Raw genomic sequence first — 57,671 nt, 5'->3', positions numbered from 1 at the left:
CAGAAGCGGACGCCGTGGGTGGGGCCGGAGTCCGGGGCGGGGGTCTTGTCGAGGAGAGCGCGCAGCGGGTCGATGCGGTCCTCGTCCTCGTGCAGCACGAAGGCGAGCGAGGCCGGTGCGCCGTGGTCGCCGTTGGTGTAGACGGCGCACCAGGCGGCGAGGGTGGGGACGGCCATCTGGGCCATCAGCGCGAGGGTCTGCTCGTGCTCCAGGGTGCCGGCCAGCAGGTCGGAGGCCTCGACGAGGAAGGAGAGCGAGCCGCGGCGCAGCCGTTCGAGCTCGGTCAGCCGGGTGCTCTCGACGGCGAGGGCGACCCGGTCGGCGGCGAACTGCAGACGCAGCGCGTCCTCGTTGTCGTACCGGCCGGGCGCGGTGGTCGCGATGCCGAGGGAGCCGATCAACCGGCCCTCGACCTTGAGCGGGACGGTGAGCAGTGAGCGCATGCCGCTGCCGGCGAGGACCGGCAGCGCGGTGGGCCGGGTGCTGAGGTCCTCGTGGACGGAGGGCAGGCGGGCGGAGTCGTAACGGGTGCCGCTCTCGACCGGGAAGCGGATGGGGCGGCGGTGGCCGATGGTGAGGCCGGCGGCGGCGCGGACCTCGAACTCGGTCTCGTCGTCGCTGGTGAGCAGCAGGTAGGCGGCATCGGCGTCGAGCAGGTCCCGGGCGCGTTCGACGGTGCGCTGGAGCAGGGTGTCGAGGTCCTCGGCGACGACGGGACCGGCGAGCAGGTCGAGCCGGCCGCCGGTGGGGTCGTTCTTGTCGCCGGGCAGTGCGCGGGCGGGGGAGCGGAGTACCGCGCGGTCGGGTTCGAGGACGAGCAGACAGAGGGTGGAGGGGACGCCCTCGGTGTCGCGGACGCGGACCTGGAGGCCGTAGACGTCGACGATCCGGTCGTCCGGGCAGCGCAGGCCGAAGCTGCCCTCCCAGCGGGCCAGGCGGAGCGTCTCGGCGAGGCCCAGCCCGATGCCGGGGGACTGCGGCCAGGCGGCGAGATCGGCCCAGGGACGGCCGAGCACGGTGTCGGCGGGGTGCTCGAAGAGGGCCTCGGCGTCCGGGTTCCAGGCCAGGACGCAGCCGTCGTCGTCGAGCTGCACGACGGCGACGTGCACCGGGCCCGGGCTGCTGGGCAGCTCGCTGCCGGGGGTCGCGGGTACCGCGTAGCGGGTGCCGGCCACCTGGTCGGGCAGGGCGAGGCGGAACCAGACGGTCTTGCAGCCGGCCGCGTACTCGACGCCCCAGCGCTCGGCGAGGGCGGAGCACATCAGCAGGCCGCGGCCGCCCTCGCCGTCGGGGTCGGCGTAGCGGTCGGAGGCGGTGACGGGGACGTCGGCGAAGGACGGCAGGCCGCGTTCGGGGTGGTGGTCGGTGACCTCGATCCGGACGCTCGCGTCCTCCCTGAGACAGCAGACCTCGGCGGCGGTGCCGGCGTGCACGACGGCGTTGGTGACGAGTTCGCTGACCAGCACCACCGCGTCGTCCACGACTTCGGGCAGTCCCCAGCCCAGTAGCGCGTCCCGCACGAAGCCGCGGGCGGCGCCGGCCGAGCGGCCGACGGGTTCGAAGGTGGCGGCTGCGCGCGCGGTGACCACGTTGCCACTTCTCCTCTGCTCTGGCCTGGGCTGTCCGGGTGCGGCGCCGACTCCCCGTGCGCGCCGGCGGGTGAGCGGCGGCGCTGGGTCGGGTCGTGGTCCGGTGCAGCGCCCCACCCTACTTTCCGGTTGGTTCCCCGTGGGGGCGGGGCGTCGAAACAGGCACCTGAGGGTGATTCTGACCACCTGTTTCGGCCGGTGCGGTACCAACAGAGCGCAACCAGCCGTATACCCGCCGCCAGTGCTGCCAGACTGGGGGGTCCGCGACGGCCGGTCGGAGCAGTACGGTCGGTGTGGATGCCGGTGGGCCGTGAGCGGTCGCCGGGACGCTGTTGCGCCGGGCCGGTGCCCGGAGCCGGGCCCTGGAGCGGGCGCGGACGGTCACCGGACAGTTCACGATGTGGGAGGGGCCCGTTGAGTTCGGCCACCAAGGACGCAACCGGTACGACGCCGCCCGCCCCGCGCGGCGGGCGGTCCGGGACCGCGCCGCGGAGCGCGGTCGGCCGGCGAGCGAGCCACAACCGGGGAGCCGAGCCGGCCGAGTTGCGCAAGCTGCTGGCCGCGCTCACCGCGATGCGGGACGGCAACTTCAGGCGCCGGCTGATGGTGCCGGGGGACGGGCCGCTGGCGGAGATCGCCGCGGTGTTCAACGAGGTCGCCGAGCGCAACCAGCACCTGACCGGTGAGCTGGCCCGGGTCCGGCGTGCGGTGGGCCGGGAGGGCCGGCTGAACGAGCGGCTGGAGACCGGCGCGGGCGAGGGTGCCTGGATGGCGGCGGTCGACAACTGCAACGCGCTGATCGACGATCTGGCCCGGCCGATGGCCGAGGTGGGCCGGGTGCTGGCCTCGATCGCCGAGGGCGACCTGGACCAGAAGATGGAGCTGCGCTCGCTGCACAGCAACGGGGTGAGCCACCCGCTGCGCGGCGAGTACCTGAAGATCGGCCGGACCGTCAACGGGCTGGTGGACCAGCTGTCGGAGTTCACCGACGAGGTGACCCGGGTGGCGATCGAGGTCGGCACCGAGGGCAAGCTGGGCGGCCAGGCCAAGGTGCGCAGCGTCTCGGGCAGTTGGAAGGACCTCGCCGATTCGGTCAACACCATGGCCGGTCGGCTGACCGCGCAGGTGCGCAACATCGCCCAGGTGACGACCGCGGTGGCCAAGGGCGATCTGTCGCGCAAGGTCACGGTCGAGGTGGCCGGCGAGATGCTGGAGCTGAAGAACACCGTCAACACGATGGTCGACCAGCTCAACTCCTTTGCCGCGCAGGTGACCACGGTGGCCCGGGACGTGGGGACCGAGGGCCGGCTGGGTGGCCAGGCGCGGGTGCCGGGCGTCGCCGGGGTCTGGCGGGACCTGACCGACTCGGTGAACTTCATGGCCGACAACCTGACCGGTCAGGTGCGCAATATCGCCCAGGTGACCACGGCGGTGGCGCGCGGCGATCTGTCGCAGAAGATCCAGGTGGACGCCAGGGGCGAGATCCTGGAGCTGAAGAACACCATCAACACGATGGTGGACCAGCTCTCCGGGTTCGCCGAACAGGTGACCAGGGTGGCCCGCCAGGTGGGTACCGAGGGGCGGCTGGGCGGCCAGGCACAGGTGCCCGGCGCGGCCGGGGTCTGGCGGGACCTGACCGACAACGTCAACTTCATGGCGAACAACCTCACCGATCAGGTGCGGAACATCGCGCAGGTGACGACCGCGGTCGCCAAGGGCGATCTGTCGCAGAAGATCCAGGTGGACGCCAGGGGCGAGATCCTGGAGCTGAAGAACACCATCAACACGATGGTGGACCAGCTGGGGGCCTTCGCGGACGAGGTGACCAGGGTCGCCCGGGACGTCGGTACCGAGGGCATCCTCGGCGGCCAGGCGAATGTGCCGGGGGTGTCCGGCACCTGGAAGGACCTGACGAACAGCGTCAACCTGATGGCCAACAACCTGACCAGCCAGGTCCGCAACATCGCCGAGGTGACCACCGCGGTGGCCCGCGGGGACGTGTCGAAGAAGATCACCGTCGATGCCCGCGGCGAGATCCTGGAGCTGGTCACCACCGTGAACACGATGGTCGACCAGCTCTCGGCGTTCGCCGACGAGGTCACCCGGGTGGCCCGCGAGGTGGGCACCGAGGGGATCCTGGGCGGTCAGGCCAGGGTGCGCGGGGTGTCGGGCATCTGGAAGGACCTGACCGACAACGTCAACTTCATGGCGTCCAATCTGACCAGCCAGGTGCGGAACATCGCCGAGGTCGCCACCGCGGTGGCCCGCGGTGACCTCTCCAAGAAGATCACCATCGACGCGCAGGGCGAGGTCGCGGCGCTCGCCGGCACCCTGAACACCATGGTCGACCAGCTCTCCGCGTTCGCGGTGGAGGTGACCCGGGTCGCCCGCGAGGTGGGGACCGACGGCACCCTGGGCGGTCAGGCGGGGGTGCCGGGCGTGGCCGGTATCTGGAAGGACCTGACCGACAACGTCAACCTGATGGCCAACAACCTGACCGGTCAGGTCCGCAACATCGCGCTGGTGATCACGGCGGTCGCCCGGGGCGATCTCTCGCAGAAGATCGACGTCGACGCGCGGGGCGAGATCCTGGAGCTGAAGACCAGCATCAACACCATGGTCGACCAGCTCGGCTCGTTCGCCGACGAGGTCACCCGGGTGGCCCGCGAGGTGGGCACCGACGGGCGGCTCGGCGGCCAGGCCAGGGTGCCCGGGGTGGACGGCACCTGGCAGGACCTCACCGAGTCGGTGAACGAGCTGGCCAACAACCTGACCCGGCAGGTACGCGCGATCGCGCAGGTCGCCACGGCCGTGACCAGGGGCGACCTCAGCCTGCGGATCGACGTGGACGCCGCCGGAGAGCTCGACGAGCTCAAGGACAACATCAACCAGATGATCGCCAACCTGCGCGAGACCACCCGCACCAACCAGGAGCAGGACTGGCTGAAGACCAACCTGGCCCGGATCTCCGGCCTGCTGCAGGGCCGCCGGGACCTGGAGGCGGTCGCCTCGCTGATCATGACCGAGCTGACCCCGGTGGTCTCCGCCCAGCACGGCGCGTTCTTCCTCGCCCAGCCGGCCGGCCGGACCGCCGAACTGATCACCGAGGACGACGACGAGAACGACACCGTGATGCGTCTGATCGGCAGCTACGGCTACCAGCGGCGGGCGATGCCCACGACGTTCCGGCCCGGTGAGTCGCTGATCGGCCAGGCGGCGGTGGAGAAGCGGCCGATCATCCTCAAGGAGGCGCCTCCCGGGTATCTCAAGATCGCCTCGGGCCTCGGCGAGGCCTCACCGGCCCACATCGTGGTGCTGCCGGTGCTGTTCGAGGGCCGGCTGCTGGGCGTGATCGAGCTGGCCACCTTCAGCTCCTTCACCACCGTCGCGCTGGACTTCCTCAACCAGATCGCCGACCTGATCGGCGTCACCGTCAACACCATCAGCGTCAACACCAAGACCGAGGGCCTGCTGCTGGAGTCCCAGCGGCTGACCGCCGAACTCTCGATGAGGTCCGCCGAGTTGGAGGCGCGTCAGGAGGAGCTGGAGCGCACCAACGAGGAGTTGCAGGAGAAGGCCGAGCAACTCGCCCAGCAGAACCGTGACATCGAGATCAAGAACAGCGAGATCGAGGAAGCCCGGCAGGTCCTGGAGGAGCGCGCCGAGCAGCTCGCCCTGGCCTCCCGTTACAAGAGCGAGTTCCTCGCCAACATGTCGCACGAGCTGCGCACCCCGCTCAACTCGCTGCTGATCCTCGCCAAGCTGCTCTCCGACAACAACGAGGGCAACCTCTCGCCCAAGCAGGTCGAGTTCGCCGACACCATCCACGGCGCCGGATCCGACCTGCTCCAACTGATCAACGACATCCTGGACCTCTCCAAGGTCGAGGCGGGCAAGATGGACGTCCGCCCGGCCAGGATCGCCCTGGTCCAGCTGGTCGACTACGTGGAGGCCACCTTCCAGCCGGTCGCGCTGGACAAGAACCTCGACTTCGCGGTCCGGGTCTCGCCCGCCCTGCCGGTCACCCTGCACACCGACGAGCAGCGGCTCCAGCAGGTGCTGCGCAACCTGATCTCCAACGCGGTCAAGTTCACCGACAGCGGCGCCGTCGACTTCTCGATCAGCCCGGCCGGCCCCGACGTCCCGCAGCACGTCCGCGAGCGACTGCTGGAGGCCGGCGCGATCGCCGGCCCGGACGACGAGCTGATCGCCTTCTCGGTCTCCGACACCGGCATCGGCATCCCCGACAACAAGCTGCGGGAGATCTTCGAGGCGTTCAAGCAGGCCGACGGCACCACCAGTCGCAAGTACGGCGGCACCGGCCTCGGGCTCTCCATCAGCCGGGAGATCGCCCGGCTGCTCGGCGGCGAGATCCACGCCGAGAGCGAGCTCGGCAAGGGGTCCACCTTCACGCTGTACCTGCCCCTGCGCACCGAGGCCCCGGGCACCGCCGCCCCGCAGCAGGCGGTGCCGAACGCCCCGGCGGTCCGCGCCTCGGTCGCCGTGACGCCGGCCGGCATGCCCGTGCCGGTCGGCGAGAACCCGGCCGACCACTGGGCCCAGGAGGTCCGCGAACTCGCGGAGGAACGCCGCCGCGGCGCCGTCGAACGCCGCCGGGCCGCGGCCCTGGAGCCGCCCGCCGACGGCCGCCTGCCGGAGCCCGGCCCGGCGCCCCGCCACGGCGGCCGGTCGGACACCCGTTTCGACGGCGAGCAGGTGCTGATCGTGGACGACGACGTCCGCAACGTCTTCGCCCTCACCAGCGTGCTGGAGCAGCACGGCCTGACCGTGCTCTACGCCGAGAACGGCCGTGAGGGCATCGAGATGCTGGAGCAGCACGAGAACGTGGCGCTGGTCCTGATGGACATCATGATGCCGGAGATGGACGGCTACGCGACCACCGAGGCGATCCGCCGGATGCCCCAGTTCGCCGGTCTGCCGATCATCGCGCTGACCGCCAAGGCGATGAAGGGCGACCGCGAGAAGTCGTTGGAGGCCGGCGCCACCGACCACATCACCAAGCCGGTCGAGACCGACCACCTGCTCGCGGTGATGCACCAGCGCCTGCACCGCGACTGACCGCGGTCCCACCCGGGGGCGTGAACCCCGGAGCGGGCTCCGGTCTTCGCGCCAGCCCGGGGGCCGGGTTGCTGGCGGGGAGGGGCGGGAACCCGGTAGGGTCACCGATCGTTGCGAACAGTGACCACATGGCGACTCGCTGCTGAGCGTGCGCCGGTGCACTGGGTGCGCGCCGCTCCGGATCATTCTGCGACGGAGCGATGTGCCGGGCGAGGGGGTGCGGCTAGCATGACCGGGGTAGTGGTGGGCAATACGCGGGTGCCTTCCCCAGGCAGGCAGGCGACAGGAGGGCGGGTCGTAATGCAGAAGGCGAAGATCCTCCTGGTCGACGACCGGCCGGAGAACCTGCTGGCGCTGGAGGCGATCCTCTCGGCGCTGGACCAGACGCTGGTGCGCGCGGCGTCGGGGGAGGAGGCGCTCAAGGCGCTGCTCACCGACGATTTCGCGGTGATCCTGCTGGACGTCCAGATGCCCGGGATGGACGGCTTCGAGACGGCCGCGCACATCAAGCGGCGCGAGCGTACCCGGGACATCCCGATCATCTTCCTGACCGCGATCAACCACGGGCCGCACCACACCTTCCGCGGCTACGCGGCCGGTGCGGTGGACTACATCTCCAAGCCGTTCGACCCGTGGGTGCTGCGCGCCAAGGTCTCCGTCTTCGTCGACCTCTACATGAAGAACTGCCAGCTGAAGGAGCAGGCCGCGCTGTTGCGCCTGCAACTGGAGGCGGGTGGCCAGTCGACCCTCGGCGGCGCGCTGCTGGGCGAGCTGTCGGCGCGGCTGGCCTCGGTCGAGGAGCAGGCCGAGGCGCTCGGCAAGCAGCTGGACACCACCGAGGACGCGGGCGTGGCAGCCACCGCGGCACACCTGGAGCGCAAGCTGGCCGGCCTGCGGCGTGCGCTGGAGGCGATGCGCCCCGGCGCCGAGTAGCCGCCGGACTGCTTTCACTCTTTCGGGTGAAAGTGGATCAGGGTGACGGTGTGTCTGCGACACGTCCGGCACCCCGGCTCGGACACATGTGCACAGGTGGCCGACCCCGGTAGGCTGCTGAACCATGGCCACACGTACGCCCGGAAGCGCGGCACGCAACTCGAGTCCGGGACCGTCCAAGAAGGCCGCGGCGAAGGCTCCGGCCAAGCCGCCCGCGAAGAAGACGGCCGCCAGGAAGCCCGCTCCGGCGAAGAAGGCGGCGGCCAAACCCGCCCCCGCACCGCCCCCGCAGCAGCCCTTCCTCTTCCGCGCCGTCCGGTTCGTCTGGCTCGGCCTGGCGAACGGGCTCGGCGCGATCTTCCGCGGTTTCGGCGACGGCGCCAAGAACCTGCACCCGGAGCACCGCAGGGACGGACTGGCCCTGCTGCTCTTCGCGCTCGCGCTGGTCACCGCCGCCGGCACCTGGTTCAGCCCGCAGGGCTGGCTCGGTGAGGCGGCCACCAACGTGGTGTCCGGGCTCTTCGGCCGGCTGGACGTGCTGGTGCCGTTCCTGCTGGCGGCGGTCGCGATCCGGTTGATGCGCCACCCGGAACTGCCGGAGGCCAACGGGCGGATCATGATCGGCCTGAGCGCGCTGGTGGTCGGCGTGCTCGGCCTGGTCCACATCGGCTGCGGCGCGCCCATGATGGGCAGCGGCGCGACCCGGATAAGGACGGCCGGCGGCATCGTCGGCTGGGCCGTCTCCACCCCGATGATGGCGGCCGCCGGGCCGCCGCTGGCGGTACCGCTGCTCCTGCTGCTGGCCTTCTTCGGCCTGCTGGTCACCACCGCGACCCCGGTCAAGCGCATCCCCGAGCGGCTGCGCGGCGTCGGCGTGCGGCTCGGCGTGGTCGAGCCCGGGCCGCAGGACGAACTGGGCGAGGGGCGTACGCCGGAGCGTGAGCTGTCCACCGAGCCGCCCGAGGACGCGGACCCCTCGGCGCTGCCCTTCACCGTGGACACCGACGGTGACAGCCCGGGGGACGAGGTCGCCGCCCGCCGGCGCCGCCGACGGCGGAAGCAGCCGGACGAGCAGGAGGCCGCCGCCGTCCCCGACATGTTCGCGAAGGACCTGGACGACCCGTACGCGACCCGGAATCTCGCCGCCGGCGCGGCCGCCGACCTGGACGGCGCGCTGGTCTACGGCGTGCCCGCCTCCTCGGCGGTGGCGGACATGATGCACCAGGTCCAGGACCGCACCGCCCCGCCGGAGGAGGCCGCCGTCCCGGCCGCCCGCAGCGGCGCCCAGCCGGCGCCCGAGGAGCACGGCCCGGCGCCGGTGCGGATGGAACAGCTCCAGCTCGCCGGCGACGTCACCTACGCGCTGCCCTCGCTGGACCTGCTGGAGCGCGGCGGCCCGGCCAAGGCCCGCAGCGCCCTCAACGACGAGGTGGTGGCCCAGCTCACCGGGGTCTTCGCCGAGTTCAAGGTGGACGCCAAGGTCACCGGTTTCACCCGGGGTCCGACGGTCACCCGGTACGAGGTCGAGCTCGGCCCCGCCGTCAAGGTGGAGCGGATCACCGCGCTCGGCAAGAACATCGCGTACGCGGTGGCCAGCCCGGACGTGCGGATCATCAGCCCGATCCCCGGCAAGTCCGCGGTCGGCATCGAGATCCCCAACCGGGACCGCGAGATGGTCAACCTCGGCGACCTGCTGCGCTCGCGCACGGCCGCCGAGGACACCCATCCGATGGTCGTCGGCATGGGCAAGGACGTCGAGGGCCACACGGTGATGGCCAACCTCGCCAAGATGCCGCACATCCTGGTCGCCGGTGCGACCGGCGCGGGCAAGTCGTCCTGCATCAACTGCCTGATCACCTCGGTGCTCGTCCGGTCCACCCCGGACGAGGTCCGGATGGTGCTGGTCGACCCCAAGCGGGTCGAGCTCACCGCGTACGAGGGCATCCCGCACCTGATCACGCCGATCATCACCAATCCCAAGAAGGCCGCCGAGGCCCTCCAGTGGGTGGTGCGCGAGATGGACCTGCGCTACGACGACCTCGCCGCGTACGGCTTCCGGCACGTCGACGACTTCAACGCGGCGGTCAAGGCCGGCAAGGTCACCCCGCCGCTCGGCAGCGAGCGGGAGCTGAAGCCGTACCCGTACCTGCTGGTGATCGTCGACGAGCTGGCCGACCTGATGATGGTCGCCCCGCGTGACGTCGAGGACTCGGTGGTCCGCATCACCCAGCTCGCCCGCGCCGCCGGCATCCACCTGGTGCTGGCCACCCAGCGGCCCTCGGTGGACGTGGTCACCGGCCTGATCAAGGCCAACGTGCCGTCCCGGCTGGCCTTCGCGACCTCCGCGATGGCCGACTCCCGGGTCATCCTGGACCAGCCCGGCGCGGAGAAGCTGATCGGCAAGGGCGACGCGCTCTTCCTGCCGATGGGCGCCAGCAAGCCGATCCGCATGCAGGGCGCGTTCGTCACCGAGGCGGAGATCGCCGCGATCGTCCAGCACTGCAAGGACCAGCTGACGGCCGTCTACCGGGACGACGTGACGGTCGGCTCCGGGCCGAAGAAGGAGATCGACGAGGAGATCGGCGACGATCTGGACCTGCTGATCCAGGCCGCCGAGCTGGTGGTCTCCACCCAGTTCGGCTCCACCTCGATGCTCCAGCGCAAGCTCCGGGTCGGCTTCGCCAAGGCCGGCCGGCTGATGGACCTGATGGAGTCGCGCGGCATCGTCGGCCCGAGCGAGGGCTCCAAGGCCCGCGACGTGCTGGTCAAACCGGAGGAGCTCGACGGCGTCATCCTCACCATCCGGGGCTGATTCCGGACCGGGGACGGTGGCGACCGCCGAGGGGTGTTCACTCGTTCGGAGGAGGGTAGGCGCGGTGTGCGGGAACCGCTCGGACGCACACCGCGTCACAGGCCGGAAGCGGGCTTCCGGGAACGGCGGCCCTCGTGCTGACGGCCGGTCAGCGACCGGCCGGGCCCGGGCCGGGAAGGCCGCGCGCATTCGGGCCTGTTCCGCTTGAGAAACGAACCGTCCACGCCCCTAGACTGTTCTCCAGCAGGTGGCCATCCGCTCGAAAGGCGTGCCCCGTGACCATCGGCAAGTCCCCCGACCGCGAGAACGCCCCGACGCCCGTCCAGCCGTCCGACGGCGCGGAACCGACGGCCGATGCCGTGAGCATCGGCCGGGTGCTGTCCACCGCACGGATCGACGCCGGCCTCACGGTGGATCAGGTGAGCACCGCCACCCGGGTCCGGGTGCCGATCGTCCACGCCATCGAGGCGGACGACTTCGCCCGCTGCGGTGGTGACTTCTACGCGCGCGGTCACATCCGCCTGATCGCCCGGGCCGTCGGCGTGGACGGGGACGGGCTGGTGGCGCGGTACGACGCCGCGCACGGCGGCGCCCCCGCCGCGAAGCGGCCGACCCAGCTGATCGACAGCGGGCCGATCAAGGTGCCCGGCCGCAGCCGGCCGAACTGGACGGCGGCCATGGTCGCCGCGATCTTCGCGGTGGTCGCCCTGATCGGCTTCAACCTGGTCAGCGGCAAGACCGGCGGCTCCACCACCGGCTCCGCCAGCGCGCCGCTGCCCAGCGGTTCCGGCACCGGCTCGGTCGCCCCGGCCGCCTCGCCGAGCGTGCAGCCGCCGGCCCCGGCGCCGAGCGCCGCGGCGATCGCCGCCGTCCCGGCCGACAAGGTCACCGTGAAGCTGGTCGCCGAGAAGGACACCAGCTGGGTCTCCGCGCTGGACGGCAACGGGAAGTCGCTGTTCCAGAACAACATCGCGGAGGGCCAGGACCAGACCTTCACCGACCCCAAGCAGATCAAGCTGGTGATCGGCAACGCCGGTGCCGTGCACGTGTACGTCAACGGCAAGGATCTCGGTCCGGCGGGCAAGGACGGCCAGGTGGTGCACGTCACGTACACCCCCGGCGACCCGCAGGCGGGCTGACGGCGCGGGCCCGGTGGCCCGGTGAAGATCTGGTAATCCGAGGCGCGTGGCCTCCGGGGCGAACGGCACCGGGGGCCGCGCGTTAATCTTGGCCCTATGCCTGAACGCCGTACTGTCGCCCTTGTCACGCTCGGATGCGCCCGCAACGAGGTGGACTCCGAGGAACTCGCCGGGCGACTGGAGGCCGATGGCTGGTTGCTCGTCGACGACGCCGCCGAAGCCGACGTCGCCGTCGTCAACACCTGCGGCTTCGTCGAGGCCGCCAAGAAGGACTCCGTCGACGCCCTGCTGGAGGCCAACGACCTCAAGGGGCACGGCCGCACCCAGGCGGTCGTCGCGGTCGGCTGTATGGCCGAGCGGTACGGCAAGGAGCTGGCCGACGCGCTGCCCGAGGCGGACGGCGTGCTCGGCTTCGACGACTACTCGGACATCTCCGACCGCCTGCAGACCATCCTCTCCGGCGGCCACCACGCCCCGCACATCCCGCGCGACCGCCGCAAGCTGCTGCCGCTGAGCCCGGTCGAGCGCCAGGCCGCCGCCGCCGAGATCGCGCTGCCCGGCCACGGCGCCGCCGAGACCATCGCCGACCTTCCGGAGGGCGTCGCGCCCGCCTCCGGCCCGCGCACCCTGCGCAAGCGGCTGGACGACAACCCGGTCGCCTCGGTCAAGCTCGCCTCCGGCTGCGACCGGCGCTGCTCCTTCTGCGCCATCCCGGCCTTCCGCGGCTCGTTCATCTCCCGCCGCCCCTCCGACGTGCTGCACGAGGCCCAGTGGCTGGCCGAGCAGGGCGTCCGCGAGGTCGTGCTGGTCAGCGAGAACAACACCTCGTACGGCAAGGACCTCGGCGACATCCGCCTGCTGGAGACCCTGCTCGGCGAGATCTCCGCGCTCGACGGCATCGAGCGGGTCCGGGTCTCCTACCTGCAGCCCGCCGAGATGCGCCCCGGGCTGATCGACGCGATGACCGGCACCGCCGACGTGCTGCCCTACTTCGACCTGTCCTTCCAGCACTCGGCGCCGGCGGTGCTGCGCCGGATGCGCCGGTTCGGCAGCACCGACCAGTTCCTGGAGCTGCTCGGCACCATCCGCGGCAAGGCCCCGCAGGCCGGTGCCCGCTCCAACTTCATCGTCGGCTTCCCGGGTGAGACCGAGGAGGACTTCGCCGAGCTGGAGCGCTTCATCACCCACGCCGGCCTGGACGCGATCGGGGTCTTCGGCTACTCGGACGAGGACGGCACCGAGGCCGCGACCTACGACGGCAAGCTGTCCGAGGACGTGGTGGCGGACCGGCTGAACCGGCTGACCAGGCTCGCCGAGGAGATGACCGCCCAGCGGGCCGAGCAGCGGATCGGCAGCGAGGTCGAGGTGCTGATCGAGTCCGTGGAGGGCGATCTGGTCGAGGGCCGGGCCGCCCACCAGGCGCCCGAGACCGACGGCCTCACCACGCTCACCGGCGTCGAGGACCCCGAGGTCGGCCAGTTCTACCGGGCCCGGGTGGTCGCCAGCGAGGGCGTCGACCTGGTCGCCGAGGCGCTGGAGCAGACACGGGTCCGCCAGGCCGCGGGAGCCGGGGAATGACCAACGGGCCCGGCGCCCCGGCCGCGGCCCACCCGGACAGACCGGAGGCCGCGATGCCCCCGTTGCCGGGGATCTGGAACATCGCGAACATGCTCACGATGCTCCGGTTGCTGCTGGTGCCGGTCTTCGTGGCGCTGCTCTTCGCCGACGGGGGACACGACCCCAAGTGGCGCGCGGTGGCCTGGGCCTCGTTCGCCGTCGCGATGATCACCGATCTGTTCGACGGGGAGCTGGCCCGGCGCAAGGGCCTGGTCACCGACTTCGGCAAGATCGCCGACCCGATCGCCGACAAGGCGATCATGGGCGCGGCGCTGATCGGCCTCTCCGTGCTGGGCGACCTGCCGTGGTGGGTCACGGTGGTGATCCTGGCCCGCGAGCTCGGCATCACGCTGATGCGGTTCTGGGTGATCCGGTACGGGGTCATCCCGGCCAGCCGGGGCGGCAAGCTGAAGACGCTCACCCAGGGCATCGCCGTCGGCATGTACGTGCTGGAGCTGACCGGCTGGCTGGCCACCGCGCGGGCCGTCCTGATGGCGCTGGCGGTGCTGCTGACCATCGGCACCGCGCTGGACTACGTCGGGCAGGCGCTTCGGATGCGCCGCGAGGGGCTGGCCGCGGAGCGCGCGGGCCGGTGACGGGGGAGACCGGGGTGGACTACGAGCTGGCGGTGCGGGCGCACACCGCGCTGCGCGGGGAGGGCAGCACGGTGGCGGTCGCCGAGTCGCTGACCGGCGGGCTGCTGGCGGCCGCGCTGGTGGACGTCCCCGGGGCGTCCGCGACCTTCCGGGGCTCGGTCACCGCGTACGCGACCGAGCTGAAGGCCTCGGTGCTCGGCGTCGACGAGGGCCTGCTGGCCGTGTACGGGCCGGTCCACCCCGTGGTGGCCCGGCAGATGGCCGAGGGCGTACGACGGCTGCTGGGCGCCACGTACGGGCTCGCGACGACCGGGGTGGCCGGTCCGGAGCCGCAGGACGGGCAGCCGGTGGGCACGGTGCACCTCGCCGTCGCCGGTCCGGGGGGAACTCTGGTCAGTTCGCCACGGCTGTCGGGGGAGCGTGCCACAATCCGTCACAGGGCGGTCACCGCCGCCCTGGAGCTGCTCGTCGGGCGGCTGCCGTCCGGCCCGGCCGTGCACTGAACCCGTCGAGAGCTCCATCGAACCGAGATCTGCCGAACTGGCGTACGGGTATGGCGCAGCTGGAGGATCGTGTTACATCCAAGGGCCTGGTTGGGCAGAAACCAGGTGGCGAACGAGTTGCGCGGCGGTGGCCGGGTGCCGCAGGACGGGTCCGACGAGGGGTCCGCAGGCCCGGGAGCGACACCGAAACAGGGGAGGGGACAGCCTTGCAGCCCAGAGTGAACACGACCATGGTCCCCGCACGCGAAGCGGGCAAGGCGGTACGGTGGGGACGTGACATCTCGATCCGCAGTCCGAGGAGGGAGGCACCGATGATCCTGCTCCGTCGCCTACTGGGCGATGTACTGCGTCGGCAGCGCCAGCGCCAGGGCCGCACACTTCGCGAGGTGTCGGCAGCTGCCAGGGTTTCGCTCGGTTACCTCTCCGAGGTCGAGCGGGGGCAGAAGGAGGCCTCTTCGGAGCTGCTCTCCGCGATCTGCGACGCACTCGACGTCCGCATGTCCGAGGTCATGCGCGAGGTCAGTGACGAGCTGTCGCTCGCCGAACTTGCGTCGATGGCCACCCTCTCCGAAGGTGAACTGCTGAGGCCGGTGCTCGAACCGGTACCGCTGCCCGCCCCCGGCACCGACCGGGCGAACCTCTCGCCCAAGGCTGCCGCGATGGACGTGGTCGCCGCCTGACCTGGCCTCGACGCCCGGGCGCCTGGTGCCCGGGGCGAGCGAAGGAGGCGGTCGTGCGGAGAGCTTCGACGGCGTGCACCGAGGCCCGAATACGGCTGGGGCGAACGATTCCCCGGCCGCTTCGATGGCGCCTGGTGGTCCTGGTGGGAGGACTCTGCTGGTGGCTGTCGGCCGTCCAGGGGGAACTGGCCGACGGGGCCGTGCTGGGACTGCTCGTGGCCGGCGGCTGGGGGCTCGGTCTGATTCCGGTCCACGCGGACTGGAGTGCCACCGGACCATCCCGGCACCGAACGGGTGAGGCCGTGGCCCGGGTGGAGGCGGAACCTCCGATCGGGTGACATCAGCGACTGATTGCTTGACGAAGGCCGCGGGGTTGGCAACGACCCCGCGGCCTTCGCCGTGGCATACGGGCTCTTTACCGGTGCGGGGCCGGTGTGATTGGTGCGGCCGGTGTGGTCGGTGAGGCCTACGGTCGCAGCCGCAGGCCCCGGGGGGTGGCGTGGAAGCCGGCCTCCTCCAGGACGGCGCCCAGGGCCGAGCCCAGGGCGGGCTCGCCGTTGGCGCGCTCGACGGTGACACTGCCGAGCGCGCCCTGGCGGACCGCCGCGGCCAGGGCGGACGCCGCCGCCGCGCGGGTGGCCTCGTCCTCCGGCCAGGCCAGCAGGGACTTGCCACCGCGCTCGACGTAGAGGGCCAGCTCGCCGTCGACCAGCACCACCAGGGCGCCCGCCTTGCGGCCGGGCCGGTGCGCCCTCGCCTCCGTGGCCCCCGCAGCGGTGGGCGGCTCGGGCCAGGGCAGGGCGGCGCCGTAGGCGTTCGCCGGGTCGGCGGCGGCCAGCACCAGCAGCTGCGGCGGCTCGGCGGCGGGGCGGGCCGGCCACTCGGTGGCCCGGGCGCGCTCCAGCCGGCCGCTGACGGACCGCAGCCGGTCCGCGGCGCCCTCCATGGCGAACTGGGCGCCGCCCAGCCCCTCCACGAAGTAGCCCCGGCGGGCCCGGCCGCGCTCCTCCATCGCGGACAGCACCCGGTACACCCCGGCGAAGCCGCCCGGCACCCGCTCGGCCGCCACCGCGCCCCGGGTGAGCAGGCCGTGCCGGTCCAGCAGGCTCTGCGCCCGGGCGGTGGCCCGGACGGTCGGGTCGGCGGCGAAGGCGGGCAGCAGCGACCAGCGCCCGGCCACCGTCGGCGGGCCGCTGCGCAGGGCGCCGCCGGTGCGGCCGAAGGGGCGGCCCGCGCCGCCGTAGCGGCCGCGCGGGGTGGCCCGCGGGGCACGGTGGGCGGTGGCCCCGGCCGTCCGGGCGGAGCCGAGCAGGGCGCGCAGCGGGGCGAGGGTGTCATTGCTGACGTACCCGGCCCAGACCAGGTCCCAGAGGGCCTCGACGATCTCGGGCTCGGGGGTCTCGGTCAGGCCCTCGGCGCGCAGCCGTTCCACCAGTTGGCGGAAGAACAGGCCGTAGCCGCCGGTCAGGGCCGCCGTCACGGCGGTGTGCACGGGGGTGACGGCGGGCGGGACGGGCTCGGGGCGCAGCAGGTGGGCGTTCTCGGCGAGGTGCAGGCTGATCCAGCCGTCCGTGCCGGGCAGGGCGCCGGCACCGGACCAGCCGATCTCGCCGGCCGCCATCAGCTCGTCCAGCAGACCGGGGGAGTAGTCGGCGAGCCGGGCCGGGAGGATCAGCTTCTCCAGGGCGGAGGCGGGCAGGGCGGTGCCCTGGAGCTGTTCGACCACCCGGACCAGGCCGTCGGGGCCGCGCAGCCGGTGGCCGGCCAGGTGCTGCCACTGCGGGAGGAACGCGGCCAGCGCGCGGGGCGGTACGGGTTCGACCTCCTGGCGCAGGGCGGCCAGCGAACGGCGGCGCAGCCGGCGCAGGACCTCGGCGTCGCACCATTCGACGGTGGCGGTGTGGCCCTCGACCGGGCGGAACTCGCCCTGGACGAGGCGGCCGGTGGCGGTGAGCCGGTGCAGGGTGCCGGTGACGACGGCGGTGCCGAGACCGAAGCGGGCGGCGGCCTCGGCGGCGGTGAACGGGCCGTGGGTGCGGGCGTGCCGGGCGAGCAGGTCGCCCATCGGGTCCTTGACCGGCTCGGTGAAGGCCTCGGGGACGCCGACCGGCAGGGGGGTGCCGAGGGCGTCGCGGAGCCGTCCGGCGTCCTCGACGGCGGCCCAGCGCCGCTCTCCGGCGATCCGGACCTGGATCAGCCGCCGGGCCGCTTCGAGTTCGAGCGCCCAGAGCGGATCGGCGCCGCGGGCGGTCAGTTCGGCCTCGGTGAGCGGGCCGAGCAGGCGCAGTGCGTCGGCGACGCCCTCGGCGTCCTTGATCCGGCGCTCGGGGGTGAGGCGTTGGAGCTCGGCCTCCAGCTCGGCGAGGACCTGCGGGTCGAGCAGCTCCCGCAGCTCGGCCTGGCCGAGGAGTTCGGAGAGCAGCCGGGAGTCGAGGGCGAGGGCGGCGGCGCGGCGCTCGGCGAGCGGGGAGTCCCCCTCGTAGAGGAACTGGGCGACGTAGCCGAAGAGCAGGGAACGGGCGAACGGGGAGGGCTCGGGGGTGGTGACCTCGACCACGCGGACCGCGCGGGATTCGAGGTCCGCCATCAGCTCGACCAGACCGGGGACGTCGAAGACGTCCTGGAGGCACTCCCGGACGGCCTCCAGCACGATCGGGAAGGATCCGTACTCGGAGGCCACCTCGAGGAGTTGGGCGGCGCGCTGGCGCTGCTGCCAGAGCGGGGTGCGCTTGCCGGGGCTGCGCCGGGGGAGCAGCAGGGCGCGGCCGGCGCACTCACGGAAGCGGGAGGCGAACAGGGCGGAGCCGCCGACCTGGTCGGTGACGAGCTGCTCGATCTCGCCGGGGTCGAACAGCGCGGCGTCGGCGCCGACCGGGGCGTCGTCCGGTGAACTCGCCCGCTCCGGCGGCTCCATGGGGAAGTCGAGCAGGTCGGCGTCGGGGAGGCGGAGCACGATGCCGTCGTCGGCGTGCATGACCTGCGGGTCGAGGCCGTGCTTCTCGCGCAGCCGGGCGGCGAGGGCGAGCGCCCAGGGGGCGTGCACCTGCGCGCCGAAGGGGGAGTGGATGACGATCCGCCAGTCGCCGAGTTCGTCGCGGAAGCGCTCGACCACGATGGTGCGGTCGTCCGGGAGGTGGCCGCAGGCGGTGCGCTGTTCGGCGAGGTAGGCGAGCAGATTGGCGGCGGCCCAGTCGTCCAGACCGGCCTGCTGGAGCCGGGCGGTGGCGGCCTCGGGCGGGAGGGCGCCGAGTTCGCGGGTGAACGCGCCCAGGGCGCGGCCGAGTTCGAGCGGGCGGCCGAGGGTGTCGCCCTTCCAGAACGGGAGCCGGCCGGGGATCCCGGGGGCGGGGGTGACCAGCACCTTGTCGTGGGTGATCTCCTCGATCCGCCAGGAGGTGGTGCCGAGGGTGAAGACGTCCCCGACGCGGGACTCGTAGACCATCTCCTCGTCGAGCTCTCCGACCCGGCCGCCGCCCTTCCTGCCCGCTTTCGCCTCGGATGCGGCGGAGCCGGCGATGAAGACGCCGAACAGGCCGCGGTCGGGGATGGTGCCGCCGGAGGTGACGGCGAGCCGCTGGGCGCCGGGGCGGCCGGTGACGGTGCCCGCCACGCGGTCCCAGACCAGGCGGGGGCGGAGTTCGGCGAAGGCGTCCGACGGGTAGCGGCCGGCCAGCATGTCGAGGACGGCGTCGAAGGCGGACTGCGGGAGGGTGGCGAACGGCGCGGCCCGGCGGACCAGGGCGAGCAGGTCGTCCACCGGCCAGGTGTCCAGGGCCGTCATGGCGACCAGCTGCTGGGCGAGCACGTCCAGTGGGTTGCGCGGGATGCGCAGCGCCTCGATCCGCCCGGCCCGCATCCGTTCGGTGACCACCGCGGACTGCACCAGATCGCCCCGGTACTTGGGGAAGAAGACGCCGGTGGAGACGGCGCCGACCTGGTGGCCGGCCCGGCCGACCCGTTGGAGGCCGGAGGCGACCGAGGGCGGGGACTCCACCTGGACGACCAGCTCGACCGCGCCCATGTCGATGCCGAGTTCCAGGCTGGAGGTGGCGACCACGGCGGGCAGCCGGCCGGCCTTCAGCTCCTCCTCGACGAGCGCGCGCTGCTCCTTGGAGACCGAGCCGTGGTGCGCCCGGGCGAGGAGGGGCGGGGCGCCCTTGGCGGTGCCGGATTCGGCCATCAGCTGGGCGGGGGCGTGGGATTCGGGCAGGGGCTCGCCGACGGCGCGCTCGTAGGCGATCTCGTTGAGCCGGTTGCAGAGGCGCTCGGCGAGCCGGCGGGAGTTGGCGAAGACGATGGTGGAGCGGTGGGCCTGGACGAGGTCGACGATCCGCTCCTCGACATGCGGCCAGATGGAGGCCTGCCGGGCCGGGTCGGTGTCGGTGGGGGCACCTCCCGGCCGCGAGGCCGGGGGACCGCCGCCGGTGGCGGGGGCGGTGGGCAGGTCGTCCAGGTCGGGGACGGGGACGACCACCGAGAGGTCGAACTCCTTGGCGGCGGCGGGCTGGACGACGGTGGCGCCGCGCCGGGGGCTGAGGAAGCGGGCCACCTCCTCGACCGGGCGGACGGTGGCGGACAGGCCGATCCGGCGGGCCGGGCGCTCCAGCAGCTCGTCCAGCCGCTCCAGGCTGAGGGCGAGGTGGGCGCCGCGCTTGGTGCCGACGACGGCGTGCACCTCGTCGAGGATCACCGTGTCGATGCCGCGCAGGGCCTCCCGGGAGGCGCTGGTGAGCAGGAGGAAGAGCGACTCGGGGGTGGTGATCAGGATGTCCGGCGGGTGGGTGGTGAAGCGGCGGCGGTCGGCGGCGGGGGTGTCGCCGGAGCGGATGCCGACCTGGACCTCGGGCTCGGGCAGGCCGAGCCGGACGGCGGCCTGGCGCAGGCCGGTCAGCGGTGCGCGCAGGTTCCGCTCGACGTCGACGGCGAGGGCCTTGAGCGGGGAGATGTAGAGGACCCGGCAGCGGCGCTTGGGTTCGGCCGGGGGCGGGGTGGTGCTGAGCCGGTCCAGGGCGGAGAGGAACGCGGCGAGGGTCTTGCCGGAGCCGGTGGGGGCGACCACCAGGACGTCGGTCTCCTGCCGGATGGCGTGCCAGGCCTCGGCCTGGGCGGTGGTGGGCGCGGTGAAGGCCCCCGTGAACCAGGCCCGGGTGGCCGGGGCGAATCCGGCCAGCGGATCGGCCGGGGGGCCGGCGGGCGACGGGGTCCGGGTCTGGGGTGCCATGCCCCCATGGTGCCCGGTGGCACTGACAAGGGAGCCGTGGTGGGGCGGTCGCGGCTGTGCCGTCCGGAAGAGCCAAAAAGGCAAAACAGACAATCCGCTCCTATGGTGATTATTCAGACCCGTGATCCTCCCGTGACCACCGGGACCGACGAGCGGAGACCGTGCGATGGCGCAGGTGCACCCGTCCGGCCGCGGTCCCGCCTGCGCCGTCCCGCGCCGCGCCAAGGCGTCGGTCCGCGCCCTGCTCGCGATGCTGCTCACCGCGCTGGTCGTCGTCGGTGCCGTCCCGTACGTGGCCGGGCCGGGGCGGGCCTACCTCAGCTACCTGGTGCTGGCCGAGCAGGAGGACGCCGCCGGGGCCGCCCGGGCCGGGGCCGAGGCGCGTGCCGCGGGCGGGCAGGTCGTCCAGGAGTACCCGCAGATCGGGGCCGTGCTCGCGTACGCGACCGGTGGCTTCGCCGACAAGGTCCGGGGCCGGCCCGGGGTGGCCGCCGTCGGTGCCACCCGGACCGCACCGGTGCCGGGCCCGCCCCGGCCGCTGGCCGGCGCCGGGGACTTCGGTGCCGGTGCCGGCGACAGCGCGGACCGGGCGGACGTCGATGCGGACGGCGGACGGCCGGGTGGCGGCAGCGCGGACGGCGGGGACGACGCCTCCGTCACCGTGCCGGACCCGGGCGAACACGATGCCTGGAATCTCGCCCTGCTCGGCGCGGCCGGCGCCTCGCCCACCCTGCTGCGCGGTCCGGCCGCCGACCCCGGCAGGCCCTCCGCCGACGCGCTGCGCCGGGTGCTGGTCGCGGTGCTCGACTCAGGCGTCGACGACACCCACCCCGACCTGCGCGCCGCGGTCGACCCGAAGAGCTCGGCCTCCTGCGCGGACGGCCGCCCCGACGGGCGGACCGGCGTCTGGCGGCCCGACCCGGGGATCGGCGAGAGCGGCCACGGCACCCACGTCGCCGGGATCGTCGGGGCCGCCCGCGACGGCCGCGGGGTCGCCGGGGTCGCCCCCGGCGTCCGGATCGCGGCGGTCCGGCTGCTCGGCCCGCTCGGCCAGTACTACGCGGAGAACATCGTCTGCGGCATGCTCTGGGCCGCCGACCACGGCGCCAAGGCGATCAACAACAGCTACTTCGCGGACCCGTGGAAGTACAACTGCCCCGAGGACCGGGACCAGGCCGCGCTGATCACCGCCGTGGCCCGGGCCTCCGGGTACGCCCAGCGCCGGGGCGCGGTGGTGGTGGCCTCGGCCGGGAACGACAGCCAGGACCTCGGGGCCGCCAGGACCGACGACCGCAGTCCCAACGACCGCACCTCAGGACCGGCGCAGTCCCGGTACGTCGGCACCGAGTGCGTTCGGCTGCCCGGTGAACTGCCCGGCGTGGTCACGGTCACCGCCGTGAACCGGGACGGCCAGCCGTCCGCCTACTCCAACTACGGGCGTGGAAAGGTCTCGCTGGCCGCCCCGGGGGGAGACCCGGACGGCGGCCCGCAGGGGGCGATCGTCTCCGACTGGCCCGGCGGCCGGTACGCCGCGCTGGCCGGCACCTCGATGGCGGCGGCGCACGTCACCGGCGCGGTCGCGGTGGCCGCGGCGCTGCACCCGGACTGGGGCTCGGACCGGCTCGCCGCGCTGCTGGCCGGCGCCGCGGCGGCCGCCTGTCCGCCCGGCCCGCGGGCCTGCGGCGACCGGCAGTACTACGGCGCGGGGACGCTGGCGCTGCCGCACTGAGCCGCCCCTGCCGGGCGACCGCGAACGCCCGGCAGGGGGGCGGAAAACCCGGTGACAGGTGGGGCACGATCGGCGACGATCGGGGGCATGACCGTCTTCCTGACCACCGAGCGGCTGGTGCTGCGCCGCTTCACCGGGGCCGACGTGGACCACCTGGTGGAGCTGGACGGCGACCCCGAGGTGATGCGGTACCTCACCGGCGGCCGGGCCACCCCGCGCGAGGTGGTCGAGCGCGAGGTGCTGCCGCGCTTTCTCGACCACTACGAGCGGTACGGCACGCTCGGCTGGTGGGCCGCCGAGGAGCGGGTGGGCGGTGCCTTTCTCGGCTGGTTCGAGTTCCGGCCGACCGGCACGGAGGACCGGGGCGAGGTCGAACTCGGCTATCGGCTGCGCCGGTCGGCCTGGGGGCGGGGCTACGCCACGGAAGGCGCGCGGGCGCTGGTCCGCCGGGGCTTCGAGGAGCTCGGTGTGCGCCGGGTGGTCGCGTACACGATGACGGTCAACAGTGGTTCGCGGCGGGTGATGGCGAAGGCCGGGCTCTCCTGTGTGCGGACCTTCCACGAGGACCACCCCGAGCCGATTCCCGGCAGCGAGCTGGGCGAGGTCGAGTACGCGCTGGAGGCGGCGGGCTGGAGGCCCTGAGGCCGCCTCGGCCGCGGCGCCCCGGCCCGGGTCCGGGATACTGGTGGCCATGAGGCTGACGGAGTTCTGGCGACGGATGTACGCGCACTTCGGTGAGGCGTACGCGGAGTCCTTCGCCTCTGATCATGTGATGAGCGAGCTGGGCGGGCGGACGATCCGGCAGGCGCTGGACGCGGGCTGGGAGGCCAAGGACGTCTGGCGTGTGGTCTGTGACACCCAGGGAGTCTCGTCGCTGCTGCGCTGAGCCGGTGCCCGGTGCTCGGGCGGGCGACGGCGATGGGCCAGACTGTTCGAGTGACAAGCAGTGCAGAACAGCAGAATTCGGACAGGTTGACGCAGGTCGTCGACGAGGCCCCGGGCCCGCAGCCCGCACCGCCGCAGCCCGAGCCGTTGCAGCCCGCGCCGCCGCTGTCCCCGGACGCGGGCGGCGGGCTCTGGGGCGCCGGGATGCCGCGCTGGCTGCCCCGGGCGATGGTGCTGGCGCTGGTCCTGGTCGGGCTGTTCCAGCTCGCCGACTGGGCCTTCCACCAGCTGATCGACCTCTTCGTGATGCTGCTGGTCTCCTTCTTCCTCTCGCTGGCGCTGGAGCCGGCCGTGGACCGGATGGCGGCCCGGGGTGTGCGGCGCGGCATCGGCACCTTCCTGGTCTTCGTCGCGGTCGTGGTCGCCGTGGCCGGATTCCTGACCGCGCTCGGGACCCTGCTGGTCGATCAGGTGGCGAAGATCGCCGGGGACCTGCCGCATCTGCTCGACAATCTGATCAACTGGATCAACAAGACCTTCCATCAGGACCTGTCGCTGGACGAGCTGCAGAAGAAGCTGCTCAAGGACTCCGGCGCCATCGAGAGCTACGCCCAGCAGGCCGCCGACAACGTCTGGGGCGTCTCCTCCACCCTGATCGGCGGGCTGTTCCAGGCCTTCACGGTCGGCCTCTTCACCTTCTACTTCACCGCCGAGGGCCCCAGGGTGCGCCGGACGGTCTGCTCGATGCTGCCGCCCGCCAAGCAGGGCGAGGTGCTGCGGGCCTGGGAGATCGCGCTGGCCAAGACCGGCGGCTACCTGTACTCGCGCGCGCTGCTCGCGGTCGCGTCGGCGCTGGCGCACTGGGTGATGTTCGCGCTGCTGGACCTGCCGTACTCGGTCGCGCTGGCGATCTGGGTCGGCGTCATGTCCCAGTTCGTGCCCACCATCGGCACCTATCTGGCCGGTGCGCTGCCGGTGCTGGTCGCGCTCACCGTGGAGCCGGTGGACGCGCTCTGGGTGCTGGCGTTCGTGGTGGTCTACCAGCAGATCGAGAACTACCTGCTGCACCCGAGGATCACCGCGAAGACGGTGGACGTGCACCCGGCCGTGGCGTTCGGCGCGGTGATCGCGGGCGCGGCGCTGCTCGGTGCCGTCGGCGCGCTGATCGCCATTCCGGCGGCGGCCACCCTGCAGGGCTTCGTCGGCACCTATGTGCGCCGGTACGAGGTCGCCACCGACCCGCGGATCGACCGGGGGGAGCAGCGACGCGCCCGGCGGGAGCTGCGCCGGAAGGCGGCGAGCCGGTTGCGGCGGATGGTCGGGGCGGGCGAGCAGCAGAACGGAACCGCAGGTCGGGGGCGGGGCGACGAAGGCGAGGAGGGGTAGCGGGGGGCGGCCGGGCGGCTTGTGCGAACGAATCCCGCTTGAATCGAACAGATGTTCTTTGTACTCTCCGGCGAAGAGTTTTCCACAGGCGGAGCCCGGTCTGGGCCGATTGTCGGTGGGACGCGCTAGCGTCGAGAACGATGAAGCGCACAGCACAGAACCCGAGGGTGGAAGCCATGGCAGGTACGGACCGCGAGAAGGCTCTTGAGACCGCGCTCGCCCAGATCGAGCGGCAGTTCGGCAAGGGCTCGGTGATGCGCCTGGGCGAGAAGGCCAACGAGCCGATCGACGTGATCCCCACCGGGTCCACCGCCCTGGACGTCGCCCTCGGGGTCGGCGGCATCCCGCGCGGCCGGGTGGTCGAGATCTACGGCCCCGAGTCCTCCGGCAAGACCACGCTGACCCTGCACCTGGCGGCCAACGCCCAGCGGGCCGGCGGCACGGTCGCGTTCGTGGACGCGGAGCACGCGCTCGACCCGGAGTACGCGAAGAAGCTCGGTGTGGACACCGACGCCCTGCTGGTCAGCCAGCCGGACACGGGTGAGCAGGCCCTGGAGATCACCGACATGCTGATCCGCTCCGGCGCGATCGACCTGGTGATCATCGACTCCGTCGCGGCGCTCGTCCCGCGTGCGGAGATCGAGGGCGAGATGGGTGACTCGCACGTCGGTCTGCAGGCCCGACTGATGAGCCAGGCGCTGCGCAAGATCGCCGGTGCGCTGAACCAGTCGAACACCACCGCGGTGTTCATCAACCAGCTCCGCGAGAAGATCGGCGTCATGTTCGGCTCGCCGGAGACCACGACCGGTGGCCGGGCGCTGAAGTTCTACGCCTCCGTCCGCCTGGACATCCGCCGGATCGAGACCCTCAAGGACGGCACCGAGGCGGTCGGTAACCGCACGCGCGTCAAGGTCGTCAAGAACAAGGTCGCCGCGCCGTTCAAGCAGGCCGAGTTCGACATCCTCTACGGCGTGGGCATCAGCCGCGAGGGCGGTCTGATCGACATGGGCGTCGAGCACGGCTTCATCCGCAAGTCGGGTGCCTGGTACACCTACGAGGGCGACCAGCTCGGCCAGGGCAAGGAGAACGCCCGTAACTTCCTGCGGGACAATCCCCAGCTCGCCGACGAGATCGAGAAGAAGATCAAGAGCAAGCTCGGTATCGGCCCGAAGACGGAGGAGCCGGCCGAGGGCGAGGCGCCGGCCGCCGCCGAGAGCGGGGCCAAGCCGATCACCGCGACCGTCACCAAGACGGCCGCGGCGAAGAAGACGGCGGCGGCCGCCAAGGCCTGAACCGTTGACACAGCACAACACGGTGACGGGCGACGGCCCGGCGGGCCCGGACGACGACTACGGGCCGCCGGACTGGTTCGCCGCGGTGGCCGAGCCGGAGCCGGACCCAGGGAGGGAACCGGAGCCGGAGCGGGCCTCCCGGCGGGCGCCGTCGCGGCGGGCCGGCCGGGCGCCGGGCCAGGCGGCACGTGGCCCGGAGACGGGCCCTGGGCCGATGGACGCCGTGGGGGGCGGGCTCGGGCTGGTGTCCGCGTCGGACCTGCCCACGGGCCGGCGCCGACGCCGTTCGGCGCTGGAGGAGGAGGCAGCCCCCGGTCGCCGGGCCGGGGGAGAGGCGGCCGGTCACGGGGGTGCGGCCGCCTCCTCCTCCGACACCGGGCCGCGCGCGCGTCGGGCCCGCACCCGGGCGGAACGCGATGAGCGCGACGGCCGCGACGAACGTACCGGTCTCGACGATCGTGACGGCCGCGATGACGCCCCGGAGCCCGGGGCGGCCCGGCGGACGAAGCCGGCCAAGCGGTCCGGACAGCCCGGGAGGTCCGGGGCGGAGGAGACGGCCGACCCCGAGGCCCGGGCCCGGGACATCTGCCTGCGGCTGCTCACCGGTGCGGCCAAGACCCGCAAGCAGCTCGCCGACGCCCTGCGCAAGCGGGAGATCCCGGACGAGGTCGCCGACGGGGTGCTGACCCGGCTGGAAGAGGTCGGGCTGATCGACGACGCGGTCTTCGCCCAGGCCTGGGTGGAGTCCCGGCACGCCGTCCGCGGTCTCTCCCGGCGCGCGCTGGCCCAGGAGCTGCGGACCAAGGGGGTGGCCGGCGACCTGGTCGAGCAGGCCGTCGCGCAGCTCGACCAGGACGACGAGGAGGACGCGGCCCGGGCCCTGGTCGAACGCAGACTGCGGGTGACCAGAGGCCTGGAGCGGCAGGCCCGGATGCGCCGACTGGTCGGCATGCTGGCCCGGCGCGGCTACTCCGAGGGGCTTGCCTACCGGGTGGTCCGGGAGGTGCTGGACGAGGAGGAGTCCGGCGAGGACGGCATGGACGGTCCGTCCGGCGAGGAGTGGGAGTGATCACGCCGTTGTGCCGGAGTTGGCCAACTCCCAGGCCAGTATTGACCGTTTCGTAACCCGCGCTTAGCCTCGCACTCAGTGTGGGAGCACCCCGATCACACCTCGGCCACGCCTCGGGCAGGCCTGTCCGAGGCCCGGTCGCGGGCGGTTCCGGGCGGCGTGCCGCGCAGGGACGGGGAGTGGGCAGGATGAGGATCGCGGTGAGCACCGGATCGGTAGCCTCCCTGCTGCTGGCGGGCGTCCTGATCGTCGTCGTGGTGTCGGCCTGGCTGATGGTCCGGCGCCTCCAGGCCGTACAGCGGCGCTCCACCGCCGAGACGGAGCGGACCCGGCGCTGGGCCGAGGAGCAGGCCGCCCGGCAGCGGGCCGAACTCGACCGCCGGGAAGAGCGGTTGACCGAGGAGCTGGGCCGGCTTCGCGTACAGGAGGGCGAACTCGCCCAGCGGTCCGTCGACTTGGAGCGCGCCCGGAGCGAGGCCATCGAACTGGTGGCACATCGGGCGAGGGCGCTGGAACGGGCGGCCGGGCTGTCGGCCGAGCAGGCCCGGGCCGAACTCGTCCGGGAGGCCGAGACCGAGGCGCGGCGGGAGGCGGCCGTCACCGTCCGGGAGATCGAGCGCGCGGCCAAGGAGGAGGGCGAGCGACTGGCCCGGGGGATCGTCGCCGGGGCGATCCAGCGGCTGGCCGGCGAGCAGACCGCCGAGACGGCGGTGTCGGTGTTCCGGCTGCCGAACGAGGAGATGAAGGGCCGGATCATCGGCCGCGAAGGCCGCAACATCCGGGCCTTCGAATCCGTCACCGGCGTCAATCTGATCGTCGATGACACCCCGGCCTCGGTACAGCTCTCCTGCTTCGACCCCGTCCGCCGGGAGACCGCCAGGCTCACCCTGGAACAGCTGGTCGAGGATGGCCGGATCCATCCGCTGCGGATCGAGCACGTCCACGAGCGCAGCCGTGAGGAGGTGGCGCGGCGTTGTGTGCGGGCCGGTGAGGACGCCCTCCTGGCCGTGCGGATCGACGGCATGCACCCGGAGCTGGTCCGGACCCTCGGCACGCTGCGCTACCGGGCCTCGTACGGCCAGAACGTGCTCGGGCACCTGGTCGAGTCCGCGCACCTGGCCGGGATGATGGCCGCCGAACTCGGGGTGGCCCCGGAGCCGGTGCGGCGCTCGGCGCTGCTGCACGACATCGGCAAGGCCCTGACGCACGAGGTCGAGGGCAGCCATGCGGCGGTCGGGGCGGAGTTCGCCCGTCGGCACGGGGAGTCGGCGGAGGTGGTGCACGCGATCGCGGCGCACCACGGAGAGGTGGAGCCGCGGACGGTGGAGGCGGTGCTGACCCAGGCCGCCGACGCCTGTTCGGGCGGTCGGCCGGGGGCGCGCAAGGAGTCGGCGGAGGTCTATGTGCGCCGGCTGGAGCGGCTGGAGGAGATCGCCCGGGCACACGAGGGGGTGGCCGCGGTGTACGCGATGCAGGCCGGCCGCGAGGTGCGGGTGATGGTGCGGCCGGAGGTGGTGGACGACCTCGGGGCACAGGTGATCGCCCGCGAGGTCGCCAAGCAGGTGGCGGAGGAGCTGACCTACCCGGGACAGATCCGGGTGACGGTGGTCCGGGAGAGCCGGGTCACCGAAGTGGCCCGCTGAGGCCGGACCGGTCGGGTCGGACGCCGGGCCCCGCGGAGGTGGCCCGGCTACGCGAGTCCGCCCGGGCGCCGGACGGACCGGACGGCACCGTGCGGGGTGGGCTGCGGGGTGGGCTGGGGCGAAGCCTGCGGGGCGGACCGAGGCCCGGGCCCAGGGGCCTGCTCCGGGCCCGGCTCCGGGTCGGGGGCGCCGGGGAGCGGCGCCGGGCCGCCCCGGGCCCGGTCGGCCAGCGCCTGGAGGTCCTCGGCCGCCGCGCCCTGGGTGATCCCGACCAGGTGGCCGTCCGGCCGGATCAGCAGCACGGTGTGCGGGCCCGCGCCCGGGTACTCCTCGGTGACCAGTACCTCGGCCGGCACCGGCAGCGCCGCGGCGACCTCGGCGAGCCGGGGCATCAGCCCGGCGCCCAGCCAGTGTTCGGCGGACCAGACGGCGGTGCCGGGGGCGACGAGCAGCAGCAGGAAGGTCGCGCCGAGCCGGGCGTGCAGCTGGTCGGGGGTGCCGTCGGTGGAGAGCACCGGCAGGTCAGGGACGAGCACGCCGGGCGCGGTGGTGGGCAGCAGCTCGCTGAGTGAGGTCGTCCCGCGCGTGCCGCGCTGCACCGGCACCCGGGCGGGGACACCGGAGGGGGCCGCCGGGTAGGCGGGGGCGCCGCCGAAGCGGCCGGTGCCCAGCTGGCCGTCGGCGAGCAGCGGCGCGTGCTTGCGGAACGATCCGGTGAGCAGCGACCGCCGGGTCTGCTGCCAGCCGCGCAGCGGGCGCAGCATCGGCATGGCCTGGTCGACTGCGCGCAGCCGGGCACCGACCGCGCCGCGCCGCTCGGCCTCGTACCCGTCGAGCAGTGAGCCGCCGGGCTGGGGGCCGCCGGAGTGGAGGTGCCAGGCGAGGGCGAGCCGCCAGGCGAGGTTGTCGGCGTCGCGCAGCCCGTCGGCGAGGTTCTGCATGCCGAGGGCGCCGTGCAGGTGGGCGGCGTCGCCGGCGAGGAAACAGCGGCCGCTGCGGAAGCGGGCGGCGAGGCGCTGCTGGGCGGTGTGGTCGGCGGCGGCGAGCAGCTCGTACCGGGGCAGTTCGCCGCACCAGCCGGTGAGGGTGGAGGTCACCCGGGTGAGCAGGGTGTCCCCGGTGACGATGCCGGGCCAGGTGGCGTGCGGGTCCACCGGTTCGGTGGCGGCGGGCCGGCCGGGGGGCAGCCGCCAGTCGAGGCGCCAGACGCCGTCCGGCAGCGGGCGGGCGGAGGCCTCGCGGTCGCCGCGCCACGGGGGTTCGCGGTGCAGCCGGGCCTCGTTGAAGGGGAGGTCCACGCGGACGGTGGCGATGGCGTTGCGGTCGACGGCCGGGCGTCCGGGGAAGCGGATCCTCAGCAGCTTGCGGACCGCGGAGCGGGCGCCGTCGCAGCCGACCAGGTGGCTGCCGCGCCACCAGGTCTCGGTGCCGTTCTGCGGGTTGCGGGTGCGGACGCTGACACCGTCGCGGTCCTGTTCGAGTTCGGTCACCCGGTTCAGCGGGACGAGGCGGACCAGCGGGGTGCCGGTCAGGGCGTCGCGCAGGCCGCGCTGGAGGCGGTGCTGCGGCAGGTGCAGGACGGGGGTGCCGGCGAGGTCGATCCGGAGTACCTCCTGGCGGCGGCGCCAGATGGTGAAGGCGTCCCACTGGGCGGCGTCGGAGACGGCCCTCGGGTAACCGATCCGGGTCAGGAAGGCGGCGGTGTCGGCGCCGAGGACGACGCTGCGCGGACCCTCGGGACAGAGCCCCGAACCCTCGTCCAGGACTATCGTCGGCACCTCGTGCCGGGCGAGCGCGAGGGCCAGGGCCAGACCGACCGGTCCGGCCCCGACCACGATCACCGGGTCCATGCCGGGACCTCCGGGCGGGGGCGGGCCGGCGGGGCGGCGTCATACGCGGTGACCCGCCCGTTCGCGGCCGGGCGTCCGGAACCGGCGGGGCGCTCGGGACCCGACACGCACACTCCTCGCTCTGGCGCTCCTGCGTCGTCTGTCGCTCGTCGCTTTCCGCGTCGGCGCGCCCTCTGGCGCAGAGCGAGGATGGTCCCGGATGGTGTCACGAAGAGCAATGCAACAGTTCACCTGCGTGTCCGTCAAGCAGCAGCCGATGTGCGCCGGTTCGCGCCGCGGCGGCCGCGCGCTTCGATCCACCGGGCGAGCGCGGTGAGCAGCAGGCACATCGCGATGTAGATCGGCCCGATCACCAGGACGACGGGGATGTAGGGGAAGCCCGCGGCGTTGATCGGCTGACTGGCGATCGCCTTACCGACGAACAGCAGCTCGTGGTAGGTGATGATGAAGCCGAGCGAGGTGTCCTTCAGGGTGACGACCAGCTGCCCGATCATCGACGGCAGCATCGAGCGCACCGCCTGCGGCACCAGGATGGTGGTCATCACCTGGGTCTTGCGCAGGCCGAGCGCGTACGCGGCCTCGCCCTGGCCGCGCGGGACGGCGTTGACGCCGGTACGGATGATCTCGGCCTGCACGGAGCCGTTGTAGAGGGTGAGCCCGAGGACCAGGGCCCACATCGGCTCCTTGGCGAAGAAGGCGTAGTAGAGCGCGACGATCAGGATCAGCAGCGGCATCGCCCGGAAGAACTGGACGAAGGTGGTGGCCGCCCAGCGCACCGGCCGGTGGTCGGAGAGCCGGCCGGCCGCCAGGAGCGCGCCCAGCGCGAGCGAGAGCACCGCCGCCAGGGCGAAGGCCTCCAGGGTGGCCAGCAGTCCGTCGACGATCCGCTGCTGGACGGTGCTGTACTCGAACGCCTCCCAGAGCTGGGAGTCGAACTGGCCGTTCCCGGCGAGGCTCGCGATCACGTACCAGAGCAGGGCGGCGATGCCGGCCAGCGACAGCGCGCCGAACAGCCGGTACCGGGCGCGGGCCCGGGGGCCGGGGGCGTCGTAGAGGACGCCGGCCGTGGCGGAGCGGGTGAAGAGGGAGCTCATCGGGCCACCGCCAGTCGGTCTTCCAGGAAGCGGAACAGCAGGGCGACGGTGGCGCTGATCACCAGATAGGCGCAGGCCACCCAGAAGAAGATCGCGAAGATCGAGTAGCCGCGCTCGGAGAGCGTCTGCTGCACGCTGTACAGCTCGCTCACGCTGAACGCGCCGGCGATCGCGGAGTTTCTCGGCAGGGCGATGAAGACGCTGCTCATCGGCGCCAGTACGGTCCGGGCGGCCTGCGGCAGGACGATCAGGGTGAGGGTCTGGCCGAAGGTCATGCCGAGGCTGCGGGCGGCCTCCGCCTGGCCGAGCGGCACGGTGTTGATGCCCGAGCGCAGCACCTCGCAGACGAAGGACGCGGTGTAGCCGCCCAGTGCCAGCACCGCGAAGGTGAGGTGGCTGAAGTGCACGCCGAGCGGTGGAAGCCCGAACTCGACGGCGAAGAACAGCAGGGTCAGCGGGGTGTTGCGGAAGAGCGTCACCCAGGCGGTGCCGAAGCCGCGCAGCGCCGGGACGGGGGAGACCCGGAAGGCCGCCAGCAGGGTGCCCAGCAGCAGGGCGAGCAGGGCGCTGAGCGCGCTCAGCTCGATCGTCTGCAGGAAACCGTCGCGGAACAGCGCGAAGTTGTCGTCCTCGAACAGTATGCCCATGTGGCGGCCCTCCTCTCAGGAGCGGTCAGGAACGGTCGGAAGCGACGGAGGGATCAGTACCGCTCCAGGGCCGGCGGCTGCGGGGCGGCCGAGCCGGAGAGGCCGAGGGTGGCGTCGTACGCCTTCTTCCAGTCGCCGTTGTCCTGGTGGGCCTTGAGGGCGTCGCTGATGGCCGCGCGCAGCACCGCGTCGTCCTTGTTCAGGCCGACGCCGTAGTTCTCCTTGGTGAACGGCTGGCCGACCACCTTGAGCTTGGGCGCGTACTTGGAGGCGTAGCCCTTGAGGATGGCGTCGTCGGTGGTGACGGCGTCGACCTCGCCGGACAGCAGCTTCTCCACGCAGGCGGAGTAGGTGTCGAACTGGGTGATCTTCGCGTTGTACGGCTGGATGTTCTTGATCGAGGTGGAGCCGGTGGCCGTGCAGACGTTCTTGCCGTTGACCGAGTCCGGGCCGGTGATGGCGGTGTTGTCCGCCTTCACCAGCAGGTCCTGCCCGGCGATGTAGTACGGGCCGGCGAAGGAGACCAGCTTCTTGCGCTCGTCGTTGATGCTGTAGGTGCCGACGTAGAAGTCGATCTGGTTCTTGGCGATGGCCGGCTCGCGCTGCGAGGAGACCAGCGTCTGCCACTTGATCTGCTGCGGGGTGAAGCCGAGGTCGGCGGCGACCATCTTGGCGATCTCGATGTCGAAGCCGCTGCGGTCACCGCTGGCGATGTCCTCGAAGCCGAGGAACGGCTGGTCGGACTTGGCGCCGATGATCAGCTGGCCGCGCTTCTTGGCCTCGGCGAAGACCGGCGAGCCGTCCAGCTTGGCGTCGGTCTTGACGGTGTAGGTGGGCAGCTTCGGGGCGTTGCTCGCGGTCGCGGCGGCGTCGCCGGGCGAGCCGTCCTTGCCGCAGGCGGTGGCGGTGAGCGCGATGGCACAGAGCGCGACGGCGAAGGTGCGACGAGTCCTCATGAGGGTGGATCTCCTCGGGCTGGGCCACGGTTCTACCGGGCGCTGGCGTCTGGACGGTGCATGCGACGGCGCGGGCGGGCGGCGCGCTTGCCGCCGCTGACCGCGCGTCAACTCGGAGCGGTCATCGGAACGGTCAGTGGTGCAGGATCTTCGAGAGGAAGTCCTTGGCGCGTTCGCTGCGGGGTGCGGTGAAGAAGGCCTCGGGGGTGTTCTGCTCGACGATCCGGCCGTCCGCCATGAAGAGCACGCGGTTGGCGGCGGACCGGGCGAAGCCCATCTCGTGGGTGACGACGACCATCGTCATGCCGTCCGCGGCCAGTTGGCGCATGACCTCCAGCACCTCGTTGATCATCTCCGGGTCGAGTGCCGAGGTGGGCTCGTCGAAGAGCATCACCTTGGGGTTCATCGCCAGCGCCCGGGCGATCGCCACGCGTTGCTGCTGGCCGCCGGAGAGCTGGGCCGGGTACTTGTCCGCCTGCGCGCCGACGCCGACCCGCTCCAGCAGGTCCCGGGCGGTCCGCACCGCCTGTTCGCGGGCGATCCCGCGGACCTTGACCTGGCCGAGCACCACGTTCTCCAGCACGGTCTTGTGCGCGAACAGGTTGAAGCTCTGGAAGACCATGCCGACCTCGGCCCGGAGCCTGGCCAGCTCCCGGCCCTCGGCGGGCAGCGGGCGGCCGTCGATGGTGATCGTGCCGGAGTCGATCGTCTCCAGCCGGTTGATCGTCCGGCAGAGGGTCGACTTGCCCGAGCCGGAGGGTCCGATCAGGACCACCACCTCGCCCTCGGTGATCTCCAGGTCGATGTCCTGGAGCACGTGCAGGGCGCCGAAGTGCTTGTTCACCCCGCTCAGCACCACCAGCGGAGCGGGCGTGGCGCTGGCGTCCTCGGTGGGGCCCTCGGTCATCGCGCCTGCTCCCTCGTGTCGGCCCGGAGAGCTGAACTCCCTTGGGCGGCAGTGGTGGTACGAAATCCGGGGGCCGCAGCCGGCGGAGCCGCGGCCCCCGGTGGGGTGACCATAGGAGCCCTGACGATGTCACGTCAGCCGATCTGAGCGGAACTTGAGGATCACGATCCGGCCACACGCCGGGCGGGCACTGTTCACGCGCGTCCGGTACGGGCACGGTGACAGCGGGCACCCGCCCCGCCGCGCGCCGTCCCGCGCGGTTCCGGACCGTGGCCGAGCCTGGCGCCGGACGGCCCGCTGGCCCATACTGCGCAGAACCGGGACCTGCCCGGTGGGGCCCGTGAACACCGCACGACACCCCTGGGAACACCGCACGACACCCCTGGAAACGTCGGAGGAAGGAGGAACGATGCGACTACTGCTCGTAGAGGACGACGAACGCGTGGCCGCCGCGCTGGTCGCGGTCCTGGGCCGGCACGGCTTCCAGGTCAGGCACGCCCGCAGCGGGCACGAGGCGCTCGACGCGCTGGTGCCGGACGGCCACGACCCGTACCGGGTGGTCCTGCTCGACCTCGGGCTGCCCGACCGCGACGGCTTCGAGGTGTGCAGCCGGATCCGGGCCGGCAGCGGCGTGCCGGTGATCATGGTGACCGCGCGAGCCGACATCCGCTCCCGGATCCACGGGCTCAACCTCGGCGCCGACGACTACGTCACCAAGCCGTACGACATGGGCGAACTGCTCGCCCGCATCCACGCCGTGGCCCGGCGCGGCGCCGCGCCCACCGCCGCCGCGGCCCCCGCGCCCGACACGGTGCCGCAGCAGCGCGGGCCGCTGGAGTCCCGCGGCATCCGGATCGACCGCGAGCGCCGCCGGGTCAGCGTGGACGGCCGCGACGTGCCGCTCACCCGCAAGGAGTTCGACCTGCTGGCGCTGCTCGCCCAGAGCCCCGGCGTGGTCTACCGGCGCGAGCAGATCTTCAGCGAGGTCTGGCGCAGCGGCTGGGAGGGCAACGGCCGCACCCTGGAGGTGCACATCGGCTCGCTGCGCACCAAGCTCGCCCTGCCCGGCCTGGTCGAGGCCGTCCGGGGCGTCGGCTACCGGCTGATCGCCGAGTCCCCGGCCTCCGCCGGGCAGCCGCCCCCGGCCCGCGCGGAGCGCTGACCGCACGTGCGCAACCGCCTGCTCGGCATCCTGCTCGCGCTGATGCTCTGCGTGCTGGCCGCCCTCGGGCTGCCGCTGGCCGCGGCGTTCGCCGCCGCCGAGCAGAGCCGGGTGCTGGTCGACCGGATCGACGACGCCGCCCGGTTCGCCCAGGACCTGCCCACCGCGGGCCCCTCGGCCCCGGAGACGGCCGTCAAGGGCGAGCCCGGGCCGGCGCCGGGCGAGCTCGGCCGGCGGCACGCGCTGGACGCCGAGGTGGCCCGCTACCACGAGCTGTACGGGGTGAGGCTGGGCATCTTCCAGCGTGACGGCGTCCCCATCGCCGCCGCCCCGGCGGACTGGCGGGTGCCCGCCGGCGGCTGGGGCGAGCAGGCCTTCCAGGAGGCGCTGGACGGGCGGCGCAGCCACAACCCGCGGCAGGTCTGGCCGTGGACCACCGACGGGACGCTGACCATCGCCGCCCCGGTGGTCCGGGACGGCGACGTGGTGGCGGTGGTGCTCAGCGAGTCCCCGACCGGCCCGATGCGCGCCCGGGTGCTGCACAGCTGGCTGGTGATCGGGGCCGGCGAGGCGGCCGCGATGATCGTCGCGGTGCTGCTGGCCGTACGCCTCACCGAGTGGGTGCTGCGCCCCGTCCGCACCCTCGACCGGGCCACCCACTCCATCGCCACCGGCCGGATGGCCGCCCGGGTGGCACCCGGCGGCGGACCGCCCGAGCTCCAGCGTCTCGCCCGGTCGTTCAACGAGATGGCCGACCATGTGGTGCTCGCCCTGGACCAGCAGAAGGCCTTCGTCGCGGACGCCTCGCACCAGCTGCGCAACCCGTTGGCGGCGCTGATGCTGCGGGTCGAGCTGCTGGGCATGGAGCTGCCCGAGGGACACGAGGAGGAGCTCGGCGGGGTCCGGGAGGAGGGCACCCGGCTCGCCCGGGTGCTGGACGACCTGCTCGGGCTGGCCACCGCCGAGCACGCCCGCCCCGAGCCCGAGCCGACCGATCTGGCCGCGCTCACCCTGGCCCGGGTGGACGCCTGGCGGCCGGTGGCGGTGCGGCGCGGGATCGAACTCGGCTGGGAGGGGCCGGCGCTGGCACTCGGCATGGCCGACCCGATCGGCTTCGGCAGCGCGCTGGACGCGGTGCTGGACAACGCGCTGAAGTTCGGGCCGGCCGGCAGCCGGGTGCGGCTGCTGGTCGCGGTGCAGCGCAAGGAGATCGCGGTGACCGTCTCGGACAACGGGCCCGGCCTCACCGAGGAGGAGCTGTCCCGGGCCGGCGACCGGTTCTGGCGCAGTGCGCGCCATCAGAACGTGGACGGCTCCGGCCTCGGCCTCTCCATCGCCCGCACCCTGCTGCAGGCCGGCGGCGGCTCGCTCACCTTCGCCCCGGTGAAGCCGACCGGCCTCGCGGTGACCCTGGCGGTGCCGCGGCCGGAGAAGGGCCGGGCGTAGCACCCCTGTCCCGCGGTTTCCCGGGCCTCAGGGCTTCAGGGCTTCACCGAGCGGTAGTAGCGCATCGCGCCCTCGTGCAGCGGGAGCGGGTCGGTGTAGACGGCGGTGCGCAGATCGACCAGCTGGGCGGCGTGGACCTTGGCGCCGATCTGGTCCCGGCTGTCTATCACCGCCCTGGTCATGCCCTGGACCAGATCGGTGTCCACATCGTCCCGGGTGATCAGCAGGTTGGGCACGGCCACGGTGGCGACGGCGTCCGCCGGTTCGGCGCCGGGGTAGGTGCCCTTGGGGATGGTGGCGGCCCGGTAGGCGTCGGTGCCGCCGCCCGGGACCTGGTGGACGGCCTCGGCGAGGTCGCCGAGCGGCACGATCCTGATCGGTGTGTGCTCCGAGAGATCGGTGAGCGCGCTGGTCGGCAGGCCGCCGGACCAGAAGAAGGCGTCCAGCCGGCCCGCCCGCAGCTCGTCGACCGCGTCGCCGATGCCCAGCATGGCGGGCTTGATGTCGTGGTCCGGGTCGAGCCCGGCCGAGGAGAGCAGCCGCCTGGTCACCAGGTTCACCCCGGACAGCGACTGGCCGACGCCGACCCGCAGGCCCTTCAGGTCGGCGGCCCGGTGCACCGGCGAGGAGGCCGGCACGATCAGCTGGAAATAGTCGTCGTAGAGCCGGGCGATGGCCCGCAGCCGCTCCTTGCCGGGGCCGGAGTACTGGGCGACGGCGTCGGCGGTGGCGATGGCGAAGTCGTCCTGGCCACCGGTCACCCGGGCGAGGTTGTCGAGCGAGCCCTGCGAGTTGTCCAGCCGCAGCCGTACCCCCGGCATCGCCTTGGCGATGTGCGTCTGCAACAGCTGCCCGTACCGGTCGTACACGCCGCGCTGCACCCCGGTGGCGAAGCCCGTCTCGCCGCGCGGATAGGAGGGCGAGCGGCCGGTCGAGAGCCACCAGCCGCCGAGCCCCGCGGCCACCAGCACCAGGACCAGCACGGTCCGCCAGAGCGGGCTGTGCGCCGCCGCGCGGACGGCGGTGCCGAGTCGGTGCGGAGAGCTGGGGGCCATGCAGGGATAGTGCCAGTCCGCCGGGGCGAACGGGAGGGGCGACCGGCGGGGAAAGCGTTTCGCGGCTGCCCGTACCCTGGTCTGGTGAGCGGTGAGAGCGGATTGAAGAGCTACAAGGTCGTCACGTACGGCTGCCAGATGAACGTCCACGACTCCGAGCGCCTGTCCGGGCTGCTGGAGGACGCCGGGTACGTGAAGGCCGGGCAGGACGGCGACCCCGACCTGGTCGTGTTCAACACCTGCGCGGTGCGCGAGAACGCCGACAACAAGCTGTACGGCAACCTCGGGCAGCTGGCGCCGGTCAAGAGCCGCCACAAGGGCATGCAGATCGCCGTCGGCGGCTGCCTGGCACAGAAGGACCGCGACACCATCGTCCGCAAGGCCCCCTGGGTGGACGTGGTGTTCGGCACCCACAACATCGGGCACCTGCCCGCGCTGCTGGAGCGGGCCGCGATCGAGCGGAAGGCCCAGGTCGAGATCCTGGAGTCGCTGGAGACCTTCCCCTCCACCCTGCCCACCCGCCGCGAGTCCGCGTACGCCGCGTGGGTCGCCATCTCGGTCGGCTGCAACAACACCTGCACCTTCTGCATCGTGCCCGCGCTGCGCGGCAAGGAGGAGGACCGCCGCCCCGGCGACGTCCTCGCCGAGATCGAGGCGCTGGTCGGCGAGGGCGTCATCGAGGTGACCCTGCTCGGCCAGAACGTCAACGCCTACGGCTCAGACCTGGGCGACCGCGAGGCCTTCTCCAAGCTGCTGCGCGCCGCCGGGCAGATCGAGGGCCTGGAGCGGATCCGCTTCACCTCGCCGCACCCGCGCGACTTCACCGACGACGTGATCGCCGCGATGGCCGAGACCCCGAACGTGATGCACCAGCTGCACATGCCGCTGCAGTCCGGCTCGGACACCGTGCTCAAGGCGATGCGCCGCTCCTACCGGCAGGAGCGCTTCCTCGGCATCATCCGGAAGGTGCGCGAGGCGATGCCGGACGCGGCCATCTCCACCGACATCATCGTGGGCTTCCCCGGCGAGACCGAGGAGGACTTCGAGCAGACCCTGCACACGGTCCGCGAGGCCCGCTTCACCAACGCCTTCACCTTCCAGTACTCCAAGCGCCCCGGCACCCCGGCCGCCGAGATGGCCGACCAGGTGCCGAAGGCCGTCGTGCAGGCCCGCTACGACCGGCTGATCGCGCTCCAGGAGGAGATCTCCTGGGAGGAGAACAAGAAGCAGGTCGGCCGCACCCTGGAGATCCTGGTCGCCGAGGGCGAGGGCAAGAAGGACGACCGGACCGACCGGCTCTCCGGCCGCGCGCCCGACAACCGGCTGGTCCACTTCACCCGGCCCGCCGAGCCGGTGCGCCCCGGCGACATGGTGACCGTCGAGATCACCTACGCCGCCCCGCACCACCTGCTCGCCGAGGGCCCGACGCTCGCGGTGCGCCGCACCCGGGCGGGGGACGCCTGGGAGAAGCGCCAGGCGGCACCCGCCGCCAAGCCCGCGGGAGTGATGCTCGGCCTGCCGACCATCGGCGCCCCCGCGGCGCCGGCCGCCGCCCCGGCGGGCGGCTGCTGCGGCGACTGACCATGGCCCAGGGCGGCCCGGCGGGATCGGTGATCCCGCCGGGCCGCTTTCGTTAGAGTGATCCGCATGCTGGTAGCCGCCGCCGTTTGCCCCTGTCCGCCGCTGCTCGTCCCGGAGGTCGCCGCCGGGGCGGCCGCCGAACTGGAGCCGCTGCGCGCCGCCTGCGACGAGGCGGTGGCGGCACTGCTCGGGGCCGGGCCGGACCTGGTCGTGGTGGTCGGCACCGGGCCGGAGGCCGAGGTGTGGACGGAGGGCGGGGCCGGCTCCTTCCACCGCTACGGGGTGCCGCTGGTGGCCAGGCTGCCGTCCGGCCGGGTCGAGGGGCCGGAGCTGGCGCCCTCGCTGACCGTCGGCGCCTGGCTGCTGGAGCGGGCCGGGGCGGCCCTGCCGACGCACGCCTGCGCCGTGCCCGCCGACGCGCCCGCCGACCGGATGCTCGGGCTGGGCCAGGGCCTGGCCGGGCTGGCCGACCGGGTCGGACTGCTGGTGATGGGGGACGGCAGCGCCTGCCGTTCGGTGAAGGCGCCGGGCTACCTGGACGAGCGCGCCGAGGGCTTCGACGCGGCGCTCGCGGAGGCGCTGGGCTCGGCCGACCTGGCCGCGCTGGCCGCCGTGGACCAGGGGCTGGCCGCCGAGCTGCGGGCCGAGGGCCGGGCCCCCTGGCAGGTGCTGGCCGGCGCCGCGGAGGGCGCCGGCCTCAAGGCACGGCTGGGCTACCAGGACGCGCCGTACGGCGTCGGGTACGTTGTGGCGTCCTGGGGCTGAGCCGTTCCGGCCGGGCACGACCGGCCGGAACGGGGTGACCGGAACGCGGGTCAGGCCGACGGGCCGCCGTTGCCCGGCTGCGGCTTGTGGGCGAAGTCGTCCACCGCGCCCTTGGCCTTGCTGGTGCCGGTCTCGATCTTCTCCGTGTACTTGCCCTTGGTGGCTTTGTCGATCGCGCCGCCGGCCTTGTCCACCACGTTGTCGATCTGCTCGCTGTGCTTGCCCGCCAGCTCGCTCGCCTTCTCCTTGAGCTCTCCGGCCTTGCCCTTGAGGTTGTCCATCAGACCCATGGCGTTCTCACCGTTCCTTTCTGTCTTCTGCTCAACGTCCGTCGCGGTCGAACCGTTCTCAACCGCAGACCTGGCCTTAGCCAGGCATATCGTCACCCAATAGGACCAGTCGGGCGGGGAGGTCAACGGCGCGGCGGCGGTTTTGCGAGACTGGTGCCGTGAGCAGCTCCCGTACCGTTCAGCCCCGTGTCGTCTCCGTGGTGGGCGCGACCGCCGCCGGCAAGTCCGACCTGGCCGTCGCCATCGCCCGCAGTCTCGACGGCGAAGTGATCAACACCGACTCGATGCAGCTCTACCGGGGCATGGACATCGGCACCGCCAAGCTCACCCGGGCCGAGCGCGACGGCGTCCCGCACCACCTGCTGGACATCTGGGACGTCACCGAGGCCGCCAGCGTCGCCGAGTACCAGCGGCTCGCCCGCGCCGAGATCGACCGGCTGCTCGCGGCCGGCCGCACCCCCGTCCTGGTCGGCGGCTCCGGGCTGTACGTCCGGGCGGCGATCGACGAGATGGACTTCCCCGGTACCGACCCGGCCGTCCGGGCCCGGCTGGAGGCCGAGCTGGAGCAGGCCGGCCCCTACGCGCTGCACCGGCGGCTGGCCGAGCTGGACCCGGCCGCCGCCGAGGCCATCCTGACCGGCAACGGCCGGCGGATCGTCCGGGCGCTGGAGGTCATCGAGATCACCGGGCAGCCGTTCACCGCCAACCTGCCGAGCAACACCGCCGTCTACGACGCGGTGCAGATCGGTGTCGCGGTGCCGCGGCCCGAACTGGACGAGCGGATCACCCTGCGGGTGGACCGGATGTGGGAGGCCGGACTGCTGGACGAGGTGCGGGCACTGGAGCGGCTCGGCCTGCGCGAGGGGCGCACGGCCTCCCGGGCGCTCGGGTACCAGCAGGTGCTGGACCACTTCGCCGGAGAGTGCACCGAGGACGAGGCCCGCGCCGAGACCGTCCGGGCGACCAAGCGGTTCGCCCGCCGCCAGGAGTCCTGGTTCCGCAGGGACGGCCGGATCCACTGGCTCTCCCGCCCGGCCGGTGCCGACCCGGCCGAGCTGCTGGCGGATTCGCTGGAGCTGATCGAACGTCAGGAAAAGGACGGCGCGTAGGCGGTATCCGGCCAATCCGGCGGTGCACCTGCGCGCGCAGGCGGGCGTGCAGAACGAACCGGCGGTTACGGCCCGATCACGTGATGGCCACGGATCACCCGATGGCCCCGGTCAGGCCCGGAACGCTCCCCTGGACATGCCATCATCGATGCCATAAGGGCCGGTCCGCGAGGGCCGGTCGCGTCCGGCCGCGAGTCCGCACTCGTGTCGAACTGTCAGGGGAGGCCGCGTGTCGACGGGTACCGGCCCCGAATCCGGGCAGAGCGGGAGCGCCACCGCCGAGGCCGACGGCCCCGACGCCTCGACCCTGCCGGACCTGCCCGTGCTGGCGGGCCTCGACGCCCCCACCTCCTACGCGGTCGCGCTGCCCGCGCTGGACACCCGCACCCCCTCCGGCGCGGTGCACGAGCGGGAGATCCGCCCGCGCCGCCGGCTGCGCTGGTGGCAGACGCTGCCGATCGCGCTGCTGGCCACCGTCGGCTCGCTGATGTTCGCCTTCCCGCTCGCCTTCGGCTCCGGCGGAACCGGCTCCGCGATGGTCGGGATGCTCGGGATGCTGCTCACCGCCGCCTCGGTCGGCTGGGGGGCGATGGCCGCCCGGCACGCCGGGTACAAGTGGCCGGGCCTGCCGCGCCGCGGCTCCGGCGAACGGGCCGGATGGAAGGCGATCGTGATCTACACCCTGATCGCGCTGGCCGCCTGCGCGCTCGCCCTGTGGCGGGTCGTCCACCTGCGCTGAGGCCTGCCGGGGCCGTCCGGCCGGTCGTCCGGTCCGCCCTACGGGCCCGGCCGGTGCCCTGCGCGGTGGCTCAGTACCATCGGGAGGGTGAGCGAATCCTCCCAGCAGCCCGTTGGCCTCCTCTTTCTCAAGGGGCACGGCACCCAGAACGACTTCGTCATCCTCCCGGACCCGGACGGCCGGCTGGCGATCGGCCCCGAGGCCGTCGCCGCGCTCTGCGACCGCCGGGCCGGTATCGGCGGTGACGGGCTGCTGCGGGTGGTGCGCTCCGCCGCCGACCCGGCCGCCGCGGACCAGGCCGACCGGGCCGAGTGGTTCATGGACTACCGCAACTCCGACGGCAGCATCGCCGAGATGTGCGGCAACGGCGTGCGGGTCTTCGCCCGCTACCTGGTCGAGGCCGGGCTGGCCGAGCCGGGCGAACTGACGGTGGCGACCCGGGCCGGCGTGCGGCGGGTCAGGGTGGCCGAGGCCGCCGAGGACGGTACGCCCGGCGACGTCACCGTGGAGATGGGGCGCGCGGTGCTGCCCGGACCGGACGGGATCGAGGTCGCGGTCGGCGAGCGGCGCTGGCCGGCCCGCAACGTCAACATGGGCAACCCGCACGCGGTGGCCTTCGTGGCGAGCCTGGACCACGCCGGCGACCTGCTGACCGCGCCGCTGACCAGCCCCGAGGGGGTCTACCCGGAGGGCGTCAACGTCGAGTTCGTGGTGGACCGCGGACCGCGCCACGTCGCGATGCGGGTGCACGAGCGCGGCTCCGGCGAGACCCGCTCGTGCGGCACCGGCGCCTGCGCCGTCGCGGTGGCCGCGGCCCGTCGGGACGGCGCCGACCCGGCGGTCACCGGAGAGACCGTCAGCTACACGGTGGATGTGCCGGGCGGCCGGCTGGTGATCGCCGAACACCCGGACGGCCGGGTGGAGATGACCGGACCCGCGGTGATCGTGGCCAGCGGCCGGCTCGACCCGGGGTGGCTCGGCGTGCTCCGGGGCTGAGCCCTTCGGGGGCGGGCGTTTTGCCCAATTCGGGCGGTGCTGAATCCCCCCGTTCGGGTGATCCGGCTGACGGACAGGAAGCAGCGCACCGCGGAACGTGCTCTGCTCGGTAGCATGGACCACCGGGTCGGCCAAGGCTCCGGTGACCGCTGCCGGAGGTGCCGATGACCATCGAAGCCGGGCAGCCCCTGGCGGGGCAGCCGACATCCGCACGGCAGGCCGGGCCCAAGCGGCCCCTCGGCGGACTCGGCCGGGCCGCACTCGGCCGGGCCGGGCGCGCCGCCCTGCTGGCCACCGACCGCCCGCCCGTCCCCGATGCGCTCGAACCGCTGGTGCAGGCACACCGGCGCCACCATCCGCAGGCCGACCTCGGCCTGCTCGGCCGGGCCTACCGGCTCGCCGAGGCGAGCCACCGCGGCCAGAAGCGCAAGAGCGGCGAGCCGTACATCACCCACCCGCTGGCCGTCACCATGATCCTGGCCCAACTCGGCGCCGGGACAACCACCTTGGTCGCCTCGCTGCTCCACGACACGGTCGAGGACACCGAGTTGACGCTCGACCAGGTGAGCGAAGGCTTCGGCCCCGAAGTCGCCTATCTGGTCGACGGGGTGACGAAACTGGAGAAGGTCGACTTCGGTGCGGCGGCCGAGGCCGAGACCTTCCGCAAGATGCTGGTCGCCACCGGGGACGACGTCCGGGTGATGGTCGTCAAGCTCGCCGACCGGCTGCACAACATGCGCACCATCCGGCACATGAAGCCGGCCAGCCAGGTGCGGATCGCCAAGGTCACCCGGGACGTGCTGATCCCGCTGGCCGAACGGCTCGGCATCCAGGTGCTCAAGGCCGAGCTGGAGGACATCGTCTTCGCCACCCTGCACCCCGAGGAGTACGCCCGGGCCCGGGCCCTGGTGGCCGGCCACGAGGCCGAACCGGACGCCCTGCTCGCCCCGTTCGCCCGTACGCTGGCCCGTCAGCTCGCCGAGACCGGGGTGGCCGCCGAGGTCACCGTGCGCCCCCGGCACCTGGTCTCGCTGCACCGGGTGCTGCTCAAGCGGGCCGCCGCGCGGGGCCGGGACGGGCGGCCGCAGGGGGCGCAGCCCGCCGACTTCGGGCGGCTGCTGGTGGTGGTCGAGGAGAACGCGGACTGCTACGCGGTGCTCGGCGAGCTGCACACCTGCTGGACGCCGCTGCCGGGCGAGTTCAAGGACTTCGTGGCGGCGCCCAAGTTCAACCTGTACCAGTCGCTGCACACCGCCGTGGCGCTCGACGGCGGTGCGGTGGTCGAGGTGCTGGTCCGCACCCGGCGGATGCACGAGGTCGCGGAGACCGGGGTGGTGGCCCTCGGCGATCCCAAGCAGCCCGGCGCGGCGGCGGTCGGCGGGGGGCCGTCCGCTGCCGGACCGTCCGGTGCCGGGGCGTCCGGCACGAGGCCGTCCGGCGCCGGGGCCGGGAGCGATGAGCTGGACCGCACCGATCCGGCCCGGCCCGGCTGGCTCAGCCGGCTGCTCGAGTGGCAGCAGGAGACGCCCGACCCGGACGCCTTCTGGTCGGCGCTCACCGCCGACCTCGCCGGCGACCGCGAGATCACCGTGGTCACCGAGACCGGCGAAACGCTTCAGCTGAGGGCCGGCGCCAGCTGTGTGGACGCCGCCTACCTGCTCGGCGAGGAGACCGGCCACCGGTGCATCGGCGCCCGGGTCAACGGGCGGCTCACCGCGCTGTCCACCGTGCTGCAGGACGGCGACCTGCTCGCCGTGCTCACCGAGAACGGCCCGCGGGCCGCCGAGCCGTCCGGACCGGCGCCCGAGTGGCTGGCGCACGCCCGGACCCCCGCCGCCCGGCTGGCCATCGAACGCTGGCTGGCCGGCCACCCCACGCGCCTGCCGGTGGTGCGCACCGGGCCCTCCGCCGGGCAGCCCGCGCCGCCCGCGCACCGGGTCGCCGAGCGCGGCACCGCCCCGGTGGCGGTGGAGGGCCGGCCCGGGGCGCCGGTCCGGCTGGCCCGCTGCTGCACGCCCGTTCCGCCGGACGAGGTCAGCGGCTTCCCGATCCGGGGCGGCGCGGTCGCCGTCCACCGCACCGGCTGCCCGGCGGGGGAGCGGATGCGGGCGGCCGGGCGGGGCGTCCTGGAGATCCACTGGCAGCCCGGCGGAATCCCGGCCTCCGGGTACCGGGTCACCCTGCGGGCCGAGGCGCTGAACCGGCCCCGGCTGCTCGCCGACCTCACCGCGGCGATCTCCGGCGAGGGCGTCGGAATCGTCTCGGCCGAGGTCGAGCCGCCGCAGGAGCTGCGGGTCCGGCACACCTACACCGTCGAGCTGCCCGAGCCGGCCGTGCTGCCCGCCGTGATGCGGGCGATGCTGAGGGTCTCCGGGGTGTACGACGTCAGCCGCCCGCACGCACCCGAGGGAGGAGGCGCCGTACGTGCCCCGGCGCGCGCGCCGGAGTCGGCCAGGGCGCGTGAGGCGGGAAATAAGGATGACCCGCCCGCACCGGGCGTGCGACCATCATGGGGAATGCACGGCCGGTCCGCGGCGTTGACTGGGCACACGAGCCCCAGTGCCACCCGCGGCCCTGAGGGGTAGCTCACACCTCGCCCGAGCGGTAGACGGGGCGGCAGCTGGGCAGACTCCGAGTGCGACCGTTGCCCGCGGTCGTGCACAGGCCATCCGTACCAGCAGCCAAAGGACAGAATGACCTCCACGTTCGACACCCGCGACCACGCCGACGCCCCGCGCCGCCTGGACGGTATGCGGGCGGAAGCCCTCATGGACGAGGACCTCGCGGCCATCGACGAGGACCGCGGCCACCACTACGACGGCGACCAGTACGACCGCAGCGAGCGAGCCGCGCTGCGCCGCGTCGCCGGCCTCTCCACCGAACTCGAGGACGTCACTGAGGTCGAGTACCGCCAGCTCCGCCTGGAGCGCGTGGTGCTCGTCGGCGTCTGGACCGACGGCACGGCCGAGGAGGCGGAGAACTCGCTGGCCGAGCTCGCCGCCCTCGCCGAGACGGCCGGCTCCCAGGTGCTGGACGGCGTCATCCAGCGACGCGACAAGCCCGACGCGGCCACCTACATCGGCTCCGGCAAGGCCAAGGAGCTGCGCGACATCGTCGCGGCGACCGGCGCCGACACCGTGGTCTGCGACGGTGAGCTCACCCCGGGCCAGCTGATCCACCTGGAGGACGTGGTCAAGGTCAAGGTCGTCGACCGTACGGCCCTGATCCTGGACATCTTCGCCCAGCACGCCAAGTCCCGTGAGGGCAAGGCACAGGTCTCGCTCGCCCAGATGCAGTACATGCTGCCGAGGCTGCGTGGCTGGGGCCAGTCGCTCTCCCGGCAGATGGGTGGTGGCGGCTCCGGCTCCTCCGGCGGCGGTATGGCCACCCGCGGTCCCGGTGAGACGAAGATCGAGACCGACCGGCGCCGGATCCGCGAGAAGATGGCGAAGCTCCGCAGGGAGATCGCCGAGATGAAGAAGGGCCGCGACACCAAGCGCCAGGAGCGCAAGCGCCACCAGGTGCCGTCCGTGGCCATCGCCGGCTACACCAACGCCGGCAAGTCCTCGCTGCTCAACCGGCTCACCGGAGCGGGCGTACTGGTGGAGAACGCGCTGTTCGCCACCCTCGACCCGACCGTGCGCCGGGCCCAGACCCCGAGCGGCCGGCTCTACACCCTGGCCGACACCGTCGGCTTCGTCCGGCATCTGCCGCACCACCTGGTCGAGGCGTTCCGCTCGACCATGGAGGAGGTCGCCGACGCCGACCTCATCCTGCACGTGGTGGACGGCTCGCACCCCGAGCCGGAGACGCAGCTGGCCGCCGTCCGCGAGGTCATCGTCTCGGTCGACGCGCAGAACGTGCCGGAGATCGTGGTGATCAACAAGGCGGACGCCGCCGACCCGCACGTGCTGCAGCGCCTGCTGCGCCGCGAGCCGCACGCCATCGTGGTGTCGGCCCGCAGCGGCCAGGGCATCGACGAGCTGCTGAAGCTCATCGACGACGAGCTGCCGCGCCCCGCCATCGAGCTGCAGGCCCTGGTCCCGTACACCCGGGGGGACCTGGTCTCGCGGGTGCACGCCGAGGGCGAGCTGATCTCCACCGAGCACACCGGCGAGGGCACCCTGCTGCGCGCCAAGGTGGCGGCGGAGCTGGCCGCCGAGCTGGAGCGCTACACGGTGGCGCTGACCCAGGGCTGAGCCAGGGCTGAGCCCGGACGACACCGGACGGGCCCCGGTCTCCTTCACGGAGACCGGGGCCGTCGGCGTTCCCGGGCTACTTCGCGTTCTTGCTGAAGTAGTCGAAGGCCTGCTTGGCCTGGTCCTGGAGGGACGGCCCGGCCAGGTACTCGGACGGGTTGCGGTTGCCGATCGCGTTGACGCTGACCAGGTTCGGCTTGCCGTCCTTGTTGATGAACCAGCCGCCGCCGCTGGAGCCCCCGGTCATCGTGCAGCCGATCACGTACATCGGCGGGTGGGCCGGGCCGAAGGACAGCCTGGCGGGCCTGGCCGCGGCGTCGCAGTGGTGGAGCTCCATGCCGTCGAACGGCCGCTCGGCGGGGTAGCCGTAGGAGAACACCGAGGTGATCTGGGACCGCGGGGCGTTGAACCAGACCGGGACGGAGCTGCCGACCGTCTCCTCCAGCGACCGGCCGGAGCCGCTCTCGTCGCGGACCCGGACGATCCCGTAGTCGTACGGGGAGCCGGGGCCGACGCCGCTCTCCTTCACCCAGGCCGGCGAGACCAGCGCGCGCACCGCCGTCCACCGCCCGTACGGGGCGACCTGCTGCTCGGTGTACGGCCTGCCCCGGACGGCCTGGCCGTCGCGGTTGTAGCCCGGCACGAAGACGATGTTCTTCAGCCAGCCGCCGCCCTTGCCGTCGTGCAGGCAGTGCGCGGCGGTGTAGACCAGGTTGCTCCGGCCCGGCTGGGCCGGATCGGAGACCACGGTGCCCGAGCACGTCGAGTCGCCCCCGGACGCCGTCATGAAGATCTTGCCGACCACGGCCGTCGCCTGGCTGTACGGGTGCGGCTGCGGGGTGGCCGGGACGGCGGCCGGCGGATCGTCCCGCTCGACGTCGCCGCCGGCCGTCCGGTACGAGAACTGCGGCGTGGCCCGGCCCTTGGCCTTCTCCATCCTGGCGGTGGACCAGAAGCCCTGGGTCACCTCGTTGCTGAAGGCGTTCTCGCGGGCGAACCTCGTCCAGTCGTCGACCTTCCAGTTCGCCGGCTCCTGCGGGCCGCCGGGCAGCGCGGCGCCCGGCAGGCCCGCGGCGACGGTCGCCGCGGGCCTGCCGGTGCCCGCCGCGCCGTCCGGCCCGCAGGCCGTCGCGGTGAACGGCAGCGCGACGAGCGACACGGCGCCGGCCAGGGCGGCCCGGCGCCGCGGCGCGCCGGCCCGGCTGGTCTTCGGCATGGTGGATCGGTTCCCGTGGACGTGGTGGAGGTAGGGGCGGCTACTGCTTCTTGGAGATCCAGTCCAGGGCCTGCTTGGCGACCGCCTCCAGATACGGGCCGCTCAGCGAGGTGTGGTCCTGGGTGCCGACCGAGGTGTTGCTGACCAGCGCCGTCTTCCCGTCCGGCATGGTGGCGAACCAGCCGCCGCCACTGGAGCCCTGGGTCATGGTGCAGCCGATGGTGAGCATCGGCGGCCGCTTCGGGTCGAACGAGAGCCGGGTCGGCCGGCCGCCCTCGCACTTGTACAGCTCCTGGCCGTCGAACGGCTTGTAGAGCGGGTAGCCGACGGCCGAGACGGCGAGCTTGTCGCGCGGCGCGTCGAACCAGACCGGGACGGCCGCGCCGACCGCCTCCTCCAGCGACTTGCCGCTGTCGTTCTGGTTGTGCACCCGCATGATGGCGAAGTCGTACTGGTTGGCGGCATCGCCGCTACCGCCGCCCTCGACCATCCACTGCGGCGAGGTCGTCACCTGGTCCGCCCACCAGGTGCCGAGCGGGGCCAGCTCGGAGAGCGGGGCCTTCTTGCCGCCGCTGGAGGCACCGGAGTTGTTGTAGGCGGGCACGAACACCAGGTCCTTGAAGAAGTTCCCGCCCTTGCCCTCGTGCACGCAGTGCCCGGCCGTCCAGACCAGGTTGCTCTTGCCCGGGTGCGCCGGGTCGGTGACCACCGTCGCCGAGCAGTTGCCCCGGCCGCCCTGGGCGCTGAAGAACACCTTCCCGGAAGGCTGCTTGGTGTACGGGCGGGCCACCGGCACCGCCTTGACCGGCGCCGGCTCGGGATCGGTGACCGCGGCGCCGTCGGCCGGCTTCGCGGTCGGCGGCGCCGGGTCGGCGGGCTTGGAGTCGCCCATCTTGTCCGGGTTCCAGAAGTCCTTCACGACCGGGTTGTTGAAGACGTGCTTGGACGCCCAGTTGTCCCAGTCCTGGAAGTTCCACTTCTTCAGGTCGTCCCAGCTCTTCGGCAGGCCCTCCAGCAGACTGGTCGGGATGCCCGAGGGCAGGGTGAGCCCGCCGATCACCCCGCCGCTCCCGGCGGCGGCCGTGGTCGCGGCGCTCGCCGAGGCGGGTGGCGGAGCGGCGGTGCCCCCGCCCGAGGGGCCGTCCGGCCCGCAGGCGCTCACGGCGAGCAACGTCCCCGCGGCCAGTGCCGCGGCCAGGGCCGACCGGTGGATCAATGGCATGGTGTTCGCTTCCCCCTGGTAGTCCGGTGCGCCGGCGGCTCGCCGCCTTGGAGTCTCCCACTGGCCACCAGGACGACACGGGCCGACCCCCGGGTTGCGGCCCCGGTCGGAGGTCATCAATCTGTGACGAACTCCCGGCGTCGTTGGAACAACAGGGACTCCCCGCCGAGTGGTGAACAATCACCGCTCTTCACCCGGACGAGTGAGCCGTCCTTGTGATCACCCGTCAGGGATAGGTAACCCTTACCTGACGCGACGATGAGAGCGCCCGCCACATCCTCTCCAGCACCCCTGCGCGTCCGCACCCCCACGCGCCCCAAGGAGCAGCCTTGACCACCGCCCTCACCGGAGCCCCGCCCCACATCCCGGCCTGCCGGACCTCCCCCGACCGCCCGGCGCAGCCCGACCTGCTGCTGCACCCCGACCCCGCCGTCGCCGCCGAACAGGCCGCCCTGGAGGCGCTGTTGCGCTGCTGGACCCGCGAGACCGGTGCCGCCCCCGGCCCGGACGGGAAGCTGCGGGTCGCCGTCCTCGGCGGCGCGGCCCTGCTCTCCGCGCCCGTCCGCTACTGGTCGCCGGGTGGCTGGCACCGTTTCGGCGCCGCCACCCTCTCGGCCGGCGAGGGTACCGCCGACGCCCCCGTGGACGCCGTCACCACCGCCGCGCTGCTCGCCACCGCGGCCGCCGAGCGCCCCGACCCCGGCCAGGTCGCCGACCTCGCCGCCCGGGTCGCCGACTCGGTGGTCCGCACCGCCGACATCCTGGCCCACCGCCGCACCGCCGCCGCCCCCGGGGGGCCGGAGGGCTCGCACTTCCTCGCCGCCGAACAGTCCCTGCTGCTCGGCCACCCGCTGCACCCCACCCCCAAGAGCCGCGACGGCCTCGGCCCCGCGCAGAGCGCCGCGTACTCCCCGGAACTCCACGGCTCCTTCCAGCTCCACTGGTACGCCGTCGACCGCGAGCTGCTCGCGGCCGGCTCCGCCGTCGCCGAGAGCGCCGACCGGATCACCGCCCGACTCCTCGGCGACCGGGCCCGGCTTCCGCGCGGAACCGCCGCGCTGCCCCTGCACCCCTGGCAGGCCCGCGAGCTGGCGCTGCGCCCGGCCGTCGCCGAGCTGCTCGCCGCCGGCCTGCTGCACGACCTCGGCCCGTCCGGCGAACCCTGGCACCCCACCTCCTCGGTGCGGACCGTCTACCGGCCCGGCACCCCCTGGATGCTGAAGCTCTCGCTCGGCCTGCGGATCACCAACTCCCGCCGGGAGAACCTCCGCAAGGAACTCCACCGCGGCCTGGAGGTGCACCGGCTGCTGGAGAGCGGCCTGGCCGCCGAGTGGCGGGCCGCCCACCCCGGCTTCGACGTCGTCCGCGACCCGGCCTGGATCGGCGTGGACCACCCCGGCCTCGGCGACCCGGGCGGCCTGGACACCGTGCTGCGCGCCCAGCCCTTCGGCCCCACCGAGCGCGCCCTCTGCGTCGCCGGGCTGGTCGCCGAACAGCCGCTCGGCACCGGCTCCGTCGTGCCGTCCCGGCTCGGCGACACCCTGCGCGCGCTCGCCGCCCGCTGCGGCCGCCCGCTGCGCACCGTGGCCGCCGAATGGTTCCTGCGTTACCTGGAGACCGTCGTGCTGCCCGTCCTGTGGCTGGACGGTCAGGCCGGCATCGCGCTGGAGGCCCACCAGCAGAACAGCCTCGTCCTGCTCGACGCCGACGGCTGGCCGAACGGCGGCCGTTACCGCGACAACCAGGGCTTCTACTACCGGGAGAGCGCGGCCGAGCGGCTCGCCGCCCGGCTGCCCGGCCTCGGCGCCCGGAGCGACACCTTCCTCGCCGACGAGGTGATCGACCATCACTTCGCCTACTACCTCGGCATCAACCACATCCTCGGACTGATCGGCGCCTTCGGCTCCCAGCGGCTCGCCGACGAGAGCGTGCTGCTGGCCGCCCTGCGCGGCTTCCTGTCCGGTCCGCGGGTCACCGCCACCGGCTCCGCGCTGCCCGGCCTGCTGCTGGACGCGCCCACCCTGCCCTGCAAGGCCAACCTGCTCACCCGGATCAACGGCATGGACGAACTTGTCGGCCCGGTCGCCACCCAGTCCGTCTACGTGGACATCCCCAACCCGGTGGCCGGCGCGTGACGCCTCCCGCCTGCCCGCTCGACGGCGTGCCCGGCCGGGGCGGCATGACCACCGCCGCCGGTGAGTTCCGGCTCCGGCCGGTCCGGCTTCCCGCCGATCTGGACCTGCTCGCCGGGTGGATGAACGACCCCGAGGTGGCCGCCTTCTGGGAGCTCGACGGCCCGCCCGCCGCCACCGAACGGCACCTGCGGGCCCAACTCGACGGCGACGGCCGCAGCGTGCCCTGTCTCGGGCTGCTGGACGGCGCCCCGATGAGTTACTGGGAGATCTACCGCGCGGACCTCGACCCGCTCGCCCGGCACTACCCGGCCCGGCCCCACGACACCGGTGTCCACCTGCTGCTCGGCCCCGCCGACCGCCGCGGCCGCGGCCTCGGCGCCACCCTGCTCGCCGCCCTCGCCGACCGGATCCTGCGGGAACGGCCGCGCTGCGAGCGGGTGGTCGCCGAACCCGACGTCCGGAACCGGCGCTCGGTGCGGGCCTTCGAACGGGCCGGCTTCGCCCATGCCGCGGACCTCGACCTGCCCGCCAAACGCGCCGCCCTGATGGTCCGCGCGCGCCGCCCTCACGCCTCCTAGGACACCCCCCACCCCATGGACACCCCCGCACCCCAGGCCGGGCCCTACGACCTGCTCGGCGTCGGCATCGGCCCGTTCAACCTCTCGCTCGCCGCGCTCGCCGAGCCCGTGCCGGGCCTGCGCACGCTCTTCTGCGACCAGCGCCCGGAGTTCCGCTGGCACCCCGGGATGCTGGTGGACGGGGCCCGGATGCAGGTGCCGTTCCTCGCCGACCTGGTCTCCCTGGTCGACCCGACCAGCCCCTGGTCCTTCCTCAACTACCTGCGCGACCAGGACCGGCTCTTCCCGTTCTACTTCGCCGAGCGCTTCCAGCTGCCCCGCCGGGAGTACGACCACTACTGCCGCTGGGCCGCCGAACGGCTCGGCAACTGCCGCTTCGGCACCGAGGTCACCGCCCTGCACTGGGTGGCCGCGGCCGGCGGCGGCCACTTCCGGGTCGAGCTGCGGTCCACCGCCACCGGCCGGCGCACCGAGGTGCAGGCCCGCAACCTCGCGCTCGGCGTCGGCACCCGGCCGGTCCGGCCCGAGGCCTTCGCCGCCCTCGACGGACACCCGCGCGTCTTCCATTCCGCCGACTACCTCGACCGCCGGGACGCCCTGGACGGCGCCCGTGACATCACCGTCGTCGGCAGCGGTCAGTCCGGTGCCGAGGTCTTCCTGGACCTGCTCCGCCGGTACGGCGATGCCGTTCATGACGGTGCCGTCCACGGCGATGCCTTCCACGGTGGTGCCGCTCGCGGCGCGGCGCCCCACGGCGACGAGGGGACCGGGCTGCGCTGGCTGACCCGGACCAGGGCGCTCGCCCCCATGGAGTACTCCAAGCTCGGCCTGGAGCACTTCACCCCCGACTACACCCGCTACTTCCACAGCCTGCCCGCGAGCGTCCGCGATCCCCTGGTCGAGGCCCAGTGGCAGCTGCACAAGGCCGCCAGCGCCGAGACCCTCGCCGAGATCCACGACCACCTGTACGAGCGGACCATCGGCCGCCCGATCGACAGCACCCCGGTCGAGATCACCCCGGGCACCGCCGTCACCGCCGCCCGGCCCGGCCCCGGCGGCGCCCTCGAACTGCACTGCCGGCACCTTGACTCCGGCACCGAGCACGTGCTGCGCACCGACGCCGTCGTCCTCGCCACCGGCTACCGCGCCGCCCGCCCCGCCGCCCTGGAACCGCTCTCCCACCTGATCGAGTGGGACGCCGCCGGCCGCTACCAGGTCGACCTCGAACACCGTGTCGCGACCCTCCCCGAACTCACCGGAGGCCTGTACGTTCAGAACGCCGAACTGCACACCCACGGCGTCGGCACCCCCGACCTGGGCCTCGGCGCCCACCGGGCCGCCGTGATCCTCAACGCCGTCACCGGCCGGACCGTCCACCGGCTGCCCACCCGTACCGCCTGGACCGGCTTCGCCCCGCCCGCACCACCCGTCCCCGCCCCCGCCCCGGGCTTCCCGCGACCCCAGGAGTGGACCCGTGCCGCAGCCGCCGGCCGCTGAACCGCAGCTGTACCTGCCACCACAGCTCACCGCCGGGCACTGGCGGCGGGCCGGCCGCACGCTGCTGGCCAAGATGCTCGGCGAGTTCGCCTACGAGGAGCTGATCACCCCGGCCCCCGACGGTCCCGTCGGCGGCTACCTGCTGCGGCTGCCCGAGGCCGAGTACCGGTTCACCGCCCGCCGCGGGGCGTACGGCGGCTGGCAGGTCGACGAGGACTCGGTGCGCTGTTCGAAGACCGACGGCCTCGACCCGCTGCGGTTCCTCCCGTACGCCCGGCACGCCCTCGGCCTGCGCGGCGACACCACCGGGCACCTGATCCGCGAACTCACCGCCACCCTGACCGCCGACGCCCACCAGCTCGCCACCGCGCTCACCGCCGCCGAACTCGCCGACCTCGGCCACACCGAGCTGGAGGGCCGGCAGGGCGGCCACCCCTGGATCGTCCCCAACAAGGGCCGGATCGGCTTCTCCGCCACCGACGCCGCCCGCTGGACCCCGGAGGCCCGTACCCCGCTGCCGCTGCCCTGGATCGCCGTCCACAAGCGCCTCGCCCAGTACCGCGGCGTTCCCGGACTCGACCGCCCCGAGCTGCTCTACCGGCGTGAACTCGACGACCCCGGCGCGCTGCTCGCGGCCCTCGGCCCGGACGCCGGGGACTACCTGCTGCTGCCCGTCCACCCCTGGCAGTGGGACGAGACCGTCGTCCCGCTGTTCGCCCCCTGGATCGCCACCGGCGAGATCGTCCCGCTGCCCTCCGACGGCGACCTACGGCTGCCCCAGCAGTCCATCCGCTCCTTCTTCAACGCCGACCACCCCGAACGCTGCACCGTCAAACTGCCGCTCGCCATCCTCAACACCCTGGTCTGGCGCGGCCTGCCCACCGAGCGCACGCTGGCCGCACCCGCCGTCACCGCCTGGATCCACGGCCTCCGGCAGGCCGACCGATTCCTGCGCGAGGAGTGCCGGGTCGTGCTGCTCGGCGAGATCGCCTCGGTCACCGTCGACCACCCGCTCTACCGCGAGCTGCCCGAGGCGCCGTACCAGTACAAGGAGCTCCTCGGCGCGATCTGGCGCGAACCGCTCGGCCCGTTCCTCGACCCCGGCGAGCGGGCCCGCACCCTGGCCGCGCTGCTGCAGACCGGCTCCGACGGCCGGGCGCTCGCCGCCGAGCTGATCGCCCGCTCCGGGCTCACCCCCGCCGCATGGACCGCCCGGCTGTTCGCCGCCATGCTGCCGCCGCTGCTGCACTTCCTCTACCACTACGGCCTGGTCTTCTCCCCGCACGGCGAGAACGCCATCCTGGTCTTCGACGAGCACGACGCCCCGGTCCGCCTCGCGGTCAAGGACTTCGTCGACGACGTCAACCTGAGCGACCAGGACCTGCCCGAACTGCGCGGCCTGCCCGCCGAGGTGGACGAGGTACTGCTGCGCGAGGACCCGCAGGGCCTCTGCCAGTTCCTCCACTCCGGCCTCTTCGTCGGCGTCTACCGCTATCTCGCCCCGCTGCTGGAGACGCAGACCGGGCTGCCCGAGGCCGAGTTCTGGGCCCTGCTGCGCGCCGAGATCCTCCGCTACCAGGCACGCTTCCCCGAGCTGGGCGAGCGCTTCGCGCTCTTCGACCTGTTCCGCCCGCGGATCGAACGGCTCTGCCTCAACCGCAACCGGCTGCTGCTCGACGGCTACGGGGACCGCCCGCACCGCCCGCACGCGGCCCGGCACGGCACCGTCCCCAACGCGCTCACCGCGGAGGCCGCGACCGTGCTGCCCGGTCAACGGGACCGGATTGTCACCCCCGCCCCGTAGGCTGGGAGGGTCATGACGAACGACTCCGAATCCCAGCTTCCCGCCGACGCCGACGACGCCGCTGACGACGTCGTCGAGGTCGCCGAGGACTCCGCCGACGGCCCGGGGGACGACTCCGGCGCCGTCCCCCGGGCCCGTATCCCCGAGCTGCTGCACGCCGCCGTCGAGGCCGTCGGCGGCGTGGAACGCCCCGGCCAGGCCAGGATGGCCGCAGCCGTCGCCGACGCCGTCGACCACGGCGAGCACCTGTTGGTACAGGCGGGCACCGGCACCGGGAAGTCCCTCGCCTACCTGGTGCCCGCCCTCGCCCACGGGGACCGCGTGGTGGTCGCCACCGCCACCCTGGCGCTCCAACGCCAGCTGGTCGAGCGGGACTTGCCGCGCACCGTCGAGGCGCTGCACCCGGTGCTGCGCCGCCGGCCGCTGTTCGCGATGCTCAAGGGCCGCTCCAACTACCTCTGCCTGCACCGGGCGAACGAGGGCACCCCGAGCGAGGAGGGCGAGGGACTGTTCGATCCGGTGGACGCGCTCGGCGGCCCCACCGGCAAGCTCGGGCAGGACGTGCTGCGGCTGCGCGACTGGGCGGACGAGACCGAGACGGGGGACCGGGACGACCTCAGCCCGGGCGTCTCCGACAAGGCCTGGGCCCAGCTGTCCGTCACCTCCAAGGAGTGCCTGGGCGCCACCCGGTGCGCCTACGGGCAGGAGTGCTTCGCGGAGAAGGCGCGCGAGCGGGCCAAGCTCGCGGACGTCGTGGTGACCAACCACGCGATGCTGGCGATCGACGCGATCGAGGGCGCGCCGGTGCTGCCCGAGCACGGGCTGCTGATCGTGGACGAGGCGCACGAGCTGGTCAACCGGGTCACCGGCGCGGCCACCGCCGAGCTGACCGTGGGCGCCGTCAACCGGGCCGTGAAGCGGGCCGCCCGGCTCGCCAACGAGAAGGCCGTGGACGCCCTGCAGGCCGCCGCGGAGAACTTCCACGGCCTGATGGAGACGGCCCAGCCCGGCCGGGTCGAGGAGCTGCCCGAGTACCTGGCGTACGCGGTCACCGCGATCCGGGACGCCAGCCGGCAGGTGATCACCTCACTGGGCGAGACCAGGGACAAGGCGCTCACCGACGAGGACGCGGTCCGCAAGCAGGCGATGGCCTCCGCCGAGGCGCTGCACGAGACGGCGGACCGGCTGCTGGAGGACTCCGAGTACGACGTGGTCTGGATCGAGCGCAGCGACCGCTTCGGGATGGGCACCGCCTCGCTGCGGGTCGCCCCGCTGAGCGTCTCCGGGCTGCTGCGCGAGGGCCTGTACAAGGAGCGCTCGGTGGTGCTCACCTCCGCCACGCTCAAGCTCGGCGGGGACTTCAACGGCGTCGCCGCCTCGGTCGGCCTGCCCTCGGAGGCCCGGCTGCCGGACGAGCGCGGGCCCGCCGACGCCCCCGAGCCGGCCTTCGGCGAGGACCCGGTGCCGCACTGGCGCGGCATCGACGTCGGCTCGCCGTTCAAGTACCCCAAGCAGGGCATCCTCTACGTGGCCCGGCACCTCGCCGACCCGGGGCGCGACCCCGAGCGGCCCGACATGCTGGACGAGCTGGCCGAGTTGATCGGTGCGTCCGGCGGGCGGACGCTGGGCCTGTTCTCCTCGATGCGCGGCGCCCAGACGGCCGCCGAGGCGATGCGCGAGCGGCTGGACAACCGGATCCTGCTCCAGGGGGAGGACACCCTGGGCGAGCTGATCCGCGAGTTCGCGTCGGACGCGTCCACCTGTCTGTTCGGCACGCTCTCGCTCTGGCAGGGCGTCGATGTGCCGGGCTCGGCCTGTCAGTTGGTGGTGATGGACCGGATCCCGTTCCCGCGTCCGGACGACCCGCTGATGAGCGCCCGGCAGAAGGACGTCGAACAGCGCGGCGGGAACGGCTTCATGGCCGTGGCGGCCACCCATGCCGCGCTGCTGATGGCGCAGGGCGCGGGCCGGCTGGTGCGCGCGGCGGACGACCGGGGCGTGGTGGCGGTCCTCGACCCGCGGGTGGAGACCAAGCGGTACGGGAGCTTCTTCCGGTCCTCGATGCCGGAGTTCTGGTACACCACCGACCGCAACCAGGTGCGCCGGTCGCTGGCGGCGATCGACGCCTCGGCGGCGCCGGTCCGCCCGGTGGTCAAGCGGGGCTGACCGGCGGCCCAGGACAGGCCGGAGGGGCTCCGCGCGGTGGTGCGTGGAGCCCCTTCCCGTCCCGGTGTCTCCGGCCCCGGGTTT

Annotated in this window: 40 protein-coding genes (1 of these 40 cut by a window edge); 29 read left to right on the top strand and 11 right to left on the bottom strand. The window is 73.4% G+C overall.

Annotated elements, in window-relative coordinates; translation table 11 throughout:
- Window positions 1–1,589 carry the 5' portion of a SpoIIE family protein phosphatase gene (locus AB0P06_RS21590; RefSeq protein ID WP_363609622.1) on the bottom strand. It extends 973 nt beyond the left edge of the window, so 1,589 of the gene's 2,562 nt are visible here — the first part of the coding sequence; the start codon lies at window positions 1,587–1,589; the stop codon falls past the left edge of the window.
- Window positions 1,590–2,132: 543 nt separating this feature from the next.
- Here AB0P06_RS21590 and AB0P06_RS21585 point away from each other — a divergent pair.
- The 8 genes from AB0P06_RS21585 (at window position 2,133) to AB0P06_RS21550 (ending at window position 14,948) form a co-directional block, all read left to right on the top strand.
- Window positions 2,133–6,668, top strand: a complete 4,536-nt coding sequence (locus AB0P06_RS21585) for a HAMP domain-containing protein (RefSeq protein ID WP_363609638.1) — start codon at window positions 2,133–2,135, stop codon at window positions 6,666–6,668.
- 300 nt (window positions 6,669–6,968) lie between these two features.
- A complete protein-coding gene (locus AB0P06_RS21580; protein ID WP_363609620.1) occupies window positions 6,969–7,601 on the top strand; it encodes a response regulator in 633 nt (210 codons plus the stop codon).
- 124 nt (window positions 7,602–7,725) lie between these two features.
- Complete coding sequence (locus AB0P06_RS21575) at window positions 7,726–10,413, top strand: DNA translocase FtsK (protein WP_363609618.1); 2,688 nt, start codon at window positions 7,726–7,728, stop codon at window positions 10,411–10,413.
- A 275-nt stretch (window positions 10,414–10,688) separates the two neighbouring features.
- A complete protein-coding gene (locus AB0P06_RS21570) occupies window positions 10,689–11,552 on the top strand; it encodes a RodZ domain-containing protein (RefSeq protein WP_363609616.1) in 864 nt (287 codons plus the stop codon).
- Between the two features lie 96 nt (window positions 11,553–11,648).
- Window positions 11,649–13,130 carry a 30S ribosomal protein S12 methylthiotransferase RimO gene (gene rimO, locus AB0P06_RS21565; protein ID WP_363609614.1) on the top strand — a complete coding sequence of 494 codons (1,482 nt, stop codon included), beginning with the start codon at window positions 11,649–11,651 and terminating at the stop codon, window positions 13,128–13,130.
- Complete coding sequence (pgsA, locus tag AB0P06_RS21560) at window positions 13,127–13,765, top strand: CDP-diacylglycerol--glycerol-3-phosphate 3-phosphatidyltransferase (protein ID WP_363609612.1); 639 nt, start codon at window positions 13,127–13,129, stop codon at window positions 13,763–13,765. The genes rimO and pgsA overlap by 4 nt, the downstream gene beginning before the upstream one ends.
- Before the next feature lie 26 nt (window positions 13,766–13,791).
- On the top strand, window positions 13,792–14,268 hold the full coding sequence (locus AB0P06_RS21555) for a CinA family protein (protein WP_363609636.1): 477 nt from the start codon (window positions 13,792–13,794) through the stop codon (window positions 14,266–14,268).
- Between the two features lie 311 nt (window positions 14,269–14,579).
- Window positions 14,580–14,948 carry a helix-turn-helix transcriptional regulator gene (locus AB0P06_RS21550; RefSeq protein ID WP_363609610.1) on the top strand — a complete coding sequence of 123 codons (369 nt, stop codon included), beginning with the start codon at window positions 14,580–14,582 and terminating at the stop codon, window positions 14,946–14,948.
- Between the two features lie 466 nt (window positions 14,949–15,414).
- Here the strand turns inward: AB0P06_RS21550 and AB0P06_RS21545 are convergent, their stop codons facing one another.
- Complete coding sequence (locus tag AB0P06_RS21545) at window positions 15,415–20,169, bottom strand: ATP-dependent helicase (protein WP_363609608.1); 4,755 nt, start codon at window positions 20,167–20,169, stop codon at window positions 15,415–15,417.
- A gap of 166 nt (window positions 20,170–20,335) precedes the next feature.
- Between AB0P06_RS21545 and AB0P06_RS21540 the strand changes: the two genes are divergently transcribed.
- The 7 genes from AB0P06_RS21540 (at window position 20,336) to rny (ending at window position 28,173) form a co-directional block, all read left to right on the top strand.
- Window positions 20,336–21,898, top strand: coding sequence for a S8 family serine peptidase (locus AB0P06_RS21540; protein ID WP_363609607.1), 1,563 nt, complete (start codon window positions 20,336–20,338; stop codon window positions 21,896–21,898).
- An 87-nt stretch (window positions 21,899–21,985) separates the two neighbouring features.
- Window positions 21,986–22,540, top strand: a complete 555-nt coding sequence (locus AB0P06_RS21535; protein ID WP_363609605.1) for a GNAT family N-acetyltransferase — start codon at window positions 21,986–21,988, stop codon at window positions 22,538–22,540.
- A gap of 49 nt (window positions 22,541–22,589) precedes the next feature.
- The gene (locus AB0P06_RS21530; protein WP_363609603.1) at window positions 22,590–22,784 is read left to right on the top strand and encodes a DUF3046 domain-containing protein; all 195 of its coding nucleotides are present in this window, start codon (window positions 22,590–22,592) and stop codon (window positions 22,782–22,784) included.
- Between the two features lie 86 nt (window positions 22,785–22,870).
- Complete coding sequence (locus AB0P06_RS21525; protein WP_363609602.1) at window positions 22,871–24,169, top strand: AI-2E family transporter; 1,299 nt, start codon at window positions 22,871–22,873, stop codon at window positions 24,167–24,169.
- 176 nt (window positions 24,170–24,345) lie between these two features.
- Window positions 24,346–25,461 (top strand): recombinase RecA, encoded by a 1,116-nt coding sequence (gene recA / locus AB0P06_RS21520; protein WP_363609600.1) that lies wholly within the window; start codon window positions 24,346–24,348, stop codon window positions 25,459–25,461.
- A gap of 214 nt (window positions 25,462–25,675) precedes the next feature.
- The gene (gene recX, locus AB0P06_RS21515) at window positions 25,676–26,530 is read left to right on the top strand and encodes a recombination regulator RecX (RefSeq protein ID WP_363609634.1); all 855 of its coding nucleotides are present in this window, start codon (window positions 25,676–25,678) and stop codon (window positions 26,528–26,530) included.
- Window positions 26,531–26,718: 188 nt separating this feature from the next.
- The gene (gene rny / locus AB0P06_RS21510; protein ID WP_363609598.1) at window positions 26,719–28,173 is read left to right on the top strand and encodes a ribonuclease Y; all 1,455 of its coding nucleotides are present in this window, start codon (window positions 26,719–26,721) and stop codon (window positions 28,171–28,173) included.
- A gap of 47 nt (window positions 28,174–28,220) precedes the next feature.
- Here rny and AB0P06_RS21505 read toward each other — a convergent pair whose 3' ends face one another.
- The 5 genes from AB0P06_RS21505 to AB0P06_RS21485 all read right to left on the bottom strand — a co-directional run bounded on the left by AB0P06_RS21505 (window position 28,221) and on the right by AB0P06_RS21485 (window position 33,627).
- On the bottom strand, window positions 28,221–30,023 hold the full coding sequence (locus AB0P06_RS21505) for an FAD-dependent monooxygenase (RefSeq protein ID WP_363609596.1): 1,803 nt from the start codon (window positions 30,021–30,023) through the stop codon (window positions 28,221–28,223).
- Window positions 30,024–30,265: 242 nt separating this feature from the next.
- Window positions 30,266–31,117, bottom strand: coding sequence for an amino acid ABC transporter permease (locus AB0P06_RS21500; protein WP_363609594.1), 852 nt, complete (start codon window positions 31,115–31,117; stop codon window positions 30,266–30,268).
- On the bottom strand, window positions 31,114–31,764 hold the full coding sequence (locus AB0P06_RS21495) for an amino acid ABC transporter permease (RefSeq protein ID WP_363609592.1): 651 nt from the start codon (window positions 31,762–31,764) through the stop codon (window positions 31,114–31,116). Before AB0P06_RS21495 ends, AB0P06_RS21500 begins: the two co-directional genes overlap by 4 nt.
- Before the next feature lie 53 nt (window positions 31,765–31,817).
- Window positions 31,818–32,720: a glutamate ABC transporter substrate-binding protein gene (locus tag AB0P06_RS21490; RefSeq protein ID WP_363609590.1), complete on the bottom strand. Its 903-nt coding sequence runs from the start codon at window positions 32,718–32,720 to the stop codon at window positions 31,818–31,820.
- A gap of 133 nt (window positions 32,721–32,853) precedes the next feature.
- On the bottom strand, window positions 32,854–33,627 hold the full coding sequence (locus AB0P06_RS21485) for an amino acid ABC transporter ATP-binding protein (protein ID WP_363609588.1): 774 nt from the start codon (window positions 33,625–33,627) through the stop codon (window positions 32,854–32,856).
- Window positions 33,628–34,036: 409 nt separating this feature from the next.
- Between AB0P06_RS21485 and AB0P06_RS21480 the strand changes: the two genes are divergently transcribed.
- Both AB0P06_RS21480 and AB0P06_RS21475 read left to right on the top strand, forming a co-directional pair.
- Window positions 34,037–34,789, top strand: a complete 753-nt coding sequence (locus AB0P06_RS21480) for a response regulator transcription factor (protein WP_363609586.1) — start codon at window positions 34,037–34,039, stop codon at window positions 34,787–34,789.
- Window positions 34,790–34,795: 6 nt separating this feature from the next.
- Complete coding sequence (locus AB0P06_RS21475) at window positions 34,796–36,235, top strand: HAMP domain-containing sensor histidine kinase (RefSeq protein WP_363609584.1); 1,440 nt, start codon at window positions 34,796–34,798, stop codon at window positions 36,233–36,235.
- 35 nt (window positions 36,236–36,270) lie between these two features.
- On the opposite strand, the gene AB0P06_RS21470 is transcribed toward AB0P06_RS21475, so the two are convergent.
- The gene (locus tag AB0P06_RS21470) at window positions 36,271–37,290 is read right to left on the bottom strand and encodes a TAXI family TRAP transporter solute-binding subunit (protein WP_363609582.1); all 1,020 of its coding nucleotides are present in this window, start codon (window positions 37,288–37,290) and stop codon (window positions 36,271–36,273) included.
- Between the two features lie 84 nt (window positions 37,291–37,374).
- On the opposite strand from AB0P06_RS21470, the gene miaB reads away from it, so the two are divergent.
- Together miaB and AB0P06_RS21460 are read left to right on the top strand one after the other, a co-directional pair.
- Window positions 37,375–38,871 (top strand): tRNA (N6-isopentenyl adenosine(37)-C2)-methylthiotransferase MiaB, encoded by a 1,497-nt coding sequence (gene miaB / locus AB0P06_RS21465; protein WP_363609580.1) that lies wholly within the window; start codon window positions 37,375–37,377, stop codon window positions 38,869–38,871.
- A 66-nt stretch (window positions 38,872–38,937) separates the two neighbouring features.
- Window positions 38,938–39,636, top strand: a complete 699-nt coding sequence (locus tag AB0P06_RS21460) for a class III extradiol dioxygenase subunit B-like domain-containing protein (RefSeq protein ID WP_363609578.1) — start codon at window positions 38,938–38,940, stop codon at window positions 39,634–39,636.
- 50 nt (window positions 39,637–39,686) lie between these two features.
- Here AB0P06_RS21460 and AB0P06_RS21455 read toward each other — a convergent pair whose 3' ends face one another.
- The gene (locus AB0P06_RS21455; protein ID WP_363609576.1) at window positions 39,687–39,926 is read right to left on the bottom strand and encodes an antitoxin; all 240 of its coding nucleotides are present in this window, start codon (window positions 39,924–39,926) and stop codon (window positions 39,687–39,689) included.
- Window positions 39,927–40,084: 158 nt separating this feature from the next.
- Between AB0P06_RS21455 and miaA the strand changes: the two genes are divergently transcribed.
- The 5 genes from miaA (at window position 40,085) to hflX (ending at window position 46,969) form a co-directional block, all read left to right on the top strand.
- Window positions 40,085–41,035 (top strand): tRNA (adenosine(37)-N6)-dimethylallyltransferase MiaA, encoded by a 951-nt coding sequence (miaA, locus tag AB0P06_RS21450; RefSeq protein WP_363609574.1) that lies wholly within the window; start codon window positions 40,085–40,087, stop codon window positions 41,033–41,035.
- A gap of 229 nt (window positions 41,036–41,264) precedes the next feature.
- Complete coding sequence (locus AB0P06_RS21445; RefSeq protein ID WP_363609572.1) at window positions 41,265–41,774, top strand: hypothetical protein; 510 nt, start codon at window positions 41,265–41,267, stop codon at window positions 41,772–41,774.
- Between the two features lie 87 nt (window positions 41,775–41,861).
- Entirely contained in the window at window positions 41,862–42,770 is a 909-nt protein-coding gene (gene dapF, locus AB0P06_RS21440) for a diaminopimelate epimerase (protein ID WP_363609570.1), read from the top strand.
- A gap of 164 nt (window positions 42,771–42,934) precedes the next feature.
- Window positions 42,935–45,355 (top strand): HD domain-containing protein, encoded by a 2,421-nt coding sequence (locus AB0P06_RS21435; RefSeq protein ID WP_363609568.1) that lies wholly within the window; start codon window positions 42,935–42,937, stop codon window positions 45,353–45,355.
- A 108-nt stretch (window positions 45,356–45,463) separates the two neighbouring features.
- A complete protein-coding gene (hflX, locus tag AB0P06_RS21430; RefSeq protein WP_363609566.1) occupies window positions 45,464–46,969 on the top strand; it encodes a GTPase HflX in 1,506 nt (501 codons plus the stop codon).
- Between the two features lie 76 nt (window positions 46,970–47,045).
- On the opposite strand, the gene AB0P06_RS21425 is transcribed toward hflX, so the two are convergent.
- Window positions 47,046–48,185, bottom strand: a complete 1,140-nt coding sequence (locus AB0P06_RS21425) for a hypothetical protein (protein ID WP_363609564.1) — start codon at window positions 48,183–48,185, stop codon at window positions 47,046–47,048.
- Between the two features lie 40 nt (window positions 48,186–48,225).
- Window positions 48,226–49,407, bottom strand: a complete 1,182-nt coding sequence (locus tag AB0P06_RS21420; protein ID WP_363609562.1) for a hypothetical protein — start codon at window positions 49,405–49,407, stop codon at window positions 48,226–48,228.
- Window positions 49,408–49,769: 362 nt separating this feature from the next.
- On the opposite strand from AB0P06_RS21420, the gene AB0P06_RS21415 reads away from it, so the two are divergent.
- From AB0P06_RS21415 to AB0P06_RS21395, 5 genes are read left to right on the top strand one after another with little or no spacing between them, the layout of a single operon-like run.
- On the top strand, window positions 49,770–51,542 hold the full coding sequence (locus AB0P06_RS21415; protein ID WP_363609632.1) for an IucA/IucC family protein: 1,773 nt from the start codon (window positions 49,770–49,772) through the stop codon (window positions 51,540–51,542).
- Window positions 51,539–52,120, top strand: coding sequence for a GNAT family N-acetyltransferase (locus AB0P06_RS21410; protein WP_363609560.1), 582 nt, complete (start codon window positions 51,539–51,541; stop codon window positions 52,118–52,120). Before AB0P06_RS21415 ends, AB0P06_RS21410 begins: the two co-directional genes overlap by 4 nt.
- A 15-nt stretch (window positions 52,121–52,135) precedes the next feature.
- A complete protein-coding gene (locus tag AB0P06_RS21405) occupies window positions 52,136–53,617 on the top strand; it encodes a SidA/IucD/PvdA family monooxygenase (protein ID WP_363609558.1) in 1,482 nt (493 codons plus the stop codon).
- The gene (locus AB0P06_RS21400; RefSeq protein ID WP_363609556.1) at window positions 53,595–55,421 is read left to right on the top strand and encodes an IucA/IucC family siderophore biosynthesis protein; all 1,827 of its coding nucleotides are present in this window, start codon (window positions 53,595–53,597) and stop codon (window positions 55,419–55,421) included. Before AB0P06_RS21405 ends, AB0P06_RS21400 begins: the two co-directional genes overlap by 23 nt.
- Window positions 55,422–55,433: 12 nt before the next feature.
- A complete protein-coding gene (locus AB0P06_RS21395) occupies window positions 55,434–57,587 on the top strand; it encodes an ATP-dependent DNA helicase (protein WP_363609554.1) in 2,154 nt (717 codons plus the stop codon).
- The last annotated feature ends 84 nt before the right edge of the window (window positions 57,588–57,671 follow it).

The organism is Kitasatospora sp. NPDC088351, from assembly GCF_040685575.1.
Classification (GTDB): domain Bacteria; phylum Actinomycetota; class Actinomycetes; order Streptomycetales; family Streptomycetaceae; genus Kitasatospora.
This window is presented reverse-complemented; position numbering and strand designations above follow the sequence as displayed.

What these genes read in the sequence shown, in the direction of transcription:
- AB0P06_RS21505 (WP_363609596.1), bottom strand. Translation starts at nt 30,023, where the DNA reads ATGGACCCGGTGATCGTGGTCGGGGCCGGACCGGTCGGTCTGGCCCTG.
- AB0P06_RS21545 (WP_363609608.1), bottom strand. Translation starts at nt 20,169, where the DNA reads ATGGCACCCCAGACCCGGACCCCGTCGCCCGCCGGCCCCCCGGCCGAT.
- AB0P06_RS21540 (WP_363609607.1), top strand. Translation starts at nt 20,336, where the DNA reads ATGGCGCAGGTGCACCCGTCCGGCCGCGGTCCCGCCTGCGCCGTCCCG.
- rimO (WP_363609614.1), top strand. Translation starts at nt 11,649, where the DNA reads ATGCCTGAACGCCGTACTGTCGCCCTTGTCACGCTCGGATGCGCCCGC.
- AB0P06_RS21460 (WP_363609578.1), top strand. Translation starts at nt 38,938, where the DNA reads ATGCTGGTAGCCGCCGCCGTTTGCCCCTGTCCGCCGCTGCTCGTCCCG.
- AB0P06_RS21485 (WP_363609588.1), bottom strand. Translation starts at nt 33,627, where the DNA reads ATGACCGAGGGCCCCACCGAGGACGCCAGCGCCACGCCCGCTCCGCTG.
- AB0P06_RS21405 (WP_363609558.1), top strand. Translation starts at nt 52,136, where the DNA reads ATGGACACCCCCGCACCCCAGGCCGGGCCCTACGACCTGCTCGGCGTC.
- AB0P06_RS21425 (WP_363609564.1), bottom strand. Translation starts at nt 48,185, where the DNA reads ATGCCGAAGACCAGCCGGGCCGGCGCGCCGCGGCGCCGGGCCGCCCTG.
- AB0P06_RS21470 (WP_363609582.1), bottom strand. Translation starts at nt 37,290, where the DNA reads ATGGCCCCCAGCTCTCCGCACCGACTCGGCACCGCCGTCCGCGCGGCG.
- AB0P06_RS21420 (WP_363609562.1), bottom strand. Translation starts at nt 49,407, where the DNA reads ATGCCATTGATCCACCGGTCGGCCCTGGCCGCGGCACTGGCCGCGGGG.
- AB0P06_RS21495 (WP_363609592.1), bottom strand. Translation starts at nt 31,764, where the DNA reads ATGGGCATACTGTTCGAGGACGACAACTTCGCGCTGTTCCGCGACGGT.
- AB0P06_RS21535 (WP_363609605.1), top strand. Translation starts at nt 21,986, where the DNA reads ATGACCGTCTTCCTGACCACCGAGCGGCTGGTGCTGCGCCGCTTCACC.
- AB0P06_RS21500 (WP_363609594.1), bottom strand. Translation starts at nt 31,117, where the DNA reads ATGAGCTCCCTCTTCACCCGCTCCGCCACGGCCGGCGTCCTCTACGAC.
- hflX (WP_363609566.1), top strand. Translation starts at nt 45,464, where the DNA reads ATGACCTCCACGTTCGACACCCGCGACCACGCCGACGCCCCGCGCCGC.
- AB0P06_RS21550 (WP_363609610.1), top strand. Translation starts at nt 14,580, where the DNA reads ATGATCCTGCTCCGTCGCCTACTGGGCGATGTACTGCGTCGGCAGCGC.
- AB0P06_RS21395 (WP_363609554.1), top strand. Translation starts at nt 55,434, where the DNA reads ATGACGAACGACTCCGAATCCCAGCTTCCCGCCGACGCCGACGACGCC.
- AB0P06_RS21580 (WP_363609620.1), top strand. Translation starts at nt 6,969, where the DNA reads ATGCAGAAGGCGAAGATCCTCCTGGTCGACGACCGGCCGGAGAACCTG.
- AB0P06_RS21575 (WP_363609618.1), top strand. Translation starts at nt 7,726, where the DNA reads ATGGCCACACGTACGCCCGGAAGCGCGGCACGCAACTCGAGTCCGGGA.
- pgsA (WP_363609612.1), top strand. Translation starts at nt 13,127, where the DNA reads ATGACCAACGGGCCCGGCGCCCCGGCCGCGGCCCACCCGGACAGACCG.
- rny (WP_363609598.1), top strand. Translation starts at nt 26,719, where the DNA reads ATGAGGATCGCGGTGAGCACCGGATCGGTAGCCTCCCTGCTGCTGGCG.
- AB0P06_RS21435 (WP_363609568.1), top strand. Translation starts at nt 42,935, where the DNA reads ATGACCATCGAAGCCGGGCAGCCCCTGGCGGGGCAGCCGACATCCGCA.
- AB0P06_RS21530 (WP_363609603.1), top strand. Translation starts at nt 22,590, where the DNA reads ATGAGGCTGACGGAGTTCTGGCGACGGATGTACGCGCACTTCGGTGAG.
- recA (WP_363609600.1), top strand. Translation starts at nt 24,346, where the DNA reads ATGGCAGGTACGGACCGCGAGAAGGCTCTTGAGACCGCGCTCGCCCAG.
- AB0P06_RS21480 (WP_363609586.1), top strand. Translation starts at nt 34,037, where the DNA reads ATGCGACTACTGCTCGTAGAGGACGACGAACGCGTGGCCGCCGCGCTG.
- recX (WP_363609634.1), top strand. Translation starts at nt 25,676, where the DNA reads ATGGACGCCGTGGGGGGCGGGCTCGGGCTGGTGTCCGCGTCGGACCTG.
- AB0P06_RS21455 (WP_363609576.1), bottom strand. Translation starts at nt 39,926, where the DNA reads ATGGGTCTGATGGACAACCTCAAGGGCAAGGCCGGAGAGCTCAAGGAG.
- AB0P06_RS21490 (WP_363609590.1), bottom strand. Translation starts at nt 32,720, where the DNA reads ATGAGGACTCGTCGCACCTTCGCCGTCGCGCTCTGTGCCATCGCGCTC.